The sequence below is a fragment of the Aquimarina sp. 433 genome, assembly GCF_054054605.1.
Window position 1 is genome coordinate 1 of the sequence record NZ_JBSWZK010000007.1, and the last position, 57,671, is coordinate 57,671.

Below are 57,671 nucleotides of genomic sequence, written 5' to 3' on the forward strand. Positions count from 1 at the left end.
GGTTTACTCCAGTCTAAGGTACCATGTTTTCTCAACCAAACCAAAACAGTACTTCTTCCCTGTATACCATAAGCTTTTTGTGCTTGTTTATAGGTCATTTCGCCTTTTTCTACTTGAGCAACTACTGATAATTTAAAGCCTAAATTATAATCTCGTTGTGTACGCTTCTTCCTTGGTTCTTCTGAATGTGTCATAAATAAGTCTAAATTACGTCAACTTATTTCAGGACGAGACACTTTTATGCATAAAAAAGCCTATCATACTAGATAGGCTTTTTAAATAATTATGCAATTTTTCCAATTTGTTTGCTTTCCCTTATTTCTATATGAGATAAGAAATGTTATCTTCTTATGGCATAGCCACAAGAGGAAGGCAATTCTTTAATAAAATTCATCATAATTTTAAAACTAAATCTAAAGTGCGTGTGTAAAAATCTCATAGTCCTTTCTTTTATTATTAAACGCTCGATGATCTAGATACCCTACCTTTTCTTAAAATAATTGCGTATATAAATAGCCTAATAGAGTAGCGAATTATATAGAAGCTATAACTATTAGATTTAATAGGAGATACCTGTTTAAGAGGGTTTCAAGGTTTTTTTATTAGTACTGATATTTTTTTCGGACTAGGTGTAACAATTAGAAGAGAATTGCATCAAAGAGAAAATTAAAAAAGAAAATCATGAGAAATTTTAAAATCACTTTAGTTCTATGTATGTTAGTTCATATCACATTTAGTCAGGCTCCAGCAATAACGGTTCAGGTATCTGGTTCAGGAGCACCTGTACTGTATTTACCAGGTTTTACAAATCCTGGATCTGTTTGGAAGGAAACAGTATCTAATCTAAAAGGCACTCATGAACATCATTTGATATCTTACGCAGGATTTGATGGAAACGCTCCTATCGAGATGCCTTGGTACCTTACTATTAAGAAAGAGTTAGTTGATTACATAGAGAAAAAACAGTTAAAAAATGTAATTATTATAGGTCATAGTATGGGAGGTAATTTGGCAATTGATATTGCCGCAGCTATTCCAAATGATATAAAAAGTTTAATACTGGTAGATTCTATTCCTTGTATGAGAGAATTGATGATGCCAGGCGTTTCAGTGGATCAAATCCAATATGATAGTCCGTATAATAACCAAATGCTAAACATGAATGAAGATCAGTTTAAGCAAACTGCTACGATGATGGCCCAGAATATGACCAATAAAAAAGATAAAGTTGATGTTTTATTAAATTGGATACTGAGAGCCGACCGAAAAACATACGTATATGGGTATACTGATCTTTTAAAACTGGATTTACGAACGGTGCTAGATAAAGTAACTGCTGAAACATTGATTATTGGGGCAGCTTTCCCAACAATTGAAGTAGCAGAGTCGAACTATAACAAGCAATACGCTACTTTGTCTAATAAAAAAATAGAAATGATAGCAGATAGTAAACACTTTATTATGTTTGATCAGCCAGAAGTATTCTATCAAAAGGTAAATGCATTTTTAGGTAATGAGTAAAAAGCAGCAACTTTTCGAAGATATATACAAAGATTCTTATCCTATGATTTTGCAAATGTGTTTAGGGTACATGAAAGGGGATATGGATTTGGCTAAGGATCTTTCGCAAGAAGTATGTATCAATATTTGGAACTCTTTAGATGATTTTAGAGGAAAGTCTTCCTATAGAACCTGGATATATCGAATTACAGTAAATACCTGTTTACAACATATACGAAAAGAAAAGAAGTCTAAGAAAGTGGCAATTGATCAAATTTTACACGCAATTCCTGCAGAGCCTCATGAAATTGATCCAACCAAAAGCAAGAGTTTATATATAGCTATTGGGAAATTAGTAGAAATAGATCGTTTACTTATTATGATGGTACTGGATGGTCAGGATTATGATAGTATATCAGAAATAATGGGGATCCAACCAACAAACGTTCGAGTAAAGATCCATAGAATTAAAAAAAGATTGAAAAAAATATTAGAACATGGAGAATGAATTTGAAACCTTGCAGAATCAATGGCAAAAAGATAAAAATAGTATCGAAAATGATGTTAAGGAAAATAGGATAGAAGAAGTATTATCAATAATTCGAAAAAAGAAGACTTGGAGTACAAAATTTCATTACGGGAATATTGTGGTACTTTCCATTGTATTGTTAGGGATTACAGCATTTTTCTATTTTGTAGCTCCTGTAGAAAAAGTGCTTAGTAGAATAGGGGTAAGTTTGATGATAGGAGGACTATTGATAAGAATAATTATTGAATTTATCAGTGTATCCAAATCCAAAAAAATAAACATGTTAGATCATGCATTACATGCTACAGAGGATACTATAGCGTTTTATAAGTTTAGGAGAAAAATTCATGGACCCGTAACAATAGTTATCGTAGCGTTGTATACGATTGGTTTTTATATGATTAGTCCAGAGTTTAGTTTGTACTTTGAAAATTGGCAAATGATTTTGATCGACGGTTCATATATAGTTGGAGCTGTTATTTTGATAATTACAATCCGAAAAAACATTAAAAAAGAGATAAGGATATTATCAGAGATCGTTGGTTTAAAAAAGAAAATGATAGATGGAGCTGCTACATCATAAATATTGTTAATTGAGAATGTAAATTAAGCGACCATCCATGTGATCAGCAACTTTTCCATAGGCGATTAAAGATGCTCCCAAGGTCCAACGTTTGGATTTTCCAATACTGTACCAAAAGGAGTATCGCTGATATAGCCAGTTGCCTTGTATGTTTTTTGGACGTGTCAAGTAAAAACCAAAAGATTGTAAAAAGTAAAAGCTACCAATAGAAAATTGATGTCCTGCAGTAATGGCAGAAGAAAAAGCAGAATCATCAATTCCTCTTTGTTTAGCGATTTCTCGATCAGAAAAGTCATACCAAAGCTCCACTCCAGCATTAAGCCCGTTAATGCCTGATAAAGGTTTTAGAATTCCGCCAGTTAATCCGATTAAAAGATGATTAGAAGCCTCAGCTTCTCTATCGGAAGATCTAAGACTTGCAAACGAACCCATATAGTAATCTAGGGAGGTTTCATAAGATCGCAATGATTCGGGTTTTCTTTTTAAAGGAGTGTCATTAATAATTCTATCAATTCCAATAGAAAAGGTTGGGAAATTCATTCCTTTATTAGGTTGTTTTTGCCCTCCATTAGAAATATGATTATAATTAGCTGATAGGTTGATCGCGTACTTATTATTAAGATGATAATTAAGGTTAAGTGATAACGCAAGAAAAAAACTCAAGTTTGTACTAAATAGTACATTTTCAGGATTCGTTTCTTCATCAAAAATGGTATCAAGATAGGTAGCTCCAACCGACCCTCTTAACGAAAAACGTAAAGGTCCTTTATAGGTGAAATAGGGTTCTACAAAGTAAATAAGGTTGTAAGAACTGCCAAGAATATCCGGATTGTTATAATTAAAGTAAGCAAAAGAAAAACCAGATCTGCCATAACAAAAGCAAGTTTTCCATGCTTTGTCACTAGTCTTTAACCAACTATATTCTAATTGAATTCCATATGGGTTGGTTTGTGAAATTGGTTTTAATTCAGGAGAATGAGCAATGATAAAACCATAATGCGATTTTAAACCATAAAAAGTAGGATTAGTCTGTGCATTCATAAAACCATAAATACATAAAATAACTATGGTTGTTATTATCTTTTTCATGGTGAATCAACTAGCTATTAAATTTACTGAAAATTACACGGTATTAAAATCGAATTCTTAAATTTATTGAAATGTTCATGTACCTATAGAACCACAGTAATCTAGCAAAATCTTGAAACCAATACATACTATCGAAGATGTTATCATCAATTTAGATGATATTATAGCAATATCAAAGACAAAAAATGACCCTTTAGGGTATTTTGCAGCATTGTATAGAAGAGTTACTATTAGAGTGAAAGAAGGAATTGAAGCTGGTTTTTTTGATGATGGAGCGAGAATGGAATTATTAGATGTAGTCTTTGCCAAAAGATATATTCATGCTTATTTCTCTTATCTGAGGTTAGAAGAGGTAACCGATTCCTGGAAAATAGCTTTTGAAGTATCCCAAGATTATTGGCCTATTGTAATACAACACTTGCTAGTCGGTATTAATGCGCATATAAATTTGGATTTGGGTATCGCTGCTGCCGAAATTTCTAAGGGGAAAAATATTAATGATCTTAAAGGGGATTTTGATAAAATAAACGAGATCCTATCATCATTAGTTATAGAAGTTGAAAAAGACCTATCAGAAATATGGCCAACGTTTAGAAAAATACTTAAGCTCTTTGGCAATATAGATAATTTTCTAATTGATTTTAGTATGGAGTTGGCTAGAGACGGTGCATGGGAATTTGCTAAGGAATTAGCAATGACTTCTGAAGAAACTTTCGATCAGAGAATTATTTACAGAGACCAAAAAAATAAAAGAGAAAGCATTTATTATTACCAATCCAGGTTGGACTGTTCGAGTGATTTTGGGTATCATGAGAATTGCAGAAAGCGGATCAGTTGCAGATAAAATTCAAAAGTTGATAGCCTGATATAACGAAAATTTTCGTTAGAATCTGTGTGATTTATCTTTCAAAATGAATCGATGAAACACTGATCGTTGGTTTATACTTGTAAAAATTGATAATATTTCGAATTATTTCCCTCAAATCATCTTAAAAGCTTCTTAAGTTTTAATTTTTCATTACCATTTTACCCAAATAATCAACGAAAACGTTTGCGTTTTAAATTTTACTGTGATCCCTTGTGGAATCTAATATGAAGCGAATGTAATACTTTTTTATATTGACAAAAAACAAACGATTTATTTGATGATTTAATATTGTTTAATTTGTTTTGTTAAGGTATTCGTAATTATGTTTCTAATTTAGTTGCATTCTTTTTAACTAAATATCATATTATGAGAACACAAATCAACTTTCTAAACTTTTTGCTCTTACTATTATTTGCGTTTGGTTGTGAGACTGAAGATGAGTTAATCGAAGAAGCTGTAAATACCACAGATGCTACAGAGAATATAATCGAAGGAAAAGCTGGACCTTGGGTAAGACAGTTTACAGATAACTTCAATAGTAATGGAAATTTAAATAAGTGGCAAAGAACGCATAATCGAACGGATTATAATTCTAGTATCTGTCACTACAGGAATTGGAATTCCGAAATTGCAAGCCTAGATGGTAGAAGTTGTCTTCGTCTACAAGCCTATCGAGTAAATAGTAATCGTTATGAGTCTGGACACGTAAAGTCTTATTTCGATTTTCATCCAGGAAATAATCAAGAATATCGATTACGAGCTAGTATTAAGCTCATTGCTAGAGAAGGTAATAATTATAAAGGGTTTGCCGATACTTATGGTGTATGGCCTGCATTTTGGACAGTGAATGAAACCAATTGGCCTACACGTGGAGAAATAGATATTATGGAAGGGTATTCCTTTGGTAATCGCGCAGATTTTGGTAGTAATTTATTTTATGGTAGCAATGTTGGTCAGAACCAACTTGGAACCAATGCCACAAGAGAATACAGTGTCAGTGAAGGGTGGCATACTTACGAACAACGTTGGATTAATAGGAATGGAAACATTACAGTTAAAATCTATGTAGACGGAAGTCTTAAAGCAAACTATACCAATAGTGTAGATAATGATCTTAGATTACAGAATTTTAGAGATCACAATATTATCCTTAATCTAAATGTAGGATCAGATGCAAGATTTGGAATTTTTAATAATTCTCAAATTAATGTTTTCTGGAATACTTACATGTTCGTGGATTATGTAAGATTGGATAGAAGAACAATTTAGCAGTTGTAAAGACTATATATTTTGATGCTTACATGAGCTGTCTCAGATGTATTTTGAGGCAGCTTTTATGTATTCGTCCTTGAGATAGTAGGTTCTGATGTAAGAAAAGCCTAAAAAAGATATACTATTAAATTTTGGATACTTCCACTAGTGTTAGATTTGTACACAATTACATTTTTTTCTTACTCTCTATTCTAACTGGCCCCATATCCAAAAGAGAGTTTTATAGATACCATTTTTAGGCTTTTCGCTATATTTTGATTTTGGCTAATTCAAAAAAATATAACTCTTACTATATGTATCAAAAGTAGTAACTAATAAAATCTGTAAAAAGAGGAAAAAAGCTAATTTTAAAGGGGTATCTTACCCTTTTTTAAAATTCAATTTGTTTCAGGACTATCTATAGAACCAAATATATAAGAGCTTTTTTATGAGTGGATTGTAAATGGAAAGAGTGTACAGGTTTTGAAATATTTCCTATACATTAGACAGGTAATTTTTTACAAAAAAAAGCATGAATCAGAAGAGATTCATTAATGAAGTAATTAGTTAATTTTACAAAGCATACAAACAAATAAATATTTACTAATTATTATGTCTAAGTATCAAGTAATCATTGACGAGTTATATAGAAATCAACAGGTTTTTGAAGCACTTCTTAAAAAAGTTCCTAAGGAAGCATATCTCTGGAAAGATAGACCTAATAGATGGTGTTTATTAGAAATTGTTTGCCATTTATATGACGAAGAACGAGAGGATTTCAGAGCAAGGACTCAACATATATTAGAAACTCCAGAAAATGAATTTGTTCCGATTGATCCAGAAGGATGGGTGCAACAAAGAGATTATATTAATAAAGAATATGATGCTGTATTAAGTGATTTTTTACGGGAACGAAGTATTTCCATTAATTGGCTCAGGTCATTACAAAACCCGAAATGGAATAATGTAACAATTCATCCTGAATTCGGGGAGATGACGGCTTATCAATTTTTAGCAAATTGGCTAGCACATGATTATTTACATCTTAGGCAGATTACAAATCTAAAGCTAGACTACCTTAAGGTAAATACAGAAGAAAATTTTGCCTATGCTGAAGGGATTTAATCTTTTTAAAAAGATTTTGAAAAATAAACCCCAACACCATCACCTGTAAATTGCGGTACCAGAGCCATATCATCTGTTTTCTTAAAAGGATTCCAAGAAAATAAATGTTCATAATGGTAAACTAATCTAGTAGTTAAAATTCCTATACCGGCACCGACTAATACATCAGATAAATAGTGTTTATTATTCATCATTCGTAAACTACCGGTGGTAACAGCAAAAAGGTAACCACTATAAGCTAATAGTGGACTAGAATCTATAAACTCTTCGTATAATACCGCAGCAGATACAAAAGCCATAGAGGTATGTCCTGATGGAAATGAGTTTAATTGCGAAGGATCTCCAGGTCTTGCCTTGTCAACTTCTTTTTTTAGAATGGTGGTAGCAGCACTCGTAACTAAGGTAGAAATTAATAAATTTTTTGTTTGATCAAACCAATGGTTTCTAGCTTCTACACCAAAAATATCTGCAGCATACATCTGAACTATGGGAGCATACCTGGTATAATCATCTATATTCAAATAAAAGTCATCTCCGGTATATCCTCTGATGTCCCTTTGCAATGATTCTTCAAAATCACTTGTCGTTAATAAAAGTCCTGAAGCAATTAAGGTAAAAGGGATGATCCTTTTAGTAAATAAATTTCTTTTTGGTTTATTCTGTTCTACTTGATCGTTAGTAATAGTAAGATCAGCAAGGTCTGCTGTAGGTAATTCCGTAAACTGCGCTTCTGCCGTATGGATACATAGGCATATCAATAGTAGGTATAAACTAATTTTCATAGGCTTTTTTTTGGGGTTAGGTAGCTTTGGGGAAAGCTTTTCTAAATATACTATTTAAATATTAAAATAATGTTAAATAACGACTCTTATACAAACGTTTTTTTTCGAAATTATTGTTTTTACGAAGTGTTAAAATATTTAAATCCAGTGTTTAAGCTGGTTTTGCAGATTTTTAGAGGTATTTAGGTAAATCATTTAGATTGATAAAAAACAACCATGATGCTCAAAGAAATATTTTACATTACCAGTTTTATAGGATTCCTTTAAAAAAGGCTTATATTTGCACGCAATTAAATCTTAATTGCTATGACAGCACACGAATCCAAAATCGTTGGCGAAGGACTTACATATGACGATGTACTTTTAGTCCCTGCCTTTTCGGAAATACTGCCCCGAGAAGTAAATATTCAAACAAAGTTTACTAGAAATATTACGATCAATATTCCAATAGTTTCTGCTGCTATGGATACAGTAACTGAAAGCCGAATGGCCATTGCCATGGCTCAAGAGGGTGGAATTGGAGTGCTTCATAAGAATATGACTATTCAGGAGCAAGCCATGAAAGTTCGTAAGGTGAAAAGAGCAGAAAGTGGAATGATTATAGATCCTGTTACTTTGCCTTTGGATGCTAAAGTTATCGACGCTAAAAATAACATGCGCGAGCATAGTATTGGCGGTATTCCTATTGTAGATGCTGATAATAAGTTATTAGGAATTGTGACCAACAGGGATTTACGTTTTGAAAAAAATGATGAAAGGCCTATTTCTGAGGTGATGACCAGTAAAAACTTGGTTACGGTAGGAGAAGGAACTTCTCTTCAGGAAGCTGAGGTTATCTTGCAGGACAATAAGATAGAAAAATTACCTGTAGTTAATGATGATAATACCTTAGTAGGATTAATCACTTTTAGAGATATTACTAAATTAACATTAAAGCCTATTGCAAATAAAGATGGTTTTGGACGTCTTAGAGTAGCGGCAGCAATTGGAGTAACAGGAGATGCTGTAGAACGTGCGGAAGCATTGGTAAAAGCAGGTGTAGATGCTGTAGTAATAGATACTGCTCATGGCCATACCAAAGGCGTGGTGTCTGTTTTGAAAGATGTAAAAAAGAATTTTCCTGATTTAGATGTAATTGTTGGTAATATAGCTACTGGCGAGGCAGCAAAATATTTAGTAGAGGCTGGTGCCGATGCGGTAAAGGTAGGGATTGGACCAGGGTCAATTTGTACTACTCGAGTGGTAGCAGGTGTTGGATTTCCACAATTTTCTGCTGTGTTAGAAGTGGCTGCAGCAATAAAAGGATCTGGAGTTCCTGTCATTGCAGATGGAGGAATAAGATATACAGGTGATATTCCAAAAGCAATTGCAGCAGGAGCCGATACCGTAATGTTAGGTTCTTTGTTAGCTGGTACTAAAGAATCTCCTGGAGAAACTATTATCTACGAAGGAAGAAAATTCAAGTCGTATCGTGGAATGGGATCTGTAGAAGCGATGAAAAAAGGATCAAAAGATCGTTATTTCCAAGATGTTGAAGATGATATCAAAAAATTAGTTCCAGAAGGAATTGTAGGAAGAGTTGCATATAAAGGGGAACTTTTCGAAAGTATTCACCAATTTGTAGGAGGACTACGCGCTGGTATGGGGTATTGCGGATCTAAGGATATTGAAACGCTGCAGAATACAGGACGTTTTGTGAAAATTACCGCAAGCGGAATTCATGAGAGTCATCCACATGATGTAACGATTACTAAAGAAGCTCCGAATTATAGTAGATAAAAACTTTTTAGAAAAATAATGATAAAAAAAAGGCTTCGATCATCAAAATCGAAGCCTTTTTTTATAGATTTTCAATACACTATTGAATCGGAATACCTAATTTAGTCATTACTGTTTTCGTAAGATCAAACTTTGGATCTACATATGCTAATCCACTACTAGTAATTGTTAATACTTGAGTGTATCCTTCTGCTTTAGCAACTTCTTCCAAAGCCTTACCTATTTTTGTATACAAAGGTTGTAACAATTTGTTTTGTTCTAATTGAACTAGTTGTGCTCCATTTTGACGAAATTTAGCAATATCATTTTCTAAAGCGATAATTTCTTCTTGCTTTGTCTTCTTCATAGGTTCGGTCATAGTAGCCACACCTTCCTGGTACGCCTTTACTTTTGCTTGATATTCATCGGCTTTTACCTTAAGGTCTGCTTCTAATTTAGCATTATATGCCTTTAAATCTTCCTGTACTTTAGTAAGCTCAGGCATTTTAGAAAGAATAAAATCACTATCAATAGTACCTACTTTTGATTGAGCGAATGCCTGAATGCTTATAAATAATAAAAGGACTGGAAATAATATGTTTTTCATTGTGATATTTTTAATTCTTGTTTTTTAAAGTTTTGCAAATATATAAGGTCTAAGGCAATATACGTGCCAAGACAAATATTTTTTAAAAATCTACTTCTGATAAAGCTGTCCACGATGAGGTTTTAGTGCATCTCTGACTTGTTTCATTTCAGAATCAGTAACAACCATGAAAGCGATACTATGAAATTCGTTAATCTCCTGAAAACCTGTGATATTAAGAGAGAGTTTTTCTATAGAAATATATTCCTTTAAATGGATGACATGGTGCTCCGCGGTCTTTTGAGCACTAGGACCTCTAAAATCCCATATAAGTTTTAATTTTCTTTCCAAAAGATAAAAGTTATTGTTTGCTAGTAGATAATTCCGTTACATTTTGTTGCGAAGATACTACATGAATATGAAAATAATTACACTAGAATAGATGAAGTTTCTAGATGGATAAACCATAAGTTTTGGATAAAGAATGAATCAGTTTGGATGTGTATTTTTTGATCGTTATTTTAGTATAATAGTTGAAAGCTACCACGGATATCAGGAATTATTAATTTTTTGAATGGTTTTCATACGATATAAGCATCATATACGTTACTACAAATAGCTTGTAAAACACGTTAATATTGTTATTTTTGTCCGATTGGGGACTTTATTTTTAAGAACTATGCACAAAAAATCTATCATACTTTTTTTAGGAGTAATTTTCAGTACGTTACTATATGGCCAAGAGAAAGATCAAGTACTTCTAACAATTAATAACTCACCGGTCTACAGATCAGAGTTTAAAAGAGTATATCTAAAGAATATCGATTTAGTAAAAGATGAATCCCAAAAAGATGTTGATGAATACTTGGAGTTATTTATCAATTATAAGCTAAAGCTAGAGGAAGCAAGATCCCAAGGTCTTGATAAAAAAGAATCTTATGTCAAAGAATTAGCAGGGTATAAAAAACAGCTCTCAGCAAGTTATTTAACAGATACCAAAGTATCCGATGCGCTGGTAAAAGAAGCTTATGATCGTTTACAACAAAGAGTAAATGCTAGTCATATTCTGGTACAGGTTAGACCAGACGCACTTCCAAAAGATACGTTAGCAGCTTATGAAAAAATAACTGAAGCAAGAAATAAGGTTATAAGCGGTGAAGATTTTAAGAAAGTAGCAGTTGCCTATAGTCAAGATCCTTCGGTTAAGAAAAATGGAGGCGATTTAGGATGGTTTTCTGCATTCCGAATGGTTTATCCTTTTGAAGATGCTGCGTTTACAACAGAAGTAGGAAAGGTGTCTGAGCCTTTTAGAACTCGTTTTGGTTACCATATCGTTAAAGTAAATAATAAGGAAAAATCATTAGGAGAAGTAACGGTTGCTCATATTATGGTCGCATTTAATAAAGATAAAACCGAAGAACAAGCGGCAAAAAGAATTAAAGAAATACAAGCGCAACTAAATGAAAAAGCGTCTTTTGAATCTTTGGCAAAACAATATAGTGATGATCGTAATACTGCAATAAATGGTGGTAAGATCAATAGATTTGGGCAAGGAGCGCTAAATTCAGAGAGTTTCGAAAAGGTTGCTTTTGGTTTAAAAGAAAAAGGAGAATTATCAGAACCTGTAAAAACAAAATATGGTTGGCATATTGTTAAGTTAATAGAGAAACATCCACCTAAGACATTCGAAGAGTTAAAAGGAGAACTTACACAAAGAGTTAAAAAAGATAGCCGATCTAAACTAATTACAGAATCATTTATCAATTCGCTTAAAGAAAAATATGGTTTAGAGAAAAATGAGAAAGCATTAAGCTATTTTAAAAAAATAGTTCCATCCACTATTTTTAATGAAAAATGGAATTTCTCAGAAGATGATGCTAACCTAAAAAAGAACTTGTTTAAAATAGGAGATCAAAATTTTACCTATTTGGATTTTGCGAAGTTTATACAAAATAAAGGTACCCGTAAGTCGAATACGAAAGAAGTAGCCGTTTTAGTAGACAGAATATATGAAGATTATGAATCTGCTATGTTACTTCAATATTATGAAGAGAATTTAGAGCAAGATAATCAGGATTTTGCTAATGTGATTTCTGAATATAGAGATGGGTTATTGTTATTCGACTTAATGGAAACTAAAATATGGAATGCTGCTAAAACCGATTCTCTTGGCTTACAGAAGTATTATGATTCGAGAAAGAACGACTATATCCAGAATGAGAGTTATAAAATAATGAAAGCTTCTTCCGCTAATAAAGAACTCATTACTAAAGTAGAAAAACTCTTGAAAAAAGGAAAAGATGTAAATGTTATCAAAAAAGAAGTAAATACTTCAGAAACCAATAAGGTCTTATTTACCGAACAAATAGTAGAAAAAGATGTAGATGATTTAGCAGGTAAATTTTCTGGAAAATCTGGAGAAATAATAAGTACAACAGAGGATAATTACATTACACTAATTAAAGTTATGGAAGTTATACCATCCAGAATTAAGACTTTCGAAGAAACAAAAGGAAAAGTAATTAATGATTTTCAGGAAGATTTAGAAAAGCAGTGGTTAAATGAATTAAGAGGAAAATATTCAGTAGAGCTAAATGAGAAAACTCTTAAGAAAATTAAAAAAGAACTGTCAATCTAAAATGCGATATCCTTCGATCATCATAATACTTCTAGCCTTTGTGTGTTGTGGTAAAATAGACCACTCCACAAACAGAGAAGTGGTGGCCCGAGTTAATGAAACCTACCTTTATAAAGATGATATAAAAGATCTTGTTCCCAAGGATACTTCAAAAGAAGATAGTACCAATATTATAAATAATTATATCAATATTTGGGCTACAAGACAGTTATTCATAGATCAGTCCAAAAGAAATTTAACAGAGAGTGAATTACAAGAATTCGATAATCTTGTAGAGGACTATAAGAGTACATTATATATTAACGCTTACAAAGATGCTGTCATCAATAAATCTATTAATATGGAGGTTACAGATGATGATATGGCGTCTTATTATTCAGAAAATATAGAAAATTTTGTGCTCAATGAAGAGTTAGTAAAATTACGTTACTTACATTTGCCACCTGATTATAATAATATTGTTGCAACGCAAACACGTTTTAATCGTTTTAATGATGAAGATCGAGATGAATTGCTAGATAAAAAGTTAGAGTTTGTTACATCTTCATTTAATGATTCTATTTGGGTTCAGTTTGATCAGGTATTGAATAAAATACCGGTTCTTAAAAATCAGGATAGGAATAAGATTTTGAAAAACGGTAAATATGTGCAATTGCGCGACTCGTTGGGAGTATATATGATCAAAATGAAAGAAGTGCTTACCAAAAAAGAAACAGCACCTTTAGAATATATAAAACCAACAATACGACAGATTATACTCAATAAAAGAAAGAGGGAGTTGATAAAAAAATTAGAAAAGGACATTACGAAAGATGCTATTAAAAACAAACAATTTGAAATCTATAATTAAAAACGTTATTTGTCTATCAGTACTACTGATGTCAAGTACAAGCATAAAGATTTATTCGCAGGAGATTATTGAAGACGAGAAAAAAGAAGAAATAGCTCAAGAAGATACATCTGATAAGTCTTTTCAGAAAATTAAAATTGATGGTGTGGCTGCCGTTATTGGTGAGTATGTAATATTAGAAAGTGATATCACCATTGCATATCAGCAACTACTAAGTGAAGGAGTATCTGCTGCAGATGTAAGTCGCTGTGAATTAGCTGGAAGTTTATTCGAGAATAAATTGTATGCGCATCATGCAGTGCAAGACAGTGTTATTGTAACTGATGCAGAGGTGAATTCCATGGTAGATCAGCAGTTAAATTATATGACAAGAGAATTAGGTACTCTCGATAAGGTATTGAAGTTCTATAAAAAAGAAAGCGAAGCCGATTTTAGAAAAGAACTTTTTGAAATTAATAAAGGAAATAGATTAGCAGAGCAAATGCGATCTAAGATCGTGGAAGGTATTGAGATTACTCCCGAAGAAGTAAGAGAGTTTTTTGATGAAATTCCAGAAGAAGAAAGACCTTTGTTCGGTACAGAATTAGAGCTTGCGCAGATCGTAATAGAACCACAAATTCCTGATGAAGAAGAACAGAAGGTAATCGACAGATTAAAACAATTTAGAACTGATATTGTAGAAAACGGAAGTAGTTTTGCTACAAAAGCGGTATTATATTCACAAGATCCTGGGTCAAAATCTAAAGGAGGGAAATATACTTTAAATAGACAGACTCCTTTCGCAAAAGAATTTAAGGATGTTGCATTTAGTTTACAAGTAGGAGAAGTGAGTGAACCTTTTAAAACTGATTTTGGTTGGCATATTATCCAGTTAGATAAGATCAGAGGTGAAGAGATTGATGTTAGACATATTTTATTAATACCAGATGTAACCAGAGAAAGTGTAGAAGTAGCTCAGAAATTAGTAGACTCTGTTAGAACAGCAGTAGTATCTGGATCAATTGGCTTTAAAGAAGCTGCAAGAAAATTTAGTGATGAAAAAGAAACGAAAGAAGATGGAGGACAATTATTAAATCCAACAACAGGAGATACTCGTTTTGAACTTACCAAAATTGATCCTATATTGTACGATCAAGTATCAAAACTAAAAACCAATGAGGTTTCATTGGTGATTCCTGATCAAGATCGTCAAGGTCGTAAAAAGTTTAAATTAATAACGGTTTTAAATCGTTATGATGAACATATAGCCGATTATGCTAAGGATTATCTTAAGATTCAAGAATTAGCACTTAGAAAAAAGCAAATTGAAGCCATACGAGAATGGCAGGATGAAAAAATTAATGATACCTACATAAAAATTAATGGCGATTACAGAGACTGTGAGTTTAGCGGTAACTGGTTAAAAAAAGAAAAATAATATGTCTGACGTTGCAGCAGTAGAAAAACTGGTAAGCAAACATACCGAACTCAAAAAAGAAATTGCAAAAGTTATTATTGGTCAAGAAGAAGTAATCGATCAGATTCTTATTTCGATATTTTCTGGAGGTCATGCCCTTTTAATAGGAGTGCCAGGACTGGCAAAAACTTTGATGGTTAATACTATCTCAAAAGCTCTAGGATTAGATTTTAAGAGAATTCAGTTTACCCCAGATCTTATGCCAAGTGATATCTTGGGAAGTGAAATTTTGGATGAGTCTAGGCATTTTAAATTTATTAAAGGACCAGTATTCTCTAATATTATACTTGCTGATGAGATCAATAGAACACCACCAAAAACGCAAGCTGCTCTTCTAGAGGCAATGCAGGAAAGAGCGGTAACCGTAGCAGGACATCATTATAAATTAGATTTACCGTATTTTGTATTAGCAACACAGAATCCAATAGAGCAAGAAGGGACTTATCCGCTTCCAGAAGCGCAATTGGATAGATTTATGTTCGCGATAGAATTAAAATATCCAAGTTTTCAGGAAGAAGTAGAGGTTGTTAAAAGTACAACGAGTGACGCCAAGGTAACTATTAACCCTTTATTTACTTCGCAAGAGATTATAGATTTTCAACAGTTAATCAGACGTATACCTGTTGCTGATAATGTAGTAGAGTATGCGGTAAAAATGGTTTCAAAAACAAGACCAAAAGAAGATACCGCAACTGATTTAGTAAAAAGCTATATTGATTGGGGCGCAGGACCGAGAGCTTCTCAGAATCTTATATTAGCAGCAAAAGCAAATGCTGCGGTCAGAGGAAAATTTTCTCCAGATATGGAAGATGTGCAAGCGGTAGCTATGGGGATATTGCGCCATCGTATGATTAAGAACTACAAGGCAGAAGCCGAGGGAGTAAGTATTGAAGATATTATAAGAAGTTTATTTTAGATCGTTAACTACAAATTGTTCGGCCAATAAATAAAATAACTCCGTTATCATTATTATTATCGATTCGTGTCCATGCTCAACAATATTGCAATGAGACGAATTGCAAATTGTATGGAGATGTTCTCTCTAAGTAGTACAGCATATAAAAATATTTGAGAAGGTAAGCCTACATTGTTAATTACAGGACCCACTACTGAAAATAAAGAGGGCAGTGTACATCGCTAAAACCTTTCAGAACTTTTCCAATAGAATTGATAGTGTTTTAGTGGATAGTTTCTCATTAGATGAATTGAAACAAAATTTCAGAATTTTTTCAAGTACAACTGAAAAAAATATCATTTTAGGTTTAAATAAATTAGCGGTTGTTTTCTGCCAAAATATCTTATTCAAGATAGTATAGTAAATTATGATAGGGCTGTGAAGGATTTTTTAACTTGGAAATATGGTAATTCCCATAGAAAAAACGAATTTGATTTCAAGTTTTAGCTATTCACTTCAATCTAATTTTATAAAGATATCATTAGAAGATATTAAAAAGCCCGTTAAGCAGGTAACGGGCTTTTTGCTATTATGAACAATTGAATTTTACGGGAATGGATACTTGGGGAAAAACCATTTCCTAATTTTTTCAATTTGAAGGTGCGAAAATAAAAGGTATAGGGGAATATTCCCTTTTTTTAACTTTTTTTTAATTCAATTTAAGTCTTTGTATAGAAACATGCTCGTGTTTTGCTAAAAAGTAAAGAGAAAATAAAGATATATCTTCTATTTAGAAAGCATAGACTTTTACTATACATAAAGAATTTACTTACAAATCGAAATTTCTAAAATATTTTTTAAACCTTTTCTTATATAAATAGTCTAAGTAGTGAACGTTCGAAATAATTTAGTTTAATAAAAAAAATAGATAGATGAAGAATATTGTAACCTGCATGATTTTGTTTTTGGGAATTTTTGTAGCCAAAGCACAATCAGAAGAAGTAACAGATAGAAGAGAAGGTCATAGACAACATAGAGAATTGAGAAAAGAATTCCATGAAAGTTTATCAGAGGATCAGAAGATGCAATTAGAACAGCAGAAAGAAATGCATATAGGACATAGAAAAGCTATGAGAGCAACCTTTAACGAAGAGCAAATAGCAATTGTAGAGAATGAAGATCTTTCTAGAAAAGGAAAGCATAAAGCTTTGACCCCTACTTTAACGGACAAGCAAAAAGCATTAAAAGAGTCTCAGAAGAAAGAAATGAAAGAAGCTAAAAGTAAGTTTGAAGCGACATTAAATAAAGAGCAGTTAGAGACCTACAAGAAAATGAAAAAGAAGAGAGGAAAAAGAGGAAGAAAAGGTCGCCATAGAAAGGAACATAAAAATGATGATCAATAGTCGATAAAGTGCAAGAGTAAAAAAGTGAAGTTGGTATAACTTCACTTTTTTTGTGTTTTTAAGACAAAATTGATGGTTTTAGGAGCGATTATTTGTCAACTAACTATAACGTTTTCGTAATTCTATAAAATGACGTGTAAAATATTAGATAATTTTTTTAGTTGATTGCTATTTTAACCCCAGTATAATTAATGATTTACATAAATAGATGCTATATTTTTTTTAATAATGTAAAAAAATATCATTGGAGCTTTTCATTTCATAAAAATCCTTTAAAATTTGTATTTTCGTCGGACTTGTCATTACATAAATTTTAGCGATTTAAGATTTAGTTTCGCGAGTACTAAAAGTATAATGAAAAATCTACAGCAAAGGGTTTTCTTTATAAACTAGTAGCATTCGTTTTTAATGAATCGATATAATTTTTGTGTTTAGCTTTTATAGTTAAAAACAGGTGATAAAGTAAACATAAAATGTAAGGATCGTATCTATTTCTCTGCGGAGTATACAGTTTTTAAAGATGCTATCAAAGAATCAAAATTGTGATACTTTTTAGCAGTAACAAGAGAATTTTATTTATATTCTTAGCATTTTAGATTAAACCAGGAAAGAATTCTATTTTAAATTGTATGAACACTTATAATGATTACATCAAAGAGATTGAAGAAAGAAAATCTCAAGGTTTACATCCAAAACCAATTGATGGAGCTGAGTTATTAAGCGAGATTATTTCGCAAATCAAGGATAAAGATAATTCTCATCGAGAAGATTCTCTAAAGTTTTTTATTTATAACACATTACCAGGTACTACAAGTGCCGCTGGTGTAAAAGCAAAATTTCTTAAAGAAATTATTCTGGGCGAAACGGTGGTTGAAGAAATTTCACCTGCTTTTGCCTTTGAGCAATTATCTCATATGAAAGGAGGTCCTTCTGTAGAAGTTCTTTTAGATTTAGCATTAGGATCTGATGCATCAATTGCAGATGAAGCGGCTAAAGTTCTAAAAACTCAAGTATTCTTGTATGAAGCTGATACAGAGCGTTTAGAGGAGGCCATGAAATTAGGAAGCACAATTGCTAAAGACATTATAGAAAGTTATGCAAAAGCAGAATTCTTTACAAAATTACCTGAAGTAGAGGAGAAAATAGAAGTTGTAACATATATAGCTGGAGTTGGAGATATTTCTACGGATTTACTATCTCCTGGTGCAGATGCGCATTCTAGATCGGATCGTGAATTACACGGACAATCTATGTTCGAGCACAATAAAGATATGCAAAATGAACTATTAGCATTACAAAAGCAACATCCAGATAAGCGTGTCATGTTAATTGCCGAAAAAGGAACGATGGGAGTTGGATCTTCTCGTATGTCAGGTGTAAATAACGTGGCATTATGGACAGGTATTCCTTCAAGTCCATATGTACCATTTATTAATATCGCTCCGGTAATTGCAGGAACCAATGGTATTGCTCCAATTTTCTTAACTACTGTTGGTGTAACAGGAGGTATTGGTATCGATCTTAAAAATTGGGTAAAGCAAAAAGATGAAAATGGAAACACCATTGTAGATGAAGAGGGTGATCCAATCTTAAAAGAAGTATATTCTGTTAAAACAGGTACAGTTTTAACCATCAATACAAAAGAAAAGAAATTATATAACGGAGGTACAGAATTAAAAGATATTTCTACTGCGTTAACTCCTCAGAAAATGGAGTTTATCAAAGCAGGAGGTTCTTATGCTGTTGTTTTTGGTAAAAAATTACAAACTTTTGCATGTAAAGCTTTGGGTATTGAGGTGCCTCAAGTATATGCGCCTTCTAAAGAGATTTCTATAGAAGGGCAAGGGTTAACCGCTGTAGAAAAGATTTTTAATAGAAATGCTGTAGGAAATACTCCAGGAGTTACGTTACATGCAGGATCTAATACTCGTGTAGAAGTAAATATTGTTGGATCTCAGGATACTACAGGTTTAATGACTTCTCAAGAGTTAGAAATGATGGCTGCTACTGTCATCTCACCTATTGTAGATGCTGGATACCAATCAGGATGTCATACAGCTTCTGTATGGGATGATAAGTCAAAGGCTAATATTCCAAGATTAATGAAGTTTATGAATGACTTTGGTCTCATTACAGGGCGTGATCCAAAAGGAGTATATCATGCAATGACCGATGTGATACATAAGGTATTAAATGATATCGCTGTAGATGATTGGGATGTAATCATTGGTGGTGATTCTCATACAAGAATGGCAAAAGGAGTTGCTTTTGGAGCGGATTCAGGAACAGTGGCCTTAGCATTAGCAACAGGAGAGGCTACCATGCCGATTCCTGAGTCGGTGAAAGTGACATTTAAAGGCGATATGGTTCCTTATATGGATTTCCGTGATGTAGTGCACGCTACGCAACAACAAATGCTAGATCAATTTGAAGGTGAAAATGTTTTCCAAGGAAGAATTATCGAGGTACATATTGGTACACTTACTTCTGATCAAGCCTTCACATTTACGGATTGGACAGCTGAAATGAAAGCGAAAGCATCTATCTGTATTTCTGAAGATGAAACGTTAATCGAATCATTAGTAATCTCTAGAGATCGTATTCAAATTATGATTGACAAGGGAATGGATAATGATAAGCAAGTATTACAAGGTTTAGTGGACAAGGCGAACAATCGTATTGCAGAAATTGAATCAGGAAATAGACCAGCCTTAAGACCAGATGCTGATGCTAAATATTATGCAGAAGTAGTTATTGACTTAGATAAGATCGTTGAACCAATGATTGCAGATCCAGATGTTAATAATGAAGATGTTTCCAAGCGTTATACACATGATAATATCCAGCCGCTATCGTTTTATGGTGGAACAAAGAAGGTTGATTTAGGCTTTGTAGGATCTTGTATGATTCACAAAGGTGATATGAAGATTTTAGCACAGATGCTAAAAAATATAGAAGCACAACAAGGTGAGGTTAAATTTAATGCTCCATTAGTAGTTGCGCCTCCAACCTACAATATCGTAGATGAGTTAAAAGCAGAAGGAGATTGGGATGTATTAGCTAAATATTCAGGTTTTGTATTTGATGATGCTGCGCCGAAAGCTGCAGCACGTACCAAATATGAAAATGTATTGTATTTAGAGCGTCCAGGATGTAACTTGTGTATGGGTAATCAGGAGAAAGCAGAACCAGGCGATACGGTAATGGCAACATCTACACGTTTGTTCCAAGGTCGTGTTGTTAGAGATTCAAAAGAGAAAAAAGGAGAGTCTTTATTATCATCAACACCAGTAGTAGTGTTATCTTCAATTTTAGGAAGAACTCCAACATTAGAAGAATATCAAGCAGCTGTTAAAGGAATTGTATTAACGAAGTTCAAACCTTCTCAAAAACAATTAGTGGTTTAATAGCTATTCGTGAATATAACAAAAGCCTTATTATGAAAATAGTAAGGCTTTTTTTATGACAAATGATTTGCTGTTATGGTATCATTAAGTTAATTTTTTAACTAGAATTCTTCAGTAGATTAAATACTCTTTTTATAATCATTCTATTTTCATAATACCATTTCGTAGTCCTGCTATATTTCGTATCTTTCAATACCTAATTTAAAATTAACGGAAATATATATTAGTCTTATGGCATTCGATATTAATATGATTAAAAAGGTGTATGCTCAAGTTGCTGAAAGAGTAGACGCTGCCCGTGAGGTAACGGGTAAACCATTAACATTAGCAGAGAAAATTTTGTATTCGCATCTTTGGGATGGTAAAGCTAAAAGTGCCTTTACCAGAGGTAAAGATTATGTGGATTTTGCACCAGACCGTATAGCATGTCAGGACGCAACTGCACAGATGGCATTATTACAGTTCATGCAAGCTGGAAAGAAAAAGGTGGCTGTGCCAACTACGGTACATTGTGATCATTTGATTCAGGCAAAAGTAGGAGCAACAGTAGATTTACAAACCGCTTTAAATAATAGTAACGAGGTTTTCAACTTTTTAGAGTCTGTATCTAATAAATATGGTATCGGTTTTTGGAAACCAGGAGCAGGAATTATTCATCAGGTAGTATTAGAAAATTATGCGTTTCCTGGGGGAATGATGATTGGTACAGATTCTCATACTGTAAATGCAGGAGGATTAGGAATGGTAGCCATAGGTGTTGGAGGAGCAGATGCTGTAGATGTAATGGCAGGAATGCCTTGGGAACTTAAATTTCCAAAGCTAATCGGAGTACGCTTAACAGGTAAATTATCAGGATGGACAGCTCCAAAAGATGTAATTCTAAAAGTAGCAGAAATTCTTACTGTAAAAGGAGGAACAGGAGCTATTGTAGAATATTTCGGACCTGGTGCAACGGCAATGTCTTGTACAGGTAAAGGAACTATCTGTAATATGGGTGCAGAGATAGGTGCTACCACTTCTACCTTTGGATACGATGAGTCTATGGAACGTTACTTAAGAGCTACCGATAGAGCAGATGTTGCTGATGCTGCCAATGAAGTGAAAGAATACCTTACTGCAGATCCAGAAGTATATGCAAACCCTGAACAATATTTTGATCAGGTGATAGATATCAATCTTTCTGAATTAGGACCATTGCTTAATGGACCTTTTACACCAGACTTATCTACCGAAGTAGGTTCTGCAATGACAGAGAAAGCAACAGCCAATGATTGGCCGCTAAAAGTAGAATGGGGATTGATTGGTTCTTGTACAAACTCTTCTTACGAAGATTTATCAAGAGCATCTTCCATTGCACAACAAGCATTAGATAAAGGATTAAAAACAAAAGCAGAATTTGGAATTAATCCAGGTTCTGAGCAAGTTCGTTTTACTGCTGAAAGAGATGGGATTCTTAGTGTTTTTGAAAAATTGGATGCTAAAATCTTTACAAATGCTTGTGGACCTTGTATTGGGCAATGGGGGAGATATGAAGATCCAAAGAACGCTCCTAAAAATAGTATTGTCCATTCTTTCAATAGAAATTTTGCAAAGCGTGCTGATGGAAATCCGAATACACACGCTTTTGTAGCTTCTCCAGAGCTGACAGCAGCTATTGCAATTGCAGGTCGCTTAGACTTTAATCCTCTTACCGATAAGCTAATCAATGAAAATGGAGAAGAAGTTATGTTAGATGAACCTACAGGATGGGAATTACCACCAAAAGGGTTCGAAGTAGAAGAAAATGGATATCTAGAACCAGTTGCTGATGGTAGTGGAGTAGAAGTGGTTGTGGATCCAAATTCAGAACGTTTAGAATTGCTAACTCCTTTTGAACCTATTGGCGATCAAATCAAAGGAGCTAAACTATTGATCAAGGCCTTTGGGAAGTGTACTACTGATCATATTTCAATGGCTGGACCTTGGTTACGCTATAGAGGACATTTAGATAATATATCTAATAACTGTTTGATTGGAGCTGTAAACGCTTATAATAAAAAGACAAACTTTGTAAAAAACCAATTAACAGGAGAATATGATGGAGTGCCTACGGTACAAAGAGCCTATAAAGCAGCAGGTGTTCCAACGATTGTGGTTGGAGATCATAACTATGGAGAAGGTTCTTCACGTGAGCATGCAGCAATGGAGCCAAGACATTTAGGTGTTGTAGCTGTTATTGTAAAATCATTTGCTCGTATTCACGAAACCAACCTGAAAAAGCAAGGAATGTTAGGACTTACTTTTGTAAATGAAAGTGATTATGATAAAATCCAAGAAGATGATACCATTAACTTCTTAGATTTACATGAGTTTGCACCAGAAAAGACATTAAGTCTAGAGTTTGTACATACAGATGGGTCCAAAGATATAATCGAAGTAAACCATACGTATAATAATGCTCAAATCGAATGGTTTAAAGAAGGATCAGCGTTGAATTTGATTAAGAAGCAGAACGCTTAAACATATAATCAAATAGGATTAAATAATACTCCTGAAGATGATTCTTCGGGAGTTTTTATTTTATAAAGGGTAGTAATTTTATAAATTTGCGTATATGATACGCCAAAATATTAAAGTAGCGGTAGATGCAGTAGTCTTTGGATATAAAGACAAAACATTACATGTGTTATTAATAAAAAGAAATATAGAACCCTTTAAAGATTCGTGGGCTTTGCCGGGTGGTTTGGTTCTTGAAAATGAAAGCTTAGAAGAAGCAGTAGAACGAGAATTAAAAGAAGAAACCAATGCTACCGTAGACTATTTGGAGCAATTATACTCTTTTGGAAAACCAGGGAGAGACCCTAGAAATAGAGTGGTCAGCGTAACCTACTTTGGGTTAGTAAAACCAGAACATCATACGATCAAAGCAGATACAGATGCTAGTGATGTTGCTTGGTTTGATATCAATGAGCTACCTGAATTGGCTTTTGATCATGCTACTATCCTTAATATGGCTAAAAAGCGATTACAAAATAAACTTACCTATGAACCCATAGGTTTTGATTTGCTGGCGGATAAATTTTTGTTTTCGGATCTTGAAAAACTCTACATGACCATCTTGGATAAACAAATCGATCGTAGAAACTTTCGTAAGAAAATTTTAAGTTTTGGAATCTTAGAAGAATTAGCCGAAAAAGTATCCGAAGGAAGAGGAAGACCTGCAAACCTCTTTAAATTCAATCAAAAACAATACTTCAAACTAAAAGAAGAAGGTTTCCTTTTCGATATTAAATAATCCAACAGTTTTTAATGATTACTTATGTTCCTTCCCTTTGAAGGGAAGGTGTTTTTTCTAAAGTAAATTTACTTTAGAAAAATGGAAGGGTTGATAATTGGTATAATTTAAAATGCATCAAAAACCCTTTTTATTGTAATTTTTACGCAAAATATTTTGTAGATATATTTTTCTATTCTAAATTTGCGTAAAAATAACACAATTATGAAGTTTTTACATTTAGATCCATCGTTTACACCTTTTGGAAAGTCAATTGAGTTTAATGCATTTGTTTTTAATGGAGGAGAACCACATATCAAAATCTCAGAAAAGAATATAGGTAATGCGATAACTATCACTCATCGGTTAAACTCATTTAATGATCTAGGATTGTTATTGGTAGCTACAGATGCATTACGAAGAATGGATGTAAAAGAGATCAAGGTGTTGATTCCTTATTTCCCAGCAGCAAGACAAGATCGAGTGATGGTTTCTGGTGAAGCATTGAGTGTAAAGGTGTATGCAGATATCATAAATGCTCAGAATTATAGTGAAGTAATGGTCTTTGACCCACATTCAGAAGTGACATCAGCATTATTGGATAATGTAAATGTGATTCAGAATTATGAGTTTGTAAAACAGTGTTTGAATCATATTGATGAAGAGGTGTTATTGATTTCGCCAGATGGAGGTGCTTTAAAAAAGATCTATAAAGTATCTGAGTATTTAGGAGGCATAGAAGTGATAGAATGTTCAAAGAAGAGAGATGTAAAAACAGGAAAGTTATCTGGATTTAGAGTATATGAGGAAGATTTAAAAGGAAAGCATTGTGTAATTGTCGACGATATCTGTGATGGAGGAGGAACATTTTTAGGGTTGGCAACTGCTTTAAAAGAAAAGAATGCAGGAAAATTAGGTTTGATTGTAAGTCATGGGATTTTTAGTAGAGGTTTTGAAGAACTAAAGAAATCTTTTGATACAGTTTTTACCACCAATTCTTTCAAGGATGTCGATGAAGATGGAGTAGTTCAGTTTCCAGTGGTTAAATAATTGAAGCTAATATCAAACAGTCATCCTGAGCTTGTCGAAGGGTTTGACAATGAAAAAAAGAATAAAGTAAAATATAATATAACCATGAACCTAATCACAGCACCATCTACAATAGAACTTGATAAAAACTTCAGCGTTTTTTTAGCAGGAAGTATCGAAGTTGGTGTTGCCAAACGATGGCAAGACATAGTGATTCAAGAATTATCTAATCAAAAAGTAACCTTACTTAACCCAAGAAGGGATAGTTGGGATCAAAGTTGGAAACAGACTATCGATGATCCAGTATTTAATAAACAGGTAAACTGGGAGTTAGAAGCATTAGAAAAATCGAATATGATCATAATGTACTTTGATAAAAATACAAAGTCTCCTATTACCTTATTGGAATTAGGATTGTTTGCCAAAAGTGGAAAGTTAATCGTTTGTTGTCCTGATGGATTTTGGAGAAAAGGAAATGTAGATATCGTTTGTGAACGATATGGAGTACAACAAGTAATGAGTTTAAACGAATTGGTTCGTGAAATAAAAAAAAGAATACAATGAAGTATACGATACAAAATATACAGGAACAATTTAATAAAGGGAAAAGCCTGAAGTATCTATTCTTTTGGGGACATACTCCTAATAAAGATGGTAGTATCGGTAAAAGCTGTTTTAGTCAGTGGTGGAATAATGCTTTTGAGGTAGAAGGAGTACGCTATAAAACAGCAGAACATTGGATGATGGCTAAGAAAGCCATTTTGTTTAATGATGAGACGATGTTACAAAAAATCATTGACTGTAATCATCCTATGGAAGCTAAACAATTTGGTAGAAAAGTGAAAAATTTTGATCCAGAGATTTGGAATCAGCATAAATATGAGATTGTGAAAGAAGGAAACTTCCATAAGTTTTCTCAGAATGAAGAAATGAAACAATTTTTACTGGATACAAAGAACAGAATCATTATAGAAGCAAGTCCAAGAGATAGAATATGGGGAATTGGAATGGGACAAGCTAATGAAAAAGCGCAAAACCCCAATTTATGGAGAGGACAAAACCTACTAGGTTTTGCACTGATGGAGGTAAGAGATGAATTAAATAAAGAAAGTTAAAGTAGAATAATAATTCGTCCTATTGAAATTTCAACGTAAAAAACGAAGTGAACGCAGCGTAAAATTAAATTTTTGTGGCATCAGAATATAAATTTAAAAACTTGTTTTCCTATGAAAACTTAAAGTTCAAGTAACTCAAAAAGGTTTTAATTTAGTTTAGAGAAGAGAACGATGTTTTTAGTTGAAATTTCATAAGACTAGACTTTTTTGTTTCTTTTTTCGGCAATGGAAAAAAGAAAATAATAATAGATAAAATGAAACTTGAATTAAAAAAATATAAAGAACAAGAACCGTACTGGCCACAAGAAGGGTATCATATTATGGCACAGTATGACGATGAGAAAATTATAGTGTATCAATCTTATAGACCTGAAATAGGAAATTTTGCCGTGCAAAATCAATTCTTTGGAGGCGCTTTCAGTCTGGAAAGAATGACATGGATAAAACCTAATTTTCTTTGGATGATGTATCGCAATGGTTGGGGAACTAAAGAAGGGCAGGAAGTAGTCTTAGCACTTCATTTAAAAAGAACAGCTTTTGAGAAGTATTTAGAGAATGCTGTGTATTCATCTTTTAAACCTGATCTATATGAATCGTATGAACTATGGCAAAAAGATGTAGCAAAATCCAATGTTCGACTGCAATGGGACCCTGACCATAATCCATATGGAGCCAAATTAGAAAGAAGAGCTATCCAAATAGGATTAAGAAAGGAATTTATAAGATCCTTTGCCAAAGATGATATTCTAGAGATCGAGGATATTTCAGACTTTGTTAAAGAACAATATGAATTTGTAAAATCAGGAGATTTAGAGCAATTAGTGACGCCTTTGGAAAAACCTATGCTTTTTGAGAATGAGGAATTAAACAAGTATTTGAAATTGAAATAAAGAATTGAAGATGGGAAGAGTTCAGGAAATACGAGCAAACTATGATAGAGAAATAATTACAGTGTATCAGGCATATAGTAAAGCGATTGCCTTACCTGCAATTCAGAATAATAAGTTCGAAGCTCCATTTTCTTTTCATAGAATGACTTGGATAAAACCTTCCTATTTATGGTTAATGGCTAGAAGTAATTGGGGAACAAAATCCAATCAGGAATATATTCTTGCCATAAAAATAACAAGAGCAGGTTGGGAGAAAGCATTGTCATTAGGGGTGTTGACGGATCCGGATAAAGCCATTTATAAAAACGGATCGGTATGGAAGCAAGCATTTGAAAATGCAAAAGTTCATATTCAATGGGATCCTGAAAGAACACTGAAAGGAGCCAAAATGGACATACGATCCATACAAGTTGGAATTGGTAGAGATCTAATCAAAGAGTATAATGAGGAATGGATCCAGGAAATAGTGGATTTGACTCCCTTGACACGGAAAATAAAAGATCTGATTAAAAAGGGAAAATATAAAGAAGCGAAAAGACTAGTTCCGGATGAGAAAGTGTATGCAGTATCTGAAAGTATACAACAGAACATTGGAATTAGGTAAAAATAAATAGAAATGAAAACAATGTTAGAACATATAAAAGGAGGAATATTTGGAATAGCTGTTGGTGATGCGCTGGGAGTACCCTATGAATTTTTGGATCGGGATCAAATGGATAAGAGACCTGCACGCGATATGATTGGTTATGGTACGCATAATCAACCGCCAGGAACTTGGTCAGATGATAGCTCGTTAACATTTTGTCTAATGGATAGTTTATGTAATGGATATGATTTGGAAGATATTGCATCCAAGTCTGCGGCTTGGTTCTATGAGAACTTATGGACACCTAGAGGTTTTGTTTTTGATATTGGGATTACAACTAAAAATGCGATTTATCAATATAAAAGAGGAATGACACCTGATTTATGCGGTGGATTAGATGAATACTCTAATGGAAATGGATCTTTAATGAGAATTTTACCGTTAGCTTATTATTTAAAGAAGGAAGAAGATATTGAGATAAGATATGATGTGATAAAAAGAGTTTCATCCATTACACATGGACATTTGCGCTCGATTTTTTCATGTTTTATTTATGTTGAGTATGCTTTATTACTGCTAAATGGACTTGATAAGTTTGAAGCATATGAAAATATAAAGCAACCCGTACTAGATTTTGCTAAGCAAAATGATTTCAATCCAAAAGAGATCACCCTTTTCTCAAGAATATTGGAAGAGGATATTTCAAAACAAGATCGATTTAATATCAAAGGTACAGGATACGTGTTGAGATCCCTTGAGGCAAGTTTTTGGTGTTTACTTACTTCAAATTCGTTTGAAGAAGCAGTTTTGAAAGCAATCAATTTAGGAGAAGATACCGATACTACTGCTGCTATCACAGGTGGTTTAGCGGGAATATACTTTGGATATAATAAGATTCCAGAAACCTGGAAATTTCAATTAGCTAGATTTGAAGATATCGAAAGTCTTATAGAACGATTTAGTTATAGTTTAGAAAATAGAAGTTGATTGAAGATATGATATTTGTCCTACTGAAATTTCAATGTAAAAAATGAAGTGAGCGAAACGTAAAATTAAATTTTTGTAAGACCTGAATGAAAATGAAAAAAAACTGTTTTCCTGTGAAAACTCCAAGTTCAAATAGTTCAAAAATGGTTTTAATTTAATTTAGAGAAGAGAACGACATTTTTAGTTGAAAATTCATAAGACTAGACTTTTTTGTTTCTTTTTTTGGCAATGAAAAAAAGAAAAATAAGAATAAAAAATGAAAACAATAACCTATATAAAAGGAGATGCAACAGTTCCACAAGCAAAAGGAACAAAGTTGATAGTTCATATCTGCAACAATATTGGTGGTTGGGGTAAAGGTTTTGTAGTAGCAATATCAAAACGATGGCCAGAACCAGAAAAAGCCTTTAGAGAATGGTATAAAAACCGAGCAAAAAATGATTTTCAGTTAGGAGCTATTCAAGTTGTACAAGTTTCTGATGACAAATATATAGGTAATATGATAGCTCAAGAAGGAATCAAAACCGCTAGAAGTAAAGGAGTTCCTATCCGATACGAAGCTGTGCAGCAATGTTTAGAGAAAATAGTAGTCGAAGCAAAAGAACTAAATGCAAGTATTCATATGCCAAGAATTGGTTGTGGATTGGCTGGTGGCAAATGGGAAAGAATGGAAACTATAATTGAAAAAACCTTATTGAAGAATGACTTAGATGTGTATGTCTATGATTTTGGTTAAAATTTAAACGAATAAAGCTATGTATACTTTAGATAAAATACCTTTTTTTCAGGAAATAGAAGGAAGTAATAATATTCTTTTAGCAGGAATGGGTGGTGGTTTTGATATTTATGCAGCAATACCACTGTACTTTAGTTTAATAAAACAAGGTAAAAAAGTAACGATTGCTAATTATTCATTTACCAGATTAAATGATACTTCGTCAGAATCAGTATTTCCATTTTGTTACAAGATAAGTCCAGGAGATCAGATTTACGCTTTCCCAAGATATTTTCCGGAGAAATATTTAAAGTTATGGTTTCATCTACAAGGAAATTTGGTGGATATCTATGCGTTTGAAAGAACTGCAGTACAACCCTTAAAAGATGCTTATCAGTTTTTAGTAGATAAACATGAAATAGATACTGTAATTCTTGTAGATGGAGGAACTGATTGTTTAATGTTTGGAGATGAAGAAGGATTAGGGACTCCTCAAGAAGATATTTGTTCTATGGCTGCAGTATTTCAGACCAAAGTTGATAAGAAATTATTATTGAGTGTAGGATTTGGTGTGGATCATTATCATGGAGTTTCACATTACAGATTTCTAGAAAATTTAGCAGAATTAGATAGAGAACAGGCTTATTTGGGGTCTTTTCAGGTATTAAATTCTATGGTTGAAGGTCAAAAATATAAAGAAGCTATTGATTTTGTAGATAGTAAAATGAAAGGAATGGAAAGCATTGTTTCCAATTCAATTATAAGTGCTTTAGAAGGAAATTATGGAGATTATCACAGAACATCAAGAACCAAAGGAAGCGAATTATGGATCAATCCATTAATGACTATTTACTGGAGTTTTAAGTTAGAAAATGTGATGAAGAAGAATACCTATTATGAATATATAAAAAACACAAATACAGTAGTAGAATTTAGAGCTAAGCTAGCTGACTATAGAAGAACGCTAGTGGACTATAGAGAAAAAAGACAAATACCTATTTAGAAATGAAACTAAAAGTACTACAAGCGGATATTACAACTTTTGAAGTAGATGCAATTGTCAACGCAGCCAATACTTCTTTATTAGGAGGTGGTGGTGTAGATGGAGCTATACATAGAAAAGGAGGAGTAGAGATTTTAGAAGCTTGTAGAAAAATCAGAGCAACACAAGGAAAGTGTAATCCAGGAGAAGCAGTTATTACTACTGCCGGTAATCTTATTGCGAAGTATGTTATTCATACTGTTGGACCAGTTTGGAATAATGGAGGAAAAGATAAAGAAGAGACTTTATCTAAATGTTATAATAATTCACTTCGATTGGCAGTAGAGCATAATTGTAAAACGATTGCTTTTCCAAATATCAGTACAGGAATTTATAAGTTTCCAAAAGAATTGGCCGCCAATATAGCTATTCATACGGTAACAAATGACCCGAATCTGACACATATGAAAGAAGTACTATTTGTGTGTTACGATGAGTTGAATTTTAAAATATATCAGAAAGTTCTAGAAGTGAACTAGCTTTTTTTATAAATAATCCTATAGCTAATGTTGTCATCCTGAGCTTGTCGAAGGGTTTTTAGGCAAAGAAAATAAGAACAACAGAAAAATGAAAACAAAAACTTTATATAGACCCGTTGGATTAAAAGAATTAGAGCTAATTCATCATAGTAACTGGAAGCAGTTTCCACCAAGATTGAATTGGCAACCTATCTTTTATCCTGTGATGAACGAAGCGTATGCTATAGAAATCGCTACTAAATGGAATTTGGATGATGAAGGTTCTGGATATTCAGGTTTTGTAACAGCATTTGATATGAATGCGGAATTTATTTCAAAATATAAGATTGAAAATGTAGGAGGACCGATTCATAACGAATTATGGGTTCCTGCAGAAGAGTTAGAAGAATTTAATGATCATATAGTAGGAGAAATTAGGATAACAAAAGCATATTTTGGAAAGAAATATGTCCATCCTGAAAATGAAGAATTAAAAAGAATGATTAGAACACATGAAAACAAATAATAAACAAATAAGTAAGTTTTTAAGCCTCATCCTTAGGCATAATCCTGGAAAAATAGGGTTAGTACTAGATGAAAATGGATGGGCAGATGTAAATGAGTTACTAGAAAAAGCGAATAAAGATCGTCATCAACTTACTCCAGAAATATTAAAAGAAGTTGTTGAAACGAATGATAAAAAACGATTTGCTTTTAATGATGATGAAACCAAAATCAGAGCGAATCAAGGGCATTCGATTAAGGTAGATTTGGAGTATACTCCCATAGAACCACCAGAATTCTTATATCATGGAACGGTAGGTAAATTTAGAGAAGCCATTAAAAAACAAGGTTTACTAAAAATGAGTCGACATCATGTTCATTTGAGTGAAGAAAGAGAAACTGCTACACGTGTAGGTGCAAGAAGAGGATTTCCTATCATATTATCAGTGCGATCAGGAGAAATGCATAGAAATGGAATCGAATTCTATCAATCAGATAATGGAGTTTGGTTAACGGATACCGTACCTCCAGAATATATTGAGTTTAAGACTTTAAAATAATGAATTTAGAAAACATTCTTTTAGGAATCGCAATTGGTGATGCATTTGCTGCGGGAGTTGAATTTCAGGATAGAAATTGGATTAGAGAAAATGTGGATTTCACTAAGTTTGTTAATGCTCGTGCAAAAATAAATGTACCTGAAGAAAAAAAAGTAAGATTTATTAGTAATTACAAACCTTGGGATTATACTGATGATACAGAGATGACATTGGGATTGATAAAAGCAATAGTTTCTAAAAGAAAGTTTTCCGAAGAGCTTTTAATAGAAAAATGGAAAGAAGAATATGATTTAGGAATCGAAAAAAAAGGTTTTGGAAGAAATGGTCATGGTTCAATGGACTGGTTTTATACTGGTAAGAAAACAATTCAGGAAATAAGAAGTTTTCAGAGGAATAGAAATAATCCTGGAAATGCACCAGCAATGAGATCAGTTCCTTTAGGATTGTTGCAAAGTGAAATTATTAATAGGTATTGCGAAATTAATGCAAATGCAACCCACCCTAACATCAATGCTATAATTTCAAGTCAATGTATTGCTCGAGCAACGGAATTTATTTTAGTCAAAAAAGGAGATCAAAAAGATGTTGTTAAATATTGTTTTGAAACTGTTGATTTAAATAAAGAATATGTTGATTATTTTAAGATGATAGATAAATTAACGTCGTATAAAAATCTTAAAGAATCAGACTTTCAGATACTATGCGGAAATCAACCAATTAGAAAACCTTATTTCCTTTCAGGAATCCGCGGGGTGCCATCTGACTCAAAATATACAACGGGTTCTGTATTATATATTTTGCAACATAGTAACAGTGCAATGGATGGATTGAAAAAATCAGTTTATTTGGGAGGGGATGTAGATTCGTTGGCTTCCATAGTAACTGGAATTTTAGCCGGACGCTATGGGGTTAGAAGTCTACCAAACTTTATGTTAGAAAATATTGAAGCAGAACTGTACTTAAAGAGAATTGCAAAAAAATTTGGCAAGTACTTACAAACTAATTAATAAAAAAGTATGGACCTATCAGGTTTTCAAAACCTCATAGGTCTTAAAATCGAAATAAATGATTAAAGAAGTACTACATCCGGAAATATATCTAATTAAAGAATTTCTAAGCAAAGAAAAATGTGATCATTTTATAGAGAAAGGAGAACAGGTTTCTTTTGAAGAAGCAAAAGTGGCTATAGATGGTAGGCAAGTTAAAATAAAAGGAATTCGTAATAATCAACGAATCTTATTCAAAGATCAGTTATTGGCGGATCAATTATGGAAAAAGATGGAGTCTCAAGTGGTTTCAACTTTAGGGAAGTACAAGGCGTGTGGACTTAATGAAATGTTTCGTATCTATAAATATGAAGAAGGGCAACGTTTTAAAATGCACAGAGACGGTAGTTATAAACGTAATGAGAAGGAATGTAGCTTCTTTTCATTTTTGATATATCTTAATCAGGATTTCGAAGGAGGAGAAACTCATTTTGAAAATGGTATTACTATCCACCCTGAGATCGGAGATGCTTTATTGTTTCATCATCCTTTACGACATGAAGGAAAACCAATTCTATCCGGAGAGAAATATGTACTTAGAACCGATATAATGTATAAGCTAGAAGAATGAGAACACTTGTAATTGGAGATATACACGGAGGTTATAAAGCATTGCTTCAAGTTTTAGAACGTGCCAACGTAACAAAAGAAGATACATTGATTTTTTTAGGAGATTATGTAGATGGTTGGAGTCAATCTGCAGAAACGATTCATAAACTGATAGAATTATCTAATACTAATGAATGTGTATTCATAAGAGGGAATCATGATCTTTGGTGTGGTTTGTGGTTGCAGAAAGGAGCAACAAACCCTGTTTGGCTTGCTAATGGGGGAGAAGAAACCATACAGAGTTATATCAGATCTGGCCACTTAGCTAATTTTGAACATAAAAACTTCTTTTTAAAAGCCCTAAAGAATTATCATATTGATGATCAAAATAGATTGTTCCTACATGCAGGTTTTACCTCAATGCATGGGGTAGATAGAGAAGAATATGAATCCAATTATTATTGGGATAGAACGTTGTGGGAAGCAGCATTGTTGGCTGATAAAGTCGACGAAAAGACATTAGATGATGTGTTAACAAGTCCAAAACGATTCAATCACTATAAAGAAATTTATATCGGACATACGCCCACAACAGATTATAAAAGAGATACTCCGATTAAAGCATATAATCTATGGAATATAGATACAGGAGCAGCCTTTACTGGAAAACTTACCATTTTAGATATCGATACCAAAGAATTCTGGCAGAGCGATCCACTACCAACCCTATACCCAGACGAAAAAGGACGTAATTAGCTCATTATCTTCTTAAGGTAAAATGACTTCTATAGGTTTCAGATCCATCTTTCAGTTCCGCTACGAACCAATAATCGGTTCCTGGCATAGGTGTGCCATTGTATATTCCATCCCATCCTTGTCCATTAGGATCTATTTGAGCAAGCAATCTTCCATATCGATCAAAAATAAATAAATCCATATCCGGTACGGTATTATCAGAAATAACATTCCAGAAATCATTAAAACCGTCATTGTTAGGAGTAAAAAAAGCTGGAAAACCTATAACGAGAATAGTAGCTGTAAGTTCGCCACATCCATCTGTATTTCTAACAGTTACTGTGTGAGTACCCAAAGAAACATTAGAAAAAAGGTTGCTGTCCTGATAAAATCCATTATCCAAAGAGAATTCATAAGGACCACTACCACCTGTTACCGTTGCAAGAATACCGTTTTCACTAGAAAAAAGTCCATTGGTAAGACTAAGAGATAACGACTCAGGTCCTTCAGTAAAATTAACCGTTACAGAAGCTTCTCCAGCACAAGTACCACCGGTATTACTCGTGTATTCAACTAAATATTCTCCGGGATTTTCTGTAATGAATGAAGAACCGGCAGCACCAGGAATAATTATTCCATCTATGCTCCAAACAAAGGAAAAAAGAGAAGGATCCAGATTTGTTTCTAAAATTGGAAACGATTCTCCATCAACAGGCTGTCCAGTCTCATCAATGCATATGGGTGAAGGAGTATCGAATACTACTTGCGGACAAAAACAGTCTGGTGCCATCACAGTTTCTGTGATCGAACAAGTACTTACAATTGAGGAGGTAATAGTGATAACAACATCTGTATCAAATGGGATATCGAAAATGATATTATTCGTCATATCTATGGTTCCTGCAGAGGCGGTAACCGAAATATTAGCTCCTGTTTGATAGGTAATTTCATAAGTGCCATTACTACATTGCGTAGTAACTGCAGAGATGGTAGGTAAGGGGACAGCTTGCACGGTAACTGTTGCACTGTCATTACCACATCCATTTCCAGAATCGATTGTATAGGTATAAATTCCATCAGGGTCCGTTCCAGGAGTAAATACACCGGTACCACTACTAAGTGTTGGAGACCAAGTTCCTCCGGTATCTGGTGTTCCTCCAAGAATAGTAAAGAGATCAATGGGAGCATCTGTTTCGCATATATCTAATGTTTCAGACTCTCCTGCATTCGGCGCACTAATTAATGTTACAGTTACATTGGCTGAATCATCAGGGCAGTTCGTTCCGGTAACGGTATATGTATAGATACCAGGAGGATCTACAGAAGGATCAAAAACTCCAGTTCCACTTGCCATTGGTGGTGTCCAAGTACCGCCAGTTGTAGGAGTAATTCCAGTAAGTTGCGTATATAAATCGATTGGTGTACTGGTTGGGCAAATATCTAAAAACCCATCCTCGCCAGCATTCGGAGAATCGGTTCCGGTAACGGTCACATCATCTGTTAAAGTTATTTGCTCACCATCACAATTGGTATATACAATCTCAGCAGTATAGGTAGTATCCGTGTTTGGACAAACACTGATAGTAGAGGTATCACCAATTTCCATTCCTGAAGAATCAAACCAAGAAATTTCATAATTAGGATCCCCATTTGGAGTAAATCTCCATGCTTCGTTACTAATGTCAAAAGGACCATCGGAGGTATTTCTACCAGGAGGAACAAAAGCCACAGTTCCTGGATTATTTTGTATTCCAATGACTGCATTTCCACTATTCCATGATGTACAAAAAGGTTTATCCTCTACATATACTTCGATAACATTGGTAGTTTCATAAAGTACCATCTGGAAAGTAGAGGTTAAGCTATTACAACTAGGGCTAAAATGAGCTACGGAAGAGTAGGAAACAACTAAAGTTCTACAAGGAGAAGTTCCTAATAATTCCCATCCAATTTCTGGAGAAGTACTGGTTATAGAGGGATCAATATCATGAGCTACTCCAAAAATATTAGCTTCGCCCAGAGTTGGATTCAAGTTTTCGGGTAAATCCTCATTAAATTGCCATTCATTACTTTGGTCTAAAGCATCCACTTCAAGTCGTATCACACCATTTGAACCAACTTGAATCTGATTATAAGTATCTCCAAAAAAACAAAAATTAAAAGGTAAATCGATAACACCTGACCAAATATCATCTACACCAAGACTTATAGGATTGGCAAGTCCTGTAAAAGGAAATGGAGGCGCATAAGGAACCGATGATACTTCGTAGCTAGTGGTAAGTCCGGTTTCTAAAAAATTTGCGGAAAGCTCTACACAAAGATTTGTGCAATCCGTGCTTTGATCTGGTCCAGCATCTAAATTAGGACATCCAGGAGCTTGACTATATATAGAAGAAAAACAAAGTAAAAAGCTAATAGTAATAGCTAACTTTAGGGTAAAGGTTTTCATGAATAGGAGTGGTTTTAAGATAATGTTGAGTTTTGTCGGTGAAAACTTCAATCAATCGGAGCGGAAATAAAGAGATATCATTGGTTTAAGTTTGTTTTATGAGTAATTAAGTATTTGCCTCTTTTGAAAAGGGTAAATACCATGTTCTAGTCAAAAAAATCATGTATGCTGCATATCCAACGACAGTAAATCCAGTTCTAAATCTGAGATATTCACCAAAATAGGCACATTGGTAAATCAGATTTCTAAAACAAGAATATGTAGAATAAAAGGGACGTATTCCATCATATTCTCTTATGCATATTTAAAAACGTTCGTAGGAAAGATTTTAGTGTGTAAGTTGTTTCTGTTACGAATTGTAAGGTTTTTCTAAGTCTTGATGTGTTTCTAATATGAAGTGTTTTTTTGATACTAAAAAAAGTGCTATTTATCTGATTTTTATGGTTTATTTGAAGGAATTGTAGAATATGAACTTTTTCTATTTAAGTCTAAATTAACTTTTTTAACACGAAATTAATGGTTGACCAATAAGTGTAAGAAATTCTTCAAAAGTAGGGTGGTTGTAAAAAAGTTAACATAGTTTCAAAATCTATTTAGTAGTCGCTTCTCGTGGTTATTAGCTTGTGAAAAATATAAGTTTAACTGAAAACAGGGTAGTTCTAAATTAAAATAATAAAGACTTTTATCCCTTCAAAAAAATAGAATACATGATAATCATGAAGCACTTAGTAAATACCGTAGATAAGAAGGCTATAAAGGGTACTTTGGTATGGTTTCTAAGTATTATTATATCTAATAGTATAAATGCACAACATATGGAAGATTTCATAGAATATGATTCCTTTATAATCGTTGATAAACCTCAGGAAAAGTATAAAGGTATTTACAAGGATGGAATACCGTACGAAGGATATTTTTCGAAAGGAGATTCAGAGTTTCCAAGGGTGGATTATTACGAAAAAGGAAAACCCAAATTTCAATATTCATTAGATATTTATCAAATGGCATTAAATGAGGAATCTGAAGAAATGGAAGTTACTGAAGAAATGACTGAGGAATCATACAATATGTATCTTAAAAATCGGTATAAACCAAAACTAAATATAAAATCAACCTATGAAAATGAAAAAATAGTTAATGGGTATCGTTATGAAGAAATAAAGTCAGGTTTATTGACAAGAAAAATAAAAAATGCTAAAACCATTGCTTTATTTGTGGATGTTTTTGCAATGCACTTTTATCAAAGAATTCATATCATTTTAGATGATGATCGGATATATATAAAGTCACCAACTATGGAAATGTCAGAAGGAAGCTTGGAACTACAGCTATACAGAGAAGATAATACCTGGATAACCAAACAAGAACTAAACCAAGAAACAATAGGATTATATTATTTTGTCATCGGAGAACCACAAAAACTGCTTTCTGATACTACATTTTTTATATACGATCAGGAAGGGAATACCTATGGTTACGGCTATAAAGAATTTGAAAATATGGGAAATGGGATGAATCTAATGGATATAAATAGTATGTATTTTAGTAATCCTGACATGTTTCGTACAAAGAATATAGAAACATTTTTTGAAGATTTTATAGACTTATATGTTGTTCAAATGTCGAAGGAAGAAGTAAGGCCAGAAGAACCTGAAATATACAAAGGTTATATACATACTGATGAAAACGCTGAAATTATAAAGGGAATTCGATTTTTTGAGAATAAAGGAGATATGTATTACGAAAAATACGGAAAGGGTGATATATTAGAGCATAAAAAAGTAAGCTTACTTGATTTTCAACATATATTCAAAACGTATCTAGAAAATAATCGTTAACTACATGATTTGTCACTTGATATTTATAAAAATATCACTAAATATTTCGGTGTTTTAAAATTAAAAACTATATTTGCGTATAATTAACGCAAAATAAATAAAATATGAATCCACTATTATTGACAGACGGTTATAAATTAGGTCACAAAGAACAATATCCAGCAGGAACTACTTTAGTGTATTCTAATTGGACTCCAAGAAAAAGTAGAATTGAAGGGATTGATCATGTCGTTTTTTTCGGACTACAATATTTTATAAAAGAATATCTTATTAAACGATTTAATGAGAATTTTTTCGATTTACCTAAGGAAGATGTTGTTTCAGAATATAAAAAATATGTAGATAATTATTTAGGTGTTGACTACGATGTTTCGCACATCGGTGAGCTTCACGATTTAGGATATTTACCAATAGAAATAAAAGCATTGCCAGAAGGTACTGAAGTACCAATTCGCGTTCCTATGTTCACCTTGGTAAATACCAAACCTGAATTTTTTTGGTTAACGAATTATTTGGAAACATTACTTTCTAGCATTATTTGGCAACCTTGTACGTCTGCGACTATAGCAAAGCAATATCAAAAGATTCTTAGCAAGTATGCTACGGAAACCGATAAAGAAAATTTAGAGTTTATAACGTGGCAAGGACACGATTTTTCAATGCGTGGAATGTCTGGTACTGAATCTGCTATTATCAGTGGGATGGGGCATGCTCTTTCCTTTTCAGGAAGTGATACCTTACCAGTCGCTAAAGCTTATGAATTATATTACAATACAGATGTAACAAAAGAATTAGTTATAGGTAGTGTAAATGCAACTGAACATAGTGTAATGTGCGCTGGAAGTAAAGACGATGAAATCGGAACTTTTAGAAGACTTTTAAAAACATATCCTACAGGAATATTATCAGTAGTTTCAGATACCTGGGATTTATGGAAAGTTCTCACAGAATATCTACCTGAGCTAAAAGACGAGATATTAAATCGAGATGGTAAACTAGTTATTCGTCCTGATTCTGGAGATCCTGTAGATATTATTTGCGGATGTGAACATGAAAATGAAGTTGTTGCAAAAGGAGTTGTCGAGTTGCTATGGGATGAGTTTGGAGGTACCATTAATGCACAAGGGTATAAGGTATTGAATCCTAAAATAGGAGCGATTTATGGAGATAGTATTACAATAGATAGGGCTACCCAGATTTGTGAACGTCTTAAAGAAAAAGGGTTTGCTTCTACTAATGTAGTTCTCGGAATTGGAAGTTTTACTTATCAATATAATACTAGAGATACTTTTGGTTTTGCCATGAAAGCAACCTACGTAGAAGTAAACGGAGAGGGAAGAGAAATTTTTAAAGACCCTATTACTGATGACGGTACTAAAAAATCTGCAAAAGGCTTGGTGCAGTTGTATGAGTCTGAAGGTCGAATTCATCTAAAAGATCAATGTTCTTTAGAAGAGGAAAAACAAGGATTACTAAAAACTGTTTTTAAAGATGGTAAGTTGATTATGGATGATAACCTTTCTACGATAAGAGAGCGAATAAAGCAGTAAAAATAGATTTCAACTAATAAACTCCCAAAAAATATATTGGGAGTTTTTTTATGGATAAGTTTAGGGTTTTATTCCAAAGAGCTGTTATATTATTAAGGAGAACAGACATTTTTAGCACGATATATTTTGTTAATTTTTTGTAAGGATTGATTTTGGATTACGACGTCTATTTTAATATCAATGCTTTGATACGTAACTAACTTATAAAAACACAACATCATGAGTGCAATTTGGTTTTTTGAGGATGCCAATCTCTTTAAGGTATTATGTCCTCATAAATTTAAAAATTACAAGAAAGATCACGATTTCGACGCCTACAAAAAAAGTGATTATATCTATTTTGAAGAAGACTCTGCTAACAAAGTGTATCTAATTGAAAAAGGGAAAGTAAAAATTGGATACTACTCCGAAGATGGAAATGAAGTCGTAAAAGCAATTTTAACTCGAGGAGAGCTTTTTGGGGAAAAAGCTATTTTAGGAGAAGATCGAAGAACGGAATTTGCTCAATCCATAGATAATACTACTTCTATTTGTCCTATTGGTGTGCAAACAATGCATGATTTAATGCGAGACAATCAAACATTTAGTTTGAAAATATATAAGTTTATCGGATTGCGATTTAAACGTTTAGAAAGACGTTTGCAACTTCTTCTGTTTAAGGATACCAAAACAAGGTTATTAGAGTTCTTAAATGAGCTTAAGGAAGATTTTGGTTATTGTTGTCCAGATACTGGAGATACTGTTATTCATCATCCTTATACACAAAGAGATATAGCTAATCTTATAGGTACTTCTAGGCCCACTTTAAACATTCTTATGAATGAATTAAAAGAATCTAATAAAATTGATTTTAATAGAAAGGAAATCCGTTTAAAAATTGTTGCTTAATGTTAGCTACCTAACATTTTAAAATGTTTTATGAATTTACTTTTACAGTAATAATAATTATAAAACAAAAGCAATGTTTAAAAAACTGATAATAGGTATGCTAGCGGTTGGATTGATCGCAGTTTCCTGTAATGAGGATGATGACACTATACAAGTAGCAAACGCTGGAGAAATTTCTGGGGGACCGTTTGAATTTGATGTAGATGGAGAACCAGATATGGTTTCCGGAATCACCTTAGATGATACAAACGCCTTTGGAACAGGAAGTACTTGGATCGTTACAGATGATCAAGGACTTATTCTAGGTTTACCGCCTACATTAACAGCTGTAGAAGGAGTGAATTTTGATAGTGCTGGTGCTGGAACATGTTTGATATGGTATGCTAGGTACAATGGCGAAATTTCTGGATTAGAAATGGGAATGAATGCCAATGAGGTTACTGGAGATTTTGATCTTTCAAACTCTATTACCGTAATCCGTAATCAAGTAGCAAATGCAGGATCTATAGAAGGTGGTCCATTTGAATTTGACGTGGATGGAGAAGCGGATATGGTATCTGGAATAACTTTAGATGACACTAATGCTTTCGGATCAGGAAGTACTTGGATTATTACGGATGATCTTGGAAATATTCTTGGGTTACCACCAACATTAACTGCTGTAGAAGGAGTGGATTTTGATGGTGCAGGCGCTGGAACTTGCTTGATCTGGTATGCAAGATACGAAGGAGATATTTCTGGATTGGAAATGGGAATGAATGCTAACGATGTTACAGGAGATTTTGACCTCTCTAATGCGATCACAGTTGTTCGTAACCAGGTGGTAAATGCAGGAACACTTTCTGGAGGACCTTACGAATTTGATGTAGATGGAGAACCAGATATGGTATCCGGAATTACCTTAGATGATTCTAATGCTTTTGGAGATAATAGTACTTGGATTATTACAGATGACCAAGGAAATATTTTAGGATTACCACCAACATTAATGGCAGTAGAAGGAGTGGATTTCGACGAAGCAGGAGCTGGTACTTGTTTAATTTGGTATGCAAGATATAATGGTACAGTAACAGGATTAGAAATGGGAATGAATGCTAATGACGTAACAGGAGATTTTGATCTTTCTAACGCAATTACAGTAGTTCGTAACCAAGTAGTAAATGCAGGAACACTTTCTGGTGGTCCATATGAATTTGATGTGGACGGAGAACCAGATATGGTCTCTGGAATTACCCTAGATGCTTCTAATGCTTTCGGTGACAATAGTACATGGATTATTACTGATGATCAAGGAAATATTTTAGGATTACCACCAACATTAATGGCGGTAGAAGGAGTAGATTTTGATGAAGCAGGAGCTGGTACTTGTTTGATTTGGTACGCGAGATATAATGGCACAGTAACGGGATTAGAAATGGGAATGAATGCCAATGATGTTATGGGTGATTTTGATCTTTCTAATGCGATCACAGTAGTACGTAATCAGGTAGTCAATGCGGGATCTATTTCAGGAGGACCTTACACATTTACTGTGGATGGAATGCCAGATACAGTATCTGGAATTACGTTAGATGATACGAATGCTTTTGGAGATAATAGTACTTGGATTATCACAGATGATCAAGGAAATATATTAGGACTCCCATCAACATTAGCACAAGTAGAAGGAGTAGATTTTGATGCAGCAGGAGTTGGAGTATGTTTAATCTGGTACGCAAGATATAATGGAACAGTAACTGGATTAGAGATGGGAATGAATGCAGCTAACGTTATGGGAGACTTTGATTTATCAAACTCAATAACGGTAACAAGAAACTAAAGGTATTCAGAAAAAGAAAAATACGGTATCGAAGATAATGTGAACTTAACGTTGCATCTCTTCTCTTAAGAAGCGTAACACAATAGTTCATTGTTGTTTTTTTGTTAGTTTTAAAGCGCGGTCTCTGGCTGCGCTTTATTAATTTATATACTTTTGTAAGGAAACGGTTTATCTAAGACCAATCCTAAAAAATAGCACACATTATATCTTATGAAATTTGATAAAAAGAAAATATCCAACTTAATTTTTGTAGTCATATTATTACTGTTTTTTATTCCTAATACGAGAGGAATGATGCAAATTTTTCTTACCAGAATATTTTCTTTTAGTCCTAGTTTAGTTGCGGTAGAGGATCGCGCACAAATAACATCTTTTGATTGGAAATTACATGGTGTAAATACTCAATCTATGAACTTTAAAAGTGCAGAAGGAAAAGTGATATTATTAAATTACTGGGCAACATGGTGTCCTCCTTGTATCGCAGAGATGCCTTCTCTTCAAAAGCTATATAACGATTATAAAGATAAAGTGGTTTTTGTTTTTCTTACCGAAGATGATGATCCCGAATTGAATAAATTTATGAGTGATAAGGATTATAATTATCCGATTTACCGATCGTTATCCGCGCATCCGGAGCCTTTTGTACATAAGCCAATACCAGGGACATACCTTATTGATAAAAAGGGAAATATTATTATTCACAAGGTTGGGGCTGCAGATTGGAATACTGAAAAAGTTAGAGCAACGATTGATCAACTTTTATCGGAATAATTATTTTTTAAAATATTTAAAAGGCACAAATAACATTCCAAAACATTCTCCTTTGTCTTTTCCTAAGTGCTTGTGATGTATTTTATGGGCCCTTCGTACGCCTCTCGCGTACCAATGGTTAGCATTACGAAACATTTTGAATCGTTGATGAATAAAAATATCGTGTACGAAAAAATATGCAATACCATAGGCTAAAATACCAAAACCAATGGGTTTTCCCATCCAAAAAGTAGCGGGGTCGTGCAACATAATACATGACATGCTAATAACAGCATAAAAAACAAAGAACAAATCATTACGTTCCCACCAGCTATTATGATCTTTATGGTGGTGATCTTTGTGTAGGGGCCATAAAAATCCATGCATAACGTATTTATGAGTAAACCAGGCCATAAATTCCATTGCGCAAAACGTACTAACAAAAATTAATATCCAGATTAGAATATTCATTACAAATTATAAATAGGTTTGATCAAAAATACTATTAAATTAGGTTCATTCTATAATCAAAGTAAGATTTAGCTAATAATCCAAATTTTTGATAATTAGGAACTCTTATTCGAGTATTTTTTATTTCTACCGATGGAGTAGATTCTAATTTGTTTAGTAGTTTTTTATAGTAGATGTAAGCTGTGTATACACCAAATTTAGCCTCTACAGGTAATTTCATAATACCTTCAAAACCTTTGTCAAAGTCTTCTTGGATTTCTTCGATGATTCTGGATTTCGAAATTTCATCTAATCTTGTTAAATCTGTGTTTGGGAAGTATGTACGACTTAATTCTTCAAAATCTGCTTTTAAGTCTCTTAAAAAGTTTACTTTCTGGAAGGCTGAACCTAGGTGCATCGCACTTTTTTTAAGTTCATCGTATTTTTGTTGATCTCCTTTTACGAAAACTTTTAAGCACATAAGTCCAACTACATCGGCAGAACCGTAAATATATTCTTCGTACTCAGAAGTTGTTAAATAATCTGTTTTATGTAAGTCTAAACGCATACTCTTCATAAAGGCTTCATATAATTCCGGTTCGATATTGTATTCGTGAACAGTTTTCTGGAATGAATTAAGAATAGGATTTAAGCTTATTTTGTTTTGGATAGCTTTATACATTTCCTTTTCAAAATCGTTAAATAAAGTCTCTTTATCATAATCATGAAAACTATCTACAATTTCATCGGCAAATCTTACAAAGCCATAGATGTTATAGATATCCTGTCGGATGGAGTCTGATAACATTTTAGAAGCTAAAGAGAAAGATGTGCTGTAAGAGTTCGTAACTAGCTTACTGCAACTGTAAGAAACGGAGTCAAATAAAGCTTTCATAGAAGGTAGTTTTAGTTTAATTTTTAGATAAGAAAAAATTAATGTTAGGTCTATTCATAATGATAAGATGAAGTGCGAAATGTGGTTATCATACAACCTGTAATTTGGGTTGTCTGGAAACTTTACATTGTGATTCTATCAATCCTGCTACTAGTTTACCAGAAATTAGTGATGGCGGTACTCCTGGTCCGGGAACAGTTAGTTGTCCTGTAAAAAATAAATTCTGAACTTTTTTACTTTTCAACTTAGGTCTAAGAAATGCGGTCTGCAATAGGGTGTTTGCCATACCATAAGCATTTCCTTTGTATGAGTTATATTCTTTTATAAAGTCCTTTACACAAAAGGACTCTTTAAAGATAATATTATTTTGAACACTTTGTTTCGTTAAATTTTCAAAACGTGTTATAATTTTATTAAAGTATTTTTCTCTTAAAGCTTCCGTATCTTCTATTCCTGGTGCTAATGGAATTAAGAAAAAACCATTTTCCATTCCTTCTGGAGCTGTACCACTGTCAGATACCGAAGTGAAGTTCGCATAAAATAACGGGTTTTCTGGCCATTTAGGATCATCATAAATATCTTTGGCATGAACATCAAAATCAGTATCAAAAAACAAATTATGATGCTCGATATTATTTAGTTTTTTGTCAAACCCTACATAAAAGAGTAGAGAAGAAGGTGCAAAAGTCTTTCGCTCCCAGTACTTTTCTGAATACTGTCTATATTTTTCATCAAGAAGTGTTTCTCCATGATGGTAATCTGCTCCACAGAGAACTATATCTGCTTCGATGGTCGAAGCATTAACAACTACACCAGTAGTCTTACCATTTTCTACTAATATTTTGCTTACTGGAGTGTTTGTATGAATGGTAACACCTAGTGATTCGGCTAGTTTTTTCATTCCCAATATAACCTGGTACATTCCGCCTTTTGGATGCCAAGTTCCTAATCCAAAATCAGCATAGTTCATAAAACTATAAAAAGCAGGAGTGTCACTAGGTTTTGCACCGAGAAATAAAACTGGAAATTCTAAAATTTGAATTAGTTTCTTATTAGTAAATTCTTTTCTTACTTCCTTAGAAATAGTACTAAAAAACTGACCTACTTTCTTAATTGTTTCTTTGGTTACTAATTCTATTGGTGAAACACCAGGTCGATATACCAAGTTTTTTATCGCAATATCATAATTGCTTCTGGCTGCATCAATAAATTTTTTGAGCTTCGCTGCACTTCCTTTTTCTTCTTTTTCGAAAGCTGCGTATATTTTATCAAGAGTATCTTCTATAGAAATACTTTTTCCATCTTCAAAAAACACCTGATATGCTGGGTCTAGTTTATCCAATTTGTAAAAATCGGATGCTGAAGTATTAAAATCATGAAAAAATTTTTCAAAGACATCGGGCATCCAATACCAAGAAGGGCCTATATCGAATGTAAAACCTTCTTTTTTTAATTGACGTGCTCTACCACCAACAGTATCATTTTTTTCATAAATAGAAACTTCATATCCCAATTGTGCCAAATAGCAAGATGCGGAAAGAGAGGAAAAGCCAGAGCCTATTATTACTACTTTTGGCGTCATATTGGTTGGTTTATTTGGTAGATTATAATTCTTTAATTAAATCGTTTATGGATGAAAAATAACGATGGTTGGGAGCACTAGTTTTCGATATGTGCATGGTTTGTTTACCTAACATCCAAAATTCACTTTCTCTTTTTGTGCAAACCACTTCATTGAATTTTTTAACGTAGTCTTCAATTTTATCTTTCTCTGGTCTTACAGTAAAATAGGAGAGAAATGTGGTGTTTTCGTGAAAAGTTAGCATATTAGGTAGACTATCTAAAGGAATACTTGGTCCCAAGTATATAGCTTTATATCCTTTAAGTAGAATTTCATAATTGATATACAATAAACCTAATTCATGAATTTCATTTTCTGGTAAAAACAATATGAATGCTTTATCAGTTTGAGTAGCTTTAGAATATTGTAATTTCTCAATATTGATAAGTAGTTTCTGTTTTATCAAATTAGTAATGAAATGCTCATGAGATGGACTGATAGTATTTGTTTGCCATAACAAACCTATTTCCGTCAATAACGGTATGAAAACATCTGTAAATATTTGACGGAAAGTTCTTTTCTCCGATAATTGTTCATACGTACCTAAAAACAGCTGTAAATCATAGTTAAGCATTGCTATTTTAAGAGAGTTGATAGCTTGATTTTTGGTACTAGTATCAGAAACTATGCGTCTCACATATTCATCAATCTCTTCATTATTTAATTTAGAAACTCGAGATATTTTATATCCGCTGTTTACTAAATACGTAACATTAAGAAGTTTCTGTAAGCTTTTTAAACTATATGTACGAATGTTAGTCTCAGTTCGGTCTGGAGATAATAAGTTGTATCTTTTTTCCCATATTCTTATGGTATGCGCTTTTACTCCGCATAAATTTTCCAGATCTTTAATACTAAAATTTTGCTTTATGTTGTTCACCTTTTCATCAAAATAGTTAAACAAATTTAAACAAAAATCTAGCTACTTTGTAAATTGTCCTTGTTAAATTATTAACGATTATTGTTAAAAAAAGATATGAAATGCATTATTCGCAATAGGTTACTGAAAAAAATATATCAGCAAAATTATTATTATCGAGGACTGTTTTTTAAAAAAAATAATGTCTAATTGTTTGTAAAACAGTTTTTTTTAAAGATTTAAGTATGATGGTCTTAATGATTATTTCGCAGGTTATAGATTCATAATTTTGTATTTAACCTTTTTTAAAATAAATCCGGCAAGAGTTTTTACTTTTGCCGGATCAACGCTTTTAATTACTTTTCTATGTAATCCATTGGGTCTACATTTTTTCCGTGATGACGTACTTCGTAATGAAGATGAGGTCCTGTAGATAGTCCAGTGTTACCACTTTTTCCTATAATGTCTCCAACACGTACTTGCTGATTTTCTTTTACATCAAAACTATCTAGGTGTGCATACCAGGTTTCGAAACCGTCGGAATGTGAAATTACTATCAAATTACCCCAATTCCCTTCTTTCTTCGCAACTTTTACTGTTCCATTTGCTGTAGCCACAATGGGTGTTCCGATTTTTGCTCTAATGTCAATCCCTTTGTGGATCTTGTTTTTCTTCAGTTGTGGATGATCAAACTTTTTACCATAAACGGCCGTAATATGATCTTTGGATCCGTTTTTAACGGGAAAGATGGAAGGAGGTATTTCTACAATTATCTCTTCTGTGATAATTTGTTCTAATACATTCGTTGTGTCTAATTCTGGTTTTATAAAAGCTGTTAGCAGTATAAATAAAACAGGCGTAAGTAAAATGTATCGGATGATTTTTTTTGGATTGGAATTGGTTTTTGTGATCATGTCTATTCGTTTTTTGATTAATGAATGATTAAAATAACTGTGTAATTTTGAATTGCGTGTACTTCCTAAATTTTTGATTAATAATTCTAGGTATTCGGATTTTTTTACTTGATTACGTACCACATATTTGTCTGCCTGAAATTCGTGAACGGATTGTAATGTTTTTCTGAATATATAAGTAAAAGGGTTGAACCAAAATATGGCTAGATATAGCTCCGTAAGCATTAAATCCAATGTATGGTATAGTACGATATGAGCTTTTTCATGTTCAAGAACTGGTGTTTCGATAGTTTGAATTTGATCTTTTGGGATAAAAATCCATTTGAAACTGGAGAATATGTGTGAAGCGTTAGTAAGAATTATCGAGTAGTTTTTATGTAAAAGTGTTTTAGACTTTTGTTTTAGTTGAAATAGTTTAATTATGGATAATAATAATTTTAAGACACAAAAAACAGCTCCAAAGAGATATAAGGTAGTTAAGACCAATAGGATATTACTGTTTTGGAGCGTAAAAGTGTTTTTTTCATAATTTTCTTCTAGGATAATATGTTCGAAAGACACATATTCTTCTAAATGCGGTATGATGATTGCTTCTGGAATCGTTTCAAAATGTATATGACTTAGTAAAGGAATACCTAACGATAACGGAATAATAGATAGCAGTATGATTCTATTAATATTATGGAATGTTAGCTTTCTAAAAAATAAGTGATAAGAAATATACAATACTGCAAAACAAAAACTTGACTGTATAAGATAGATGATAAGGCTAGTCATTTTGCTTTTTTAATAGTTCAATTTTGTCTTCTATCATTTGTTTCATTTCTTCTAATTCTGAAACATTTAGGTCCTCATCTTTTGTAAAAAAAAAAGCAAATTTACTTACAGAACCACTAAAAAAATTCTTTACCACTCCCTTAAAGTGGCTTTTAAAATATTGCTCCTTACTTATGAGAGGATAATATTCTTTAATTCTTCCGTATACGTTAAAGCTGATGAATTTTTTAGTAACCAGAGTTCTTATTACTGTAGATATTGTGGTATAAGCTGGTTTTGGTTCTGGAAATTGTTCTACGATATCTTTTAGGAAAGCTTTTTCTAGTTTCCAAAGGTATTTCATAACCTGTTCTTCTGCTTTTGTTAAATCCTTCATAGAGCAAATATAACTATATTTTTAGTAATTAAACTATAAATTTAGTAATAAAACTATATTTATAGTAATATTTATGTTTAGGGTAGGTTATTGAAGTAATTTAAATTACTGTTTGGTACGAGTGTTCGGATTTAAATCAGTTTCGCTAATTTTTTTAGATAAAAAAGTTGGGATAGTAAATCAAGGGAATGTGTTAGTGTTCTATTTCGGAAGAAAAAAAGTGCCCAGAGCGGGAGTCGAACCCGCACGCCCTAATGGACACATGGCCCTCAACCATGCCTGTCTACCAATTCCAGCACCTGGGCATTATAGATCACAATATAGTATAAAACTAAAAAAGTATCACAAGAGATTGCAATACTTTTTAGTGACCGGGCTGGGGCTCGAACCCAGGACCCTCTCCTTAAAAGGGAGATGCTCTACCAACTGAGCTACCCGGTCATTGATATGGTAATATCATTATTTTTTTAAGAACTTAAGATTATAATTATTTATAAAAAAAATGATCTAATCTTTCTTGTGACCGGGCTGGGGCTCGAACCCAGGACCCTCTCCTTAAAAGGGAGATGCTCTACCAACTGAGCTACCCGGTCATTACATTCTTTTCCTGAATGCGGGTGCAAATATACTATCATTAATTTATTTTTCAAGAAGAATTTAATATAAATTTACATTTTATTTTAAATGCCCTTTTTTAAAGGCGTAAATAACCTAAAATTTTGTTCATGAATATTGTCTTATTAGGATATATGGGATGCGGTAAATCATCTATTGCCAAAGCTTTAGCTGATCAATTAAAAATGAATAGTATTGATTTGGATGATTATATAGAGGATCAGGAAAATAAAACGATTACTCAGATTTTTGCGGATCATGGAGAGATTTATTTTAGAAAAAGAGAGCATCAGTATTTAAAAAAGCTATTAGAAACGCACACAAATCATATTATTTCGCTTGGAGGAGGTACTCCTTGTTTTGCTGGTAATATGGAGCTTCTAAAAGGCAATGATCAGAATAAAAGTGTCTATTTGAAAACTTCGCTTGAAGAATTAGTAGATCGTTTATTTATAGAAAAAGAGAAGAGACCTTTAATAGCACATATAGCTACAAAAGAGGATCTAAAGGATTTTATTAGAAAACATCTGTTTGAACGTTCGTTTTATTATAATCAGGCAGCTCATATAGTTTCTACAGATGCGAAAACGGTTGATCAAATAGCAGAAGAGATAGAGTCAACATTATTCTAAGGTTGCTATATCATTGTCTCCAAAAGTAACATTAACGTGTTCATTCAATGATGTAGATAAAGAAATTCCTTTAAAGTCAGCTTTAATTGGATACTTTTTGTGGTTTCTATTTACCAAGACTGCTGTTTTAAATCTGGTAAGAGGAACATCTAAAAAATGTTTTACTCCATAAACCAAAGCTGTACCGGAATTAAGAACATCATCTGCCAGAACTAATGCTTTGTTTGTATATTCAGAAGGAGAAAGTGAAGTCTCTACCGTATTTTGAGGAGCTGATTTATCCATAGTAACCTTACATAGTATTACCTGGATATCAGAGATTTCTTCCAACAAAGACTTTAATCGTTGTGCAAAAATATAGCCGTTCTCTGCTATCCCAGCAATTACAATTTCTTTTTCACTAACATTAGTCTCATAAATTTGATAAGCGATTCGCTTTATCTTATGCTGAATTTGTTCGTGAGTTAGGATAATATTGTTTTTGGTTTGCATAAGGATATATTCTATTGTTTTGCCTAATTAGACTTCAAATATAAAAAACAGTTCGCTACCCTTTCTAGGAAGAATAGAATTATAACAATTTTCTAGGGTTTTAATTTTGAATTGTGAAGAAAACAAAGAAGTGTATTCTTGCTTGGTTCCGCCAAAAGGAGGACCAGATTGTTCAAAAACACGATTAAATAAAACTCCCACCAATTTCCCCTTGTTTTTTAGTAATGACCTCATTTTAGAAACGTACTCTCTTCTTTGTTTGGGCACTAACGCACAGAAAAATGTTTGTTCTATAATCAGATCGAATTTACCTTCAATCTCAAAAAAATCATTGTGTATGATATGTTTTTTAGGAAAGGTGGGATTGTTTCTTTGAAATTGATTTAATGTTTCTTTTACAAAATCTACTATATATACATTTTTGAAACCTTTGGAGTGCAAGTAAATGGCTTCATAGGCATTTCCACATCCTGGAATTAGTATTTTTAAATCTTTGTTTTTTAACTGGTCAGCATATGTTGCGATAGGAGTAGAGACGTAGCCTATATCCCATCCAGTCTGATTTTGTTCATATTTCTGAGTCCAAAAAGCTGCGTCTAATTTCATTCTTCGCTATCGTTATCTGATGGTCCTTCAAACCAATCATCAATATCTCTTCGATCTTTCTTAGTAGGTCTACCCATTCCCTTTTTGCGATAATAATCCTTAGAATAGTTTAAAAGGTCTAATTTTTGCAACGCTTCTTCTGGAGTAACGTCTTTACGATATATGTCGACTAGTTTAGCACCTAGTCGGCTTTTTGGTGTGTCTAAAACGATAAGTTCATAATTTACTTGGTTCTTGCGGACAGTAATTTTATCTGTAGGATATATTTCTCTAGATGGTTTTATAAGATCTCCATTTACACGAACTTTTCCTTCTTTACAAGCTTTTGTAGCTATGCTACGTGTCTTATAATACCTGATACACCATAAATATTTATCAACTCGCATAAAAAATGATTAAAAAATGCGTTTATCTCTAATAATAGTTGAGCAAAAGTACAAGAAAATTGTATCTTGCGCCTTCAAAAAAGCAATCAGATGAGTATAAAAAGATATATTCTAGCCATAGGTGTTGTTATGGCAGCTTTATATGCATGTAATAATGACGATGATGATGGTATTATTGCAGTACCACCAAGGGATGAAGCAGAACAGGAAGCAGATGAGGCACCAATTATCGAAGATTATTTAAAAACCCACTTTTTTAGATTTGTAGATAATGAGTTTAATCCAGATTACCAGGTTATTCAGTTTGATACGATAGCAGGAGCGAATAGTGCTGAAACCTCCATATGGGATTCAGGACTGTTGCAAACCAAAACTGTCACTAGAAATGATGTTGATTATACATTGTATATCATGAGTCATAATGCTGGAAATGCTGAACAAAGACAAACTAGATTTGCGGATTCCACTTTTGTGACTTATCGAGGAGAGGTGTTTTACGACTATGAAGATGATGATGGAGATGGTATTCCAAATGATGGAGATGTAGATGCAGATGGAGATGGAGAACCAGACATGGTAGATGAAACCGAAACGAAGACAGATAGCGATGGAGATGGAATTGCAGACGATAGTGATGTTGATAATAATCCAGGTGAACCAGACTCTGATGGTGATGGTGTAATAGATGCCAATGATCCTGTGGATAATAACAATCCGAACAGAAGAGTTTTTGATAGTGCTGTAAATCCCTTATGGTTTGATCTAGTTTCAGTGGTTGATGGTTTTAGAGAGGCGATTACTGATTTTAAAGGTGCTTCTGGTTTTACAGAAAATAGCGATGGAACAGTTAGTTATGGCATGGATTTCGGTAATTTTACGGTTATCATGCCCTCTGGGTTAGCATATTTTGCTGAACCTCAAAATGGAATACCGCAATACGCACCACTTATCTTTCATGTGCAGTTATACGGAAGTGTTGAAGCAGACCATGATAATGACGGTGTTCCCTCTTATTTAGAAGATTTGGATGGAGACAGATTGGTGTTTGATACGGATGATGATACAGATAGTAATGGGTTTCCTAACTATTTAGATCCAGATGACGACGGTGATGGTACTTTAACTATCGACGAAGATTTGGAGCCTGATACAGACTTAACTGTGGATAGAGATGGAGATGGAGATCCGACAAATGATATAGGAGATGGAGATCCAACGAATGATGATACTGATGGAGATGGAATTCCAAACTATCTAGATACAGATGATACAGCTTCAAGAGAAGATTAAATAAAAAAACTCCGGTACTAACCGGAGTTTTTTTATTCTTATTTCGTTTTTTAATTAATTAAAGATCTAATGCCAAACTAAGTATAAATTGATTAGGTCTAGAGTCTACTCTAATGGTTTGCCCAGTATTTTCATCAATAGATTGCGCTTGATTTTCAGAAATACCTCTTTCGTATCTAAGATCAATATTAAGGCGTCTTATTTGTAAACCTACTCCAAATTGAACACCTACCGTAAATTCATTCTTAACATTGCTTAAACGAACATCTTCGAGGTTGTTGTCTATGATATATTGCAAAGAAGGACCGCCAAAAACATGTAATGGGCCTAATAGATATACTCCAGCTAGAATGGGTAAATCTAATTTTTTTAGATCATAATCTAGTTCGCGATTGTTAAACGAATACGAGCTATTGTTTTGTGTATACTGTAGCTCTGGTTTTAGGTAAAAATTATCGGTAATATCGCCTCTTAGAAATACACCGATATGATAACCAACACGATCATCTGCGTTTTCGGAAAGTAAATTATCCCCTGCATTGGTAAGATCTGTGAATTCAATCTTACCGTTATCTCCGTAGTTGAGACCTGCTTTTACCCCAAAATTTAATCCTTTGTCCTGACCAATAATTGTAAATGAACTAAAAAGAATTAATAACACTAATACATTTTTCATTTTAAATGAGTTTTAAAAGATGAATAAATAACTAACTATTTTTTTGGTTGCGGTCAGTGTTTCTAGTATAACGAAAATAGAAACGTATTATTCTTAATAGTAATCAAAAAGCCTTCCATTTTTGATGGAAGGCTTTTTATTATGAATTATGGAAGAAAATATATTCTCTATTTTCTTTTAATTACTTTTTCAACTGCATTTACAATAGCTTCTGCATTTAATCCATACTTAGCCATTAGTTGATCAGGAGTACCACTTTCTCCAAAGGTGTCGTTAGTAGCAATAAACTCCTGAGGAACTGGATAATTCTGAGCTAGTACTCTAGAAACACTTTCTCCAAGTCCGCCAAGGTAGTTGTGCTCTTCTGCAGTTACAATACAACCTGTCTTTTTTACAGAATTTAATATCGCTTCGTCATCAAGAGGTTTAATGGTATGGATATTAATTACTTCCACACTGATTCCTTTAGCTTCTAGTGTTTCGGCTGCTAACAAAGATTCCCATACTAAATGACCAGTAGCAACTATCGTAACGTCACTACCTTCTTGTAAGTGTACTGCTTTTCCTATTTCAAATTTTTGATCTTCTGGAGTGAAATTAGCAACTTTTGGTCTTCCAAAACGTAAGTATACAGGTCCTTCATATTCTGCAATCGCTATGGTAGCGGCTTTAGTTTGGTTATAATCACATGGATTAATTACTACCATTCCTGGTAGCATTTTCATTAAACCTATATCTTCCAAAATCTGATGTGTAGCACCATCTTCTCCAAGTGTCAATCCTGCGTGAGATGCACAGATTTTTACATTTTTTCCACTATAAGCAATAGATTGTCTTATTTGATCGTATACACGACCTGTAGAAAAATTGGCAAATGTACCTGTAAAAGGAATCTTTCCTCCTATAGTTAATCCAGCAGCAATTCCCATCATATTAGCCTCTGCAATTCCAATCTGAAAAAAACGATCCGGATTGTTAGCTATAAATGCATCCATTTTTAGAGAACCAATAAGATCTGCACACAATGCAACAACATTCTCATTTGTTTTTCCAAGTACTTCAAGCCCCGCTCCAAAACCTGAACGAGTGTCTTTTTTTCCTGTATCTATATATTTTTTCATGAATAGTTTTTTTGAGTGATTCGTTATAAAATCACTTATATCTTAATAGTCTCCTAAAGTTTCAGGATTTTGTGCTAAACCAATTTCTAATTGTTCATCATTTGGAGCTTTTCCATGCCAGGCATGTGTATGCATCATAAAATCAACACCATTCCCCATCACAGTATGCATTAGTACGCAAACAGGTTTACCTTTGCCTGTTCTACTTTTTGCTTCTTTTAAGCCATCTACTACAGCTGTGATATTATTTCCTTCTTTAATTTCCATAACATCCCATCCAAAAGCCTCAAATTTAGCTTTAAGACTTCCTAAGGCTAATACATCATCAGTAGATCCATCAATTTGCTGACCATTTAAATCAATAGTAGAAACTAAATTGTCTACTTTTTTTCCAGCAGCATACATGGCAGCTTCCCAAATTTGACCTTCTTGTAATTCACCATCACCATGAAGACTATAGACAATATGATCGTCATTGTTTAGTTTTTTGGCTTGTGCAGCACCTATAGCTACAGACATTCCTTGACCAAGAGATCCTGATGCAATTCGGATACCTGGAAGTCCTTCGTGAGTAGTTGGATGTCCTTGAAGCCTACTATCGATTAATCTAAATGTATTTAGCTCTTCTACTGGAAAATATCCACTGCGAGCTAATACACTGTAATATACAGGCGAAATATGTCCGTTTGATAAGAAAAAAAGATCTTCTCCTATTCCATCCATATCGAAACCGTCTTTTCTGTCAAGAATTTCTTGGTAAAGAGCTACAAAGAATTCTGTACATCCCAAAGAACCACCTGGGTGCCCTGAGTTTACTTTGTGAACTTGTCGTAAAATGTCTCTACGAACCTGAGTCACAAAATCTTCTAATTGTTGTGTTTTTGGCATTGCTATGCTGATTAGCTTTATGATTAAGGCGCAAAAATACAGGTTTTGAGTACTGTAGCAAAATGTGGATGCAGCTTTTAATTAAGATCCTATTGTTAATAACGAAAACTTTTCGAAAATGAGACTTTATCAAAGTAGTTTTAGTTAGTTATCTTTGCGCTCTACGAAATAGAAATTATGCAATTCGACCTATTATCAACAGATCCACAAAGCAAAGCAAGAGCAGGAAAAGTAACAACAGATCACGGAGTAATTGAAACTCCAATTTTTATGCCTGTTGGTACCGTAGCTACAGTAAAAGGAGTGCATCAACGAGAATTGAAAAATGATATCAATCCAGATATTATTTTAGGAAACACGTATCATTTATACTTAAGACCACAAACACCTATTCTTGAGAAAGCAGGTGGTCTGCATAAATTTATGAATTGGGATAGAAATATTCTGACGGATAGTGGAGGATATCAGGTGTATTCATTATCAGCGAATCGCAAAATTAAAGAAGAAGGGGTAAAGTTTAAATCACATATTGATGGTTCTTATCATGTTTTTACTCCCGAAAATGTTATGGAGATTCAACGAACCATAGGGGCAGATATCATAATGGCTTTTGATGAATGTACTCCATATCCTTGTGATTACAATTATGCAAAAAGAAGTATGCATATGACACACAGGTGGTTAGATCGATGTATGCAACATCTGGAAAAAGTTCCAGTTAAATATGGATATGATCAGACTTTTTTTCCTATCGTGCAAGGAAGTACTTATAAAGATCTAAGAAGACAGTCTGCCGAGTATATCGCTAATGCTGGAGCTGAAGGAAATGCAATTGGAGGTTTATCTGTTGGAGAGCCAGCGGAAGAAATGTATGCTATGACAGAAGTAGTAACAGAAATATTACCAGAGGATAAGCCTAGATATTTAATGGGAGTAGGTACTCCTATAAATATTTTAGAAAATATTGCACTAGGTATAGATATGTTTGATTGTGTAATGCCAACTCGAAACGGAAGAAATGGAATGTTGTTTACAGCGCATGGTACCATAAATATTAAGAATAAAAAGTGGGAAGATGATTTTTCTCCTGTAGATGAAATGGGAATTACCTATGTAGATACAGAATATTCCAAAGCATATTTAAGACACCTATTCACGGTAAACGAAATGTTAGGAAGACAAATTGCTACAATTCATAATTTAGGATTTTATTTATGGTTGGTTCGTGAGGCTAGAAAACATATCTTAGCTGGCGATTTTTATACATGGAAAAATATGATGGTAAAACAAATGGATAAAAGATTGTAGTTTGAAAATATTAGACTGGTACATACTTAAGAGATATTTAGGAACATTTTTTACAATGATCCTATTGTTCATTCCTATTGGTATTATTGTAGATCTTTCTGAGAAAATCGATAATATGTTGGAGCATAAGGTGCCATTCGCTGCGGTGGTTTCTTATTATCTTGATTTTACTGTTTACTTCGCTAACCTTTTATTTCCTTTATTCGTTTTTTTATCAGTAATCTGGTTTACTTCCAAACTGGCTAACAAAACAGAAATTATTGCTTTTTTAAGTTCTGGAGT

General features: G+C 33.3%; 55 protein-coding genes, 3 tRNA genes and 1 pseudogene (1 of these 59 running past the window's edge). 38 read left to right on the top strand and 21 right to left on the bottom strand.

Going from position 1 to position 57,671, the window contains the following annotated elements; translation table 11 throughout:
- Positions 1 to 194 (bottom strand): annotated as a pseudogene (locus ACWNT5_RS14735) (IS3 family transposase); the annotation flags it as partial.
- A gap of 487 nt (positions 195 to 681) precedes the next feature.
- Between ACWNT5_RS14735 and ACWNT5_RS14740 the strand changes: the two are divergent.
- Genes ACWNT5_RS14740 through ACWNT5_RS14750 form a run of 3 tightly spaced genes read left to right on the top strand, consistent with a single transcriptional unit; the run spans position 682 to position 2,612 of the window.
- Complete coding sequence (locus ACWNT5_RS14740; protein ID WP_456517772.1) at positions 682 to 1,521, top strand: alpha/beta fold hydrolase; 840 nt, start codon at positions 682 to 684, stop codon at positions 1,519 to 1,521.
- Complete coding sequence (locus ACWNT5_RS14745) at positions 1,514 to 2,008, top strand: RNA polymerase sigma factor (RefSeq protein ID WP_456517773.1); 495 nt, start codon at positions 1,514 to 1,516, stop codon at positions 2,006 to 2,008. The genes ACWNT5_RS14740 and ACWNT5_RS14745 overlap by 8 nt, the downstream gene beginning before the upstream one ends.
- Positions 1,998 to 2,612, top strand: coding sequence for a hypothetical protein (locus ACWNT5_RS14750; RefSeq protein WP_456517774.1), 615 nt, complete (start codon positions 1,998 to 2,000; stop codon positions 2,610 to 2,612). The genes ACWNT5_RS14745 and ACWNT5_RS14750 overlap by 11 nt, the downstream gene beginning before the upstream one ends.
- A 6-nt stretch (positions 2,613 to 2,618) precedes the next feature.
- Here the strand turns inward: ACWNT5_RS14750 and ACWNT5_RS14755 are convergent, their stop codons facing one another.
- Complete coding sequence (locus ACWNT5_RS14755) at positions 2,619 to 3,701, bottom strand: acyloxyacyl hydrolase (protein ID WP_456517775.1); 1,083 nt, start codon at positions 3,699 to 3,701, stop codon at positions 2,619 to 2,621.
- Between the two features lie 112 nt (positions 3,702 to 3,813).
- Here ACWNT5_RS14755 and ACWNT5_RS14760 point away from each other — a divergent pair, with 112 nt between their 5' ends.
- The 3 genes from ACWNT5_RS14760 to ACWNT5_RS14770 all read left to right on the top strand — a co-directional run bounded on the left by ACWNT5_RS14760 (position 3,814) and on the right by ACWNT5_RS14770 (position 6,945).
- Positions 3,814 to 4,545: a DUF5995 family protein gene (locus ACWNT5_RS14760; protein WP_456517776.1), complete on the top strand. Its 732-nt coding sequence runs from the start codon at positions 3,814 to 3,816 to the stop codon at positions 4,543 to 4,545.
- A gap of 390 nt (positions 4,546 to 4,935) precedes the next feature.
- On the top strand, positions 4,936 to 5,838 hold the full coding sequence (locus tag ACWNT5_RS14765) for a glycoside hydrolase family 16 protein (RefSeq protein WP_456517777.1): 903 nt from the start codon (positions 4,936 to 4,938) through the stop codon (positions 5,836 to 5,838).
- Positions 5,839 to 6,432: 594 nt separating this feature from the next.
- Positions 6,433 to 6,945, top strand: a complete 513-nt coding sequence (locus ACWNT5_RS14770; RefSeq protein ID WP_456517778.1) for a DinB family protein — start codon at positions 6,433 to 6,435, stop codon at positions 6,943 to 6,945.
- A 5-nt stretch (positions 6,946 to 6,950) separates the two neighbouring features.
- On the opposite strand, the gene ACWNT5_RS14775 is transcribed toward ACWNT5_RS14770, so the two are convergent.
- Positions 6,951 to 7,727, bottom strand: a complete 777-nt coding sequence (locus ACWNT5_RS14775; RefSeq protein WP_456517779.1) for a phosphatase PAP2 family protein — start codon at positions 7,725 to 7,727, stop codon at positions 6,951 to 6,953.
- Positions 7,728 to 8,033: 306 nt separating this feature from the next.
- On the opposite strand from ACWNT5_RS14775, the gene guaB reads away from it, so the two are divergent.
- Positions 8,034 to 9,506, top strand: a complete 1,473-nt coding sequence (gene guaB, locus ACWNT5_RS14780) for an IMP dehydrogenase (RefSeq protein WP_299899004.1) — start codon at positions 8,034 to 8,036, stop codon at positions 9,504 to 9,506.
- A gap of 79 nt (positions 9,507 to 9,585) precedes the next feature.
- On the opposite strand, the gene ACWNT5_RS14785 is transcribed toward guaB, so the two are convergent.
- Positions 9,586 to 10,092 (bottom strand): OmpH family outer membrane protein, encoded by a 507-nt coding sequence (locus ACWNT5_RS14785; protein WP_299606857.1) that lies wholly within the window; start codon positions 10,090 to 10,092, stop codon positions 9,586 to 9,588.
- 90 nt (positions 10,093 to 10,182) lie between these two features.
- Positions 10,183 to 10,422: a hypothetical protein gene (locus tag ACWNT5_RS14790; RefSeq protein WP_299606859.1), complete on the bottom strand. Its 240-nt coding sequence runs from the start codon at positions 10,420 to 10,422 to the stop codon at positions 10,183 to 10,185.
- A gap of 328 nt (positions 10,423 to 10,750) precedes the next feature.
- Here ACWNT5_RS14790 and ACWNT5_RS14795 point away from each other — a divergent pair, with 328 nt between their 5' ends.
- The 22 genes from ACWNT5_RS14795 to ACWNT5_RS14900 all read left to right on the top strand — a co-directional run bounded on the left by ACWNT5_RS14795 (position 10,751) and on the right by ACWNT5_RS14900 (position 34,210).
- Complete coding sequence (locus ACWNT5_RS14795) at positions 10,751 to 12,709, top strand: peptidylprolyl isomerase (protein ID WP_299606860.1); 1,959 nt, start codon at positions 10,751 to 10,753, stop codon at positions 12,707 to 12,709.
- The gene (locus ACWNT5_RS14800; RefSeq protein WP_299606861.1) at positions 12,666 to 13,559 is read left to right on the top strand and encodes a peptidyl-prolyl cis-trans isomerase; all 894 of its coding nucleotides are present in this window, start codon (positions 12,666 to 12,668) and stop codon (positions 13,557 to 13,559) included. Before ACWNT5_RS14795 ends, ACWNT5_RS14800 begins: the two co-directional genes overlap by 44 nt.
- Positions 13,522 to 14,976 (top strand): peptidylprolyl isomerase, encoded by a 1,455-nt coding sequence (locus tag ACWNT5_RS14805; protein ID WP_456517780.1) that lies wholly within the window; start codon positions 13,522 to 13,524, stop codon positions 14,974 to 14,976. The genes ACWNT5_RS14800 and ACWNT5_RS14805 overlap by 38 nt, the downstream gene beginning before the upstream one ends.
- A 1-nt stretch (position 14,977) precedes the next feature.
- Complete coding sequence (locus tag ACWNT5_RS14810; RefSeq protein WP_299899011.1) at positions 14,978 to 15,931, top strand: AAA family ATPase; 954 nt, start codon at positions 14,978 to 14,980, stop codon at positions 15,929 to 15,931.
- 911 nt (positions 15,932 to 16,842) lie between these two features.
- Positions 16,843 to 17,313 carry a hypothetical protein gene (locus tag ACWNT5_RS14815; protein WP_299606867.1) on the top strand — a complete coding sequence of 157 codons (471 nt, stop codon included), beginning with the start codon at positions 16,843 to 16,845 and terminating at the stop codon, positions 17,311 to 17,313.
- A gap of 629 nt (positions 17,314 to 17,942) precedes the next feature.
- Complete coding sequence (locus ACWNT5_RS14820) at positions 17,943 to 20,720, top strand: bifunctional aconitate hydratase 2/2-methylisocitrate dehydratase (RefSeq protein WP_299606869.1); 2,778 nt, start codon at positions 17,943 to 17,945, stop codon at positions 20,718 to 20,720.
- A 231-nt stretch (positions 20,721 to 20,951) separates the two neighbouring features.
- Positions 20,952 to 23,219: an aconitate hydratase gene (locus ACWNT5_RS14825; RefSeq protein ID WP_456517781.1), complete on the top strand. Its 2,268-nt coding sequence runs from the start codon at positions 20,952 to 20,954 to the stop codon at positions 23,217 to 23,219.
- 94 nt (positions 23,220 to 23,313) lie between these two features.
- Complete coding sequence (locus ACWNT5_RS14830) at positions 23,314 to 23,994, top strand: NUDIX hydrolase (RefSeq protein WP_299606872.1); 681 nt, start codon at positions 23,314 to 23,316, stop codon at positions 23,992 to 23,994.
- A 204-nt stretch (positions 23,995 to 24,198) separates the two neighbouring features.
- Complete coding sequence (prs, locus tag ACWNT5_RS14835) at positions 24,199 to 25,023, top strand: ribose-phosphate diphosphokinase (RefSeq protein ID WP_299606873.1); 825 nt, start codon at positions 24,199 to 24,201, stop codon at positions 25,021 to 25,023.
- Positions 25,024 to 25,566 (top strand): nucleoside 2-deoxyribosyltransferase domain-containing protein, encoded by a 543-nt coding sequence (locus ACWNT5_RS14840; protein WP_299606874.1) that lies wholly within the window; start codon positions 25,024 to 25,026, stop codon positions 25,564 to 25,566. It abuts the gene before it with no gap.
- Positions 25,563 to 26,117 (top strand): NADAR family protein, encoded by a 555-nt coding sequence (locus ACWNT5_RS14845; RefSeq protein WP_299606876.1) that lies wholly within the window; start codon positions 25,563 to 25,565, stop codon positions 26,115 to 26,117. The genes ACWNT5_RS14840 and ACWNT5_RS14845 overlap by 4 nt, the downstream gene beginning before the upstream one ends.
- 254 nt (positions 26,118 to 26,371) lie before the next feature.
- Complete coding sequence (locus ACWNT5_RS14850; RefSeq protein ID WP_299606878.1) at positions 26,372 to 27,007, top strand: DUF4291 domain-containing protein; 636 nt, start codon at positions 26,372 to 26,374, stop codon at positions 27,005 to 27,007.
- 10 nt (positions 27,008 to 27,017) lie between these two features.
- Positions 27,018 to 27,611 (top strand): DUF4291 domain-containing protein, encoded by a 594-nt coding sequence (locus tag ACWNT5_RS14855; RefSeq protein WP_299606879.1) that lies wholly within the window; start codon positions 27,018 to 27,020, stop codon positions 27,609 to 27,611.
- Positions 27,612 to 27,623: 12 nt separating this feature from the next.
- Positions 27,624 to 28,580, top strand: coding sequence for an ADP-ribosylglycohydrolase family protein (locus ACWNT5_RS14860; RefSeq protein ID WP_456517782.1), 957 nt, complete (start codon positions 27,624 to 27,626; stop codon positions 28,578 to 28,580).
- A gap of 256 nt (positions 28,581 to 28,836) precedes the next feature.
- Positions 28,837 to 29,316, top strand: coding sequence for a macro domain-containing protein (locus tag ACWNT5_RS14865; RefSeq protein ID WP_456517783.1), 480 nt, complete (start codon positions 28,837 to 28,839; stop codon positions 29,314 to 29,316).
- Positions 29,317 to 29,335: 19 nt separating this feature from the next.
- Positions 29,336 to 30,298, top strand: a complete 963-nt coding sequence (locus ACWNT5_RS14870) for a DUF1152 domain-containing protein (RefSeq protein WP_456517784.1) — start codon at positions 29,336 to 29,338, stop codon at positions 30,296 to 30,298.
- A gap of 2 nt (positions 30,299 to 30,300) precedes the next feature.
- On the top strand, positions 30,301 to 30,816 hold the full coding sequence (locus ACWNT5_RS14875; protein ID WP_456517785.1) for an O-acetyl-ADP-ribose deacetylase: 516 nt from the start codon (positions 30,301 to 30,303) through the stop codon (positions 30,814 to 30,816).
- Between the two features lie 88 nt (positions 30,817 to 30,904).
- A complete protein-coding gene (locus ACWNT5_RS14880; protein WP_456517786.1) occupies positions 30,905 to 31,321 on the top strand; it encodes an ADP-ribosylation/crystallin J1 in 417 nt (138 codons plus the stop codon).
- Positions 31,308 to 31,859, top strand: a complete 552-nt coding sequence (locus ACWNT5_RS14885) for an RNA 2'-phosphotransferase (protein WP_456517787.1) — start codon at positions 31,308 to 31,310, stop codon at positions 31,857 to 31,859. The genes ACWNT5_RS14880 and ACWNT5_RS14885 overlap by 14 nt, the downstream gene beginning before the upstream one ends.
- Positions 31,859 to 32,866, top strand: coding sequence for an ADP-ribosylglycohydrolase family protein (locus ACWNT5_RS14890; protein ID WP_456517788.1), 1,008 nt, complete (start codon positions 31,859 to 31,861; stop codon positions 32,864 to 32,866). Before ACWNT5_RS14885 ends, ACWNT5_RS14890 begins: the two co-directional genes overlap by 1 nt.
- Positions 32,867 to 32,924: 58 nt before the next feature.
- Complete coding sequence (locus tag ACWNT5_RS14895; RefSeq protein WP_456517789.1) at positions 32,925 to 33,476, top strand: 2OG-Fe(II) oxygenase; 552 nt, start codon at positions 32,925 to 32,927, stop codon at positions 33,474 to 33,476.
- A complete protein-coding gene (locus tag ACWNT5_RS14900; RefSeq protein ID WP_456517790.1) occupies positions 33,473 to 34,210 on the top strand; it encodes a metallophosphoesterase family protein in 738 nt (245 codons plus the stop codon). Before ACWNT5_RS14895 ends, ACWNT5_RS14900 begins: the two co-directional genes overlap by 4 nt.
- Positions 34,211 to 34,214: 4 nt before the next feature.
- Here the strand turns inward: ACWNT5_RS14900 and ACWNT5_RS14905 are convergent, their stop codons facing one another.
- On the bottom strand, positions 34,215 to 36,638 hold the full coding sequence (locus tag ACWNT5_RS14905) for a T9SS type B sorting domain-containing protein (RefSeq protein ID WP_456517791.1): 2,424 nt from the start codon (positions 36,636 to 36,638) through the stop codon (positions 34,215 to 34,217).
- 716 nt (positions 36,639 to 37,354) lie between these two features.
- Between ACWNT5_RS14905 and ACWNT5_RS14910 the strand changes: the two genes are divergently transcribed.
- From ACWNT5_RS14910 to ACWNT5_RS14930, 5 genes are all read left to right on the top strand, one after another.
- Positions 37,355 to 38,476 carry a hypothetical protein gene (locus ACWNT5_RS14910; RefSeq protein ID WP_456517792.1) on the top strand — a complete coding sequence of 374 codons (1,122 nt, stop codon included), beginning with the start codon at positions 37,355 to 37,357 and terminating at the stop codon, positions 38,474 to 38,476.
- A gap of 104 nt (positions 38,477 to 38,580) precedes the next feature.
- Positions 38,581 to 40,026 (top strand): nicotinate phosphoribosyltransferase, encoded by a 1,446-nt coding sequence (locus tag ACWNT5_RS14915; RefSeq protein ID WP_299606894.1) that lies wholly within the window; start codon positions 38,581 to 38,583, stop codon positions 40,024 to 40,026.
- 219 nt (positions 40,027 to 40,245) lie between these two features.
- Entirely contained in the window at positions 40,246 to 40,914 is a 669-nt protein-coding gene (locus ACWNT5_RS14920; RefSeq protein WP_343913540.1) for a Crp/Fnr family transcriptional regulator, read from the top strand.
- A gap of 73 nt (positions 40,915 to 40,987) precedes the next feature.
- Positions 40,988 to 42,733: a hypothetical protein gene (locus ACWNT5_RS14925; RefSeq protein WP_456517793.1), complete on the top strand. Its 1,746-nt coding sequence runs from the start codon at positions 40,988 to 40,990 to the stop codon at positions 42,731 to 42,733.
- 210 nt (positions 42,734 to 42,943) lie between these two features.
- Positions 42,944 to 43,504, top strand: a complete 561-nt coding sequence (locus ACWNT5_RS14930) for a TlpA family protein disulfide reductase (protein WP_456517794.1) — start codon at positions 42,944 to 42,946, stop codon at positions 43,502 to 43,504.
- Here the strand turns inward: ACWNT5_RS14930 and ACWNT5_RS14935 are convergent, their stop codons facing one another.
- The 9 genes from ACWNT5_RS14935 to ACWNT5_RS14975 all read right to left on the bottom strand — a co-directional run bounded on the left by ACWNT5_RS14935 (position 43,505) and on the right by ACWNT5_RS14975 (position 49,968).
- Positions 43,505 to 43,954: a beta-carotene hydroxylase gene (locus ACWNT5_RS14935; RefSeq protein WP_456517795.1), complete on the bottom strand. Its 450-nt coding sequence runs from the start codon at positions 43,952 to 43,954 to the stop codon at positions 43,505 to 43,507.
- A 34-nt stretch (positions 43,955 to 43,988) separates the two neighbouring features.
- A complete protein-coding gene (locus tag ACWNT5_RS14940; RefSeq protein ID WP_299606901.1) occupies positions 43,989 to 44,828 on the bottom strand; it encodes a phytoene/squalene synthase family protein in 840 nt (279 codons plus the stop codon).
- An 88-nt stretch (positions 44,829 to 44,916) separates the two neighbouring features.
- Positions 44,917 to 46,410: a phytoene desaturase family protein gene (locus ACWNT5_RS14945; RefSeq protein WP_456517796.1), complete on the bottom strand. Its 1,494-nt coding sequence runs from the start codon at positions 46,408 to 46,410 to the stop codon at positions 44,917 to 44,919.
- A 22-nt stretch (positions 46,411 to 46,432) separates the two neighbouring features.
- Positions 46,433 to 47,329, bottom strand: a complete 897-nt coding sequence (locus ACWNT5_RS14950) for a MerR family transcriptional regulator (RefSeq protein WP_299606904.1) — start codon at positions 47,327 to 47,329, stop codon at positions 46,433 to 46,435.
- 335 nt (positions 47,330 to 47,664) lie between these two features.
- The gene (locus ACWNT5_RS14955; protein ID WP_456517797.1) at positions 47,665 to 48,999 is read right to left on the bottom strand and encodes a peptidoglycan DD-metalloendopeptidase family protein; all 1,335 of its coding nucleotides are present in this window, start codon (positions 48,997 to 48,999) and stop codon (positions 47,665 to 47,667) included.
- Entirely contained in the window at positions 48,992 to 49,375 is a 384-nt protein-coding gene (locus tag ACWNT5_RS14960) for a BlaI/MecI/CopY family transcriptional regulator (RefSeq protein WP_456517798.1), read from the bottom strand. Before ACWNT5_RS14960 ends, ACWNT5_RS14955 begins: the two co-directional genes overlap by 8 nt.
- Before the next feature lie 221 nt (positions 49,376 to 49,596).
- A tRNA-Leu gene (locus ACWNT5_RS14965) sits at positions 49,597 to 49,680 on the bottom strand.
- A gap of 63 nt (positions 49,681 to 49,743) precedes the next feature.
- Positions 49,744 to 49,816 (bottom strand) — tRNA-Lys (locus ACWNT5_RS14970).
- 79 nt (positions 49,817 to 49,895) lie between these two features.
- Positions 49,896 to 49,968, bottom strand: a tRNA-Lys gene (locus tag ACWNT5_RS14975).
- Positions 49,969 to 50,100: 132 nt separating this feature from the next.
- On the opposite strand from ACWNT5_RS14975, the gene ACWNT5_RS14980 reads away from it, so the two are divergent.
- Positions 50,101 to 50,622, top strand: a complete 522-nt coding sequence (locus tag ACWNT5_RS14980; RefSeq protein WP_456517799.1) for a shikimate kinase — start codon at positions 50,101 to 50,103, stop codon at positions 50,620 to 50,622.
- Here ACWNT5_RS14980 and ACWNT5_RS14985 read toward each other — a convergent pair.
- The 3 genes from ACWNT5_RS14985 to ACWNT5_RS14995 are packed head-to-tail and all read right to left on the bottom strand — an operon-like array spanning position 50,614 to position 52,106.
- Positions 50,614 to 51,114 carry a phosphoribosyltransferase family protein gene (locus ACWNT5_RS14985; RefSeq protein ID WP_299899047.1) on the bottom strand — a complete coding sequence of 167 codons (501 nt, stop codon included), beginning with the start codon at positions 51,112 to 51,114 and terminating at the stop codon, positions 50,614 to 50,616. The genes ACWNT5_RS14980 and ACWNT5_RS14985 overlap by 9 nt on opposite strands.
- Before the next feature lie 27 nt (positions 51,115 to 51,141).
- Positions 51,142 to 51,720 carry a methyltransferase domain-containing protein gene (locus ACWNT5_RS14990; RefSeq protein WP_456517800.1) on the bottom strand — a complete coding sequence of 193 codons (579 nt, stop codon included), beginning with the start codon at positions 51,718 to 51,720 and terminating at the stop codon, positions 51,142 to 51,144.
- Positions 51,717 to 52,106, bottom strand: coding sequence for an RNA-binding S4 domain-containing protein (locus ACWNT5_RS14995; RefSeq protein ID WP_299606914.1), 390 nt, complete (start codon positions 52,104 to 52,106; stop codon positions 51,717 to 51,719). The genes ACWNT5_RS14990 and ACWNT5_RS14995 overlap by 4 nt, the downstream gene beginning before the upstream one ends.
- Before the next feature lie 90 nt (positions 52,107 to 52,196).
- Here ACWNT5_RS14995 and ACWNT5_RS15000 point away from each other — a divergent pair, with 90 nt between their 5' ends.
- The gene (locus ACWNT5_RS15000; RefSeq protein ID WP_299606917.1) at positions 52,197 to 53,396 is read left to right on the top strand and encodes an FKBP-type peptidyl-prolyl cis-trans isomerase; all 1,200 of its coding nucleotides are present in this window, start codon (positions 52,197 to 52,199) and stop codon (positions 53,394 to 53,396) included.
- 58 nt (positions 53,397 to 53,454) lie between these two features.
- Here ACWNT5_RS15000 and ACWNT5_RS15005 read toward each other — a convergent pair whose 3' ends face one another.
- The 3 genes from ACWNT5_RS15005 to ACWNT5_RS15015 form a co-directional block, all read right to left on the bottom strand.
- Positions 53,455 to 54,072 (bottom strand): porin family protein, encoded by a 618-nt coding sequence (locus ACWNT5_RS15005; RefSeq protein ID WP_299606919.1) that lies wholly within the window; start codon positions 54,070 to 54,072, stop codon positions 53,455 to 53,457.
- Between the two features lie 167 nt (positions 54,073 to 54,239).
- Complete coding sequence (locus ACWNT5_RS15010; RefSeq protein WP_299899053.1) at positions 54,240 to 55,193, bottom strand: transketolase family protein; 954 nt, start codon at positions 55,191 to 55,193, stop codon at positions 54,240 to 54,242.
- A gap of 42 nt (positions 55,194 to 55,235) precedes the next feature.
- Complete coding sequence (locus ACWNT5_RS15015) at positions 55,236 to 56,081, bottom strand: transketolase (RefSeq protein ID WP_299606922.1); 846 nt, start codon at positions 56,079 to 56,081, stop codon at positions 55,236 to 55,238.
- 177 nt (positions 56,082 to 56,258) lie between these two features.
- Between ACWNT5_RS15015 and tgt the strand changes: the two genes are divergently transcribed.
- Together tgt and ACWNT5_RS15025 are read left to right on the top strand one after the other, a co-directional pair.
- Positions 56,259 to 57,389: a tRNA guanosine(34) transglycosylase Tgt gene (gene tgt / locus ACWNT5_RS15020; protein WP_456517801.1), complete on the top strand. Its 1,131-nt coding sequence runs from the start codon at positions 56,259 to 56,261 to the stop codon at positions 57,387 to 57,389.
- Between the two features lies 1 nt (position 57,390).
- Positions 57,391 to 57,671, top strand: the 5' end (the start) of a protein-coding gene (locus ACWNT5_RS15025) for an LptF/LptG family permease (protein ID WP_456517802.1). The gene runs 796 nt beyond the window's last position; the window shows 281 of its 1,077 coding nt (coding positions 1–281); it begins with the start codon at positions 57,391 to 57,393; its stop codon lies beyond the right edge, outside the window.

Excerpts from the sequence above, each read along its gene's own strand:
- ACWNT5_RS14935 (WP_456517795.1), bottom strand. The coding sequence starts at position 43,954 with ATGAATATTCTAATCTGGATATTAATTTTTGTTAGTACGTTTTGCGCA.
- ACWNT5_RS14885 (WP_456517787.1), top strand. The coding sequence starts at position 31,308 with ATGAAAACAAATAATAAACAAATAAGTAAGTTTTTAAGCCTCATCCTT.
- ACWNT5_RS14845 (WP_299606876.1), top strand. The coding sequence starts at position 25,563 with ATGAAGTATACGATACAAAATATACAGGAACAATTTAATAAAGGGAAA.
- ACWNT5_RS14750 (WP_456517774.1), top strand. The coding sequence starts at position 1,998 with ATGGAGAATGAATTTGAAACCTTGCAGAATCAATGGCAAAAAGATAAA.
- ACWNT5_RS14905 (WP_456517791.1), bottom strand. The coding sequence starts at position 36,638 with ATGAAAACCTTTACCCTAAAGTTAGCTATTACTATTAGCTTTTTACTT.
- ACWNT5_RS14805 (WP_456517780.1), top strand. The coding sequence starts at position 13,522 with ATGCTATTAAAAACAAACAATTTGAAATCTATAATTAAAAACGTTATT.
- ACWNT5_RS14815 (WP_299606867.1), top strand. The coding sequence starts at position 16,843 with ATGAAGAATATTGTAACCTGCATGATTTTGTTTTTGGGAATTTTTGTA.
- ACWNT5_RS14820 (WP_299606869.1), top strand. The coding sequence starts at position 17,943 with ATGAACACTTATAATGATTACATCAAAGAGATTGAAGAAAGAAAATCT.
- ACWNT5_RS14910 (WP_456517792.1), top strand. The coding sequence starts at position 37,355 with ATGAAGCACTTAGTAAATACCGTAGATAAGAAGGCTATAAAGGGTACT.
- ACWNT5_RS15000 (WP_299606917.1), top strand. The coding sequence starts at position 52,197 with ATGAGTATAAAAAGATATATTCTAGCCATAGGTGTTGTTATGGCAGCT.
- ACWNT5_RS14745 (WP_456517773.1), top strand. The coding sequence starts at position 1,514 with ATGAGTAAAAAGCAGCAACTTTTCGAAGATATATACAAAGATTCTTAT.
- ACWNT5_RS14945 (WP_456517796.1), bottom strand. The coding sequence starts at position 46,410 with ATGACGCCAAAAGTAGTAATAATAGGCTCTGGCTTTTCCTCTCTTTCC.
- ACWNT5_RS14980 (WP_456517799.1), top strand. The coding sequence starts at position 50,101 with ATGAATATTGTCTTATTAGGATATATGGGATGCGGTAAATCATCTATT.
- ACWNT5_RS15005 (WP_299606919.1), bottom strand. The coding sequence starts at position 54,072 with ATGAAAAATGTATTAGTGTTATTAATTCTTTTTAGTTCATTTACAATT.
- ACWNT5_RS14955 (WP_456517797.1), bottom strand. The coding sequence starts at position 48,999 with ATGACTAGCCTTATCATCTATCTTATACAGTCAAGTTTTTGTTTTGCA.
- ACWNT5_RS14775 (WP_456517779.1), bottom strand. The coding sequence starts at position 7,727 with ATGAAAATTAGTTTATACCTACTATTGATATGCCTATGTATCCATACG.
- ACWNT5_RS14880 (WP_456517786.1), top strand. The coding sequence starts at position 30,905 with ATGAAAACAAAAACTTTATATAGACCCGTTGGATTAAAAGAATTAGAG.
- ACWNT5_RS14990 (WP_456517800.1), bottom strand. The coding sequence starts at position 51,720 with ATGAAATTAGACGCAGCTTTTTGGACTCAGAAATATGAACAAAATCAG.
- ACWNT5_RS14930 (WP_456517794.1), top strand. The coding sequence starts at position 42,944 with ATGAAATTTGATAAAAAGAAAATATCCAACTTAATTTTTGTAGTCATA.
- ACWNT5_RS14870 (WP_456517784.1), top strand. The coding sequence starts at position 29,336 with ATGTATACTTTAGATAAAATACCTTTTTTTCAGGAAATAGAAGGAAGT.
- ACWNT5_RS14890 (WP_456517788.1), top strand. The coding sequence starts at position 31,859 with ATGAATTTAGAAAACATTCTTTTAGGAATCGCAATTGGTGATGCATTT.
- prs (WP_299606873.1), top strand. The coding sequence starts at position 24,199 with ATGAAGTTTTTACATTTAGATCCATCGTTTACACCTTTTGGAAAGTCA.
- ACWNT5_RS14995 (WP_299606914.1), bottom strand. The coding sequence starts at position 52,106 with ATGCGAGTTGATAAATATTTATGGTGTATCAGGTATTATAAGACACGT.
- ACWNT5_RS14875 (WP_456517785.1), top strand. The coding sequence starts at position 30,301 with ATGAAACTAAAAGTACTACAAGCGGATATTACAACTTTTGAAGTAGAT.
- ACWNT5_RS14850 (WP_299606878.1), top strand. The coding sequence starts at position 26,372 with ATGAAACTTGAATTAAAAAAATATAAAGAACAAGAACCGTACTGGCCA.
- ACWNT5_RS14755 (WP_456517775.1), bottom strand. The coding sequence starts at position 3,701 with ATGAAAAAGATAATAACAACCATAGTTATTTTATGTATTTATGGTTTT.
- ACWNT5_RS14925 (WP_456517793.1), top strand. The coding sequence starts at position 40,988 with ATGTTTAAAAAACTGATAATAGGTATGCTAGCGGTTGGATTGATCGCA.
- ACWNT5_RS14865 (WP_456517783.1), top strand. The coding sequence starts at position 28,837 with ATGAAAACAATAACCTATATAAAAGGAGATGCAACAGTTCCACAAGCA.
- ACWNT5_RS14765 (WP_456517777.1), top strand. The coding sequence starts at position 4,936 with ATGAGAACACAAATCAACTTTCTAAACTTTTTGCTCTTACTATTATTT.
- ACWNT5_RS14800 (WP_299606861.1), top strand. The coding sequence starts at position 12,666 with ATGAGAAAACTCTTAAGAAAATTAAAAAAGAACTGTCAATCTAAAATG.
- ACWNT5_RS14985 (WP_299899047.1), bottom strand. The coding sequence starts at position 51,114 with ATGCAAACCAAAAACAATATTATCCTAACTCACGAACAAATTCAGCAT.
- ACWNT5_RS15015 (WP_299606922.1), bottom strand. The coding sequence starts at position 56,081 with ATGCCAAAAACACAACAATTAGAAGATTTTGTGACTCAGGTTCGTAGA.
- guaB (WP_299899004.1), top strand. The coding sequence starts at position 8,034 with ATGACAGCACACGAATCCAAAATCGTTGGCGAAGGACTTACATATGAC.
- ACWNT5_RS14940 (WP_299606901.1), bottom strand. The coding sequence starts at position 44,828 with ATGAAAGCTTTATTTGACTCCGTTTCTTACAGTTGCAGTAAGCTAGTT.
- ACWNT5_RS14895 (WP_456517789.1), top strand. The coding sequence starts at position 32,925 with ATGATTAAAGAAGTACTACATCCGGAAATATATCTAATTAAAGAATTT.
- ACWNT5_RS14960 (WP_456517798.1), bottom strand. The coding sequence starts at position 49,375 with ATGAAGGATTTAACAAAAGCAGAAGAACAGGTTATGAAATACCTTTGG.
- ACWNT5_RS14785 (WP_299606857.1), bottom strand. The coding sequence starts at position 10,092 with ATGAAAAACATATTATTTCCAGTCCTTTTATTATTTATAAGCATTCAG.
- ACWNT5_RS14915 (WP_299606894.1), top strand. The coding sequence starts at position 38,581 with ATGAATCCACTATTATTGACAGACGGTTATAAATTAGGTCACAAAGAA.
- ACWNT5_RS14900 (WP_456517790.1), top strand. The coding sequence starts at position 33,473 with ATGAGAACACTTGTAATTGGAGATATACACGGAGGTTATAAAGCATTG.
- tgt (WP_456517801.1), top strand. The coding sequence starts at position 56,259 with ATGCAATTCGACCTATTATCAACAGATCCACAAAGCAAAGCAAGAGCA.
- ACWNT5_RS14830 (WP_299606872.1), top strand. The coding sequence starts at position 23,314 with ATGATACGCCAAAATATTAAAGTAGCGGTAGATGCAGTAGTCTTTGGA.
- ACWNT5_RS14770 (WP_456517778.1), top strand. The coding sequence starts at position 6,433 with ATGTCTAAGTATCAAGTAATCATTGACGAGTTATATAGAAATCAACAG.
- ACWNT5_RS14740 (WP_456517772.1), top strand. The coding sequence starts at position 682 with ATGAGAAATTTTAAAATCACTTTAGTTCTATGTATGTTAGTTCATATC.
- ACWNT5_RS14860 (WP_456517782.1), top strand. The coding sequence starts at position 27,624 with ATGAAAACAATGTTAGAACATATAAAAGGAGGAATATTTGGAATAGCT.
- ACWNT5_RS14810 (WP_299899011.1), top strand. The coding sequence starts at position 14,978 with ATGTCTGACGTTGCAGCAGTAGAAAAACTGGTAAGCAAACATACCGAA.
- ACWNT5_RS14920 (WP_343913540.1), top strand. The coding sequence starts at position 40,246 with ATGAGTGCAATTTGGTTTTTTGAGGATGCCAATCTCTTTAAGGTATTA.
- ACWNT5_RS14795 (WP_299606860.1), top strand. The coding sequence starts at position 10,751 with ATGCACAAAAAATCTATCATACTTTTTTTAGGAGTAATTTTCAGTACG.
- ACWNT5_RS15010 (WP_299899053.1), bottom strand. The coding sequence starts at position 55,193 with ATGAAAAAATATATAGATACAGGAAAAAAAGACACTCGTTCAGGTTTT.
- ACWNT5_RS14825 (WP_456517781.1), top strand. The coding sequence starts at position 20,952 with ATGGCATTCGATATTAATATGATTAAAAAGGTGTATGCTCAAGTTGCT.
- ACWNT5_RS14855 (WP_299606879.1), top strand. The coding sequence starts at position 27,018 with ATGGGAAGAGTTCAGGAAATACGAGCAAACTATGATAGAGAAATAATT.